This is a genomic window from Rickettsiales endosymbiont of Trichoplax sp. H2, assembly GCF_009690945.1.
GTDB classification, from domain to species: Bacteria; Pseudomonadota; Alphaproteobacteria; order Rickettsiales; family Midichloriaceae; genus Aquirickettsia; species Aquirickettsia rohweri.
This window is the reverse complement of the sequence record NZ_NPHZ01000004.1, coordinates 57,672-115,342: the sequence shown is the minus strand read 5'-3', so window position 1 is coordinate 115,342 and position 57,671 is coordinate 57,672. Positions and strand designations below refer to the sequence as shown.

Sequence of the window (57,671 nt, the reverse complement as noted above, 5' to 3'; positions counted from 1 at the left end):
CTTTTCCTTTAATATTTTTACTTTCAGTTTGTAACCAAGGCTTAATAGATTTTAATTGAGCGTAAAACATATTTAAGTCTGGAACTAAATCTTTAACAACGTCTGTATGAGGTAATGGATAAATTTTTACGCTTCCTTTAATATCTTCAATTGGTTTCAAGCAAGCTAATGTGTTTGTTCCATCAATATTCATTGCACAGCTGCCACAAATACCTTCTCTACAAGATCTTCTAAATGTTAATGTGCTATCTAGTTCACTCTTTATTTTTATTAATGCATCGAGTACCATAGATCCACATTTATTTAAATCAATCTCAAATGTATCAATTCTAGGATTTGCATTTGATTCAGGTTCATATCTGTAAATTTTGAATAATTTAGTGTTATTATCCTTGGAACCTTGCTTGTATTTTTTACCTTTAGTAATTTTTGAATTTTTAGGTAATGCGAACTCAACCATATATAAACCAAATGATGCTTATTTGCCTTAACTTAGCATTAATCAATTAGTTTGGCAATATATAGCTTCAGCTTTTAATTTATATAGCAAGCAAATTTTATTTTTTGGCAATCTTGAAATTTTACCTGCAAGCTCTAATTCTAATAAAAGGCAGTTAAAGATATTAACAGGAATTTCAAGTTGATTTATAATTTCATCTATTCTTACTGGAGAATGACTTAAAGAATTAAAAAGTTTATTTCTAAATAAATTAAGTTCTAAATCAGAGGGTAAATTTTTTAAATTAGTATCTTTAAAATGATTAACATTATCAAAAATTAAATTATTATTTCCTTCAATCAATTTACCTAAATTTTTTATTATATCAGTAAGAGATAAAGCTAAATTAGCTCCTTGTTTTAATAGTTCATTGGTTCCTTGTGATTTTGAATCTAACGGAGAGCCAGGGATAGCATACACCTCTTTATTGTAGTCTAAGGCAAATTTTGAAGTGATTAATGTTCCAGATTTTTTTGTAGCTTCTACAATTAAAATTCCACAGCTTAGTCCAGCTATTATTCTGTTTCTTTGAGGAAAATGTTGGGCTAAGACTGAAGAATTAATAGGTTGCTCAGTAATAATTAACCCTTTATCAAAAATTTCTTCATATAATTTAGAATTTTCTCTTGGGTATATATGATTAATTCCTCCAGCAATAACACCAATAGTTCCATTTTTTAAGCTTCCTTTATGTGCATATGAATCTATCCCTTTTGCAACTCCTGAGACTATTACTATGCCTGAATTTGAAATTTCATTAGCAAATTCAAATGCAATTTTATTTCCGTTAATTGTAGAGTTTCTTGCTCCAACTATAGCAAATATAGGTTTTTTTAAAAATTCAGTATTTCCTTTTGCTATGATTAAAGGTAGGAAATCAGGTGTATGTAATAATGGTATAGGGTAATTTTGGTCGCATGCTAAAATTATTTTTGCACCATATTTTATAGTATTATCTATTTCTTTTTCAATTAAAGAGATTGGTGGAACTAATTTTTTTGCAGAAGAGCCTCCTCTTTTTGCTAAAATACCTATGTTTTGAATTGCTTTTTCAGGATCTCCAAAAATTTTAATAAGTTCAATAAATGTTTTTGCTCCAACATTTTTTGTTCTTGCTAATCTAATCCAAGAAAGCTTAAACCTATCTGAATTAGAAAAATTGTTAAAATTTAGTGCATTTTTTATTGCTTTCAAATGGTTATGTAACATTTAAATACATTTATTCTCCCTGAGCTAAGCTAAACCCAATTTTATTATCATAACTAGACAAATTGATAATTGACAAAATGTCAAGATCTAATTCATTGATTTTAGTATGTAACTCTAATATATCTTTTTGAGAAATTTTATGTATATTATTAGATTTTAAAAATCTAAATCTGTAAAAATCTACATTTGGATTAGTTAGAGCTTTAGGCCAAACTAATAATCCTTTGCTTGAGACCATATGTAGTTTTAAAATGCTATTAATAGATTGTAATTTCTTGATTAATTCTAGATTAAATTTTGTTTTGATAAAGAAATCTGTTCCTATAAGTTCACTTTTTTCAGTACTTGCTAAATTTTCTTTAATAGAGATTTGTTTTCCTGTAGAGTCCTTAAATTTACTGGTTAATATTTTAGGAGCGCTGTTAAAGTTGTTAATAACAGCTTGAGTAAATTCAGTTGTACTTAGCTTTTTTTTACTTTTATCAGGATTATATATATCTGTTGTATGAAACCCATCCTCAATTGTTTTTAGCCAGGCGTTGTGAATAATTTTTGCTTCTTCATTTTTTCCTAAATATTTTAACATCATAATTGCAGAATTTAACAATCCAGAAGGGTTAGCAATATTTTTTCCAGCAATGTCAGGTGCTGAGCCATGAACAGCTTCAAACATAGCATATTCTTTTCCAATGTTAGCACTTCCTGCTAAACCTACTGAGCCAGAGATTTCTGAGGCAATATCTGAAATAATATCCCCATATAAATTAAGAGTAACTATAACGTCAAAATTTTCTGGATTATTTGCAAGTTTTGCTGAAGCTATATCAACTAACATATGCTCAGTTTTTATATTTGGATATTCTGAAGCAATTATTTCAAATATTTCTTTAAAATATCCATCTGTTATTTTCATTATATTACTTTTTGTAATGCATGTTACTTTATTTCTGTTATTAGCTTGAGCATATTCAAAAGCATATCTAATAATTTTTTCACAACCAGATGTTGATAATAACTTCATTGCCATTGTTGAGTTAGGTGTAATTTTGTACTCTATTCCAGAATATAAATCTTCTTCATTCTCACGTACAATAACCACATCCATGTTTTTAAATTTACCAACATAAGGGTAATATGATAAAGAAGGGCGAATATTTGCAAATAATTCAAGTGTCCTTCTAAATGTAACATTTAAACTTTTATATCCTTTTCCAAGAGGTGTGGTAATGGGTGCTTTTAATAATATTTTATTCCTTTTTAATACTTCCCAGACATCATCGGAAATTCCTGAAGAAAAACCTTTTTTATAAACTTTTTCTCCAATTTCTATAGTTTCTATTTCTAGGCCTGTTTTGGCATAACTTAAGATTTTTAGTACAGATTCCATAATTTCTGGGCCTATACCATCTCCATATGCTACAGTAATTCTATTGTTTGACATATCAATTACTCCTTTATTTATAATTATTAATAATGTATTGAGGCTTTACATAATTTGACATAAAATTAGTTAAATTATTAGTTGTATAATTTAATTTATGATTTGCAAATTTAGCAACATTTTCTGCATTTATAATAAATTTTGTATGCACTTCATCAATGTTTCCAGCTAGATAAATTCTTTTTTTGATCTTATGTAATTCATCTAAAGTTATTATTGTAATTTCAGATATACTTTTTTTATTGTTAAATTCTTGAAAGTAAAATTTGTCTATTCCTGCTTCTAATACTATACCAAGTTTCTTTATGTTCAAGGAGAATGCTATAATATCAAAATTTGATACTGGTAACAAAGGTATTTTTAATATAAACCCAAGCGCATTTGCAGCAGTTATTCCTACCCTCATTCCAGTAAATCTTCCTGGCCCTGTAGTAATTGCAATATAATTATAATCTTTAAAACTAATTTTGGTTGTAGCATTGGCTTTTTCAATCATCAAATTTAGTGATTCTGCTTGCTCATTTTTATTATCATTTAAGTCAAAATATAGCACTTTGGCATTTTTAACTATAGCAACAGATGCAAGCAAATAAGATGTATCTAGTGCCAATCCAAGCATGAAAAAATTAAATTATTTTGTAGGATGTTAATCCAAATAACCTATAAATGCAAAGATTATTATTTTCATATCCATAATACATTAATAATATGTTTCTGCTATGTAAACAAATACTTAAGAGTTAACTTTTTTGTTTTTTTAAATAGAATTGAAGATGTTAACAATAATAGAAATATAAATATGCATATAAGCAATATATATTTATATACTAAAGAATAACCTATTGGATCAGTATTTACATTTACTGCAATTAGGCTTGAGATATAATTAGCAAAAGCTATGTTTAAGTAAAATCCTCCTATCATCAATCCTGAGTATTTATTAGGGGCATGCTTTGTCATTGCAGATAATGCAATTGGAGAAATGCATAAGTCACCAAGGGTGTAGAAAAAATAACAAATTACTATCCACATCATTGAAATTTTATAACCTGGAGTAATAGAGTTAGCTGCAAGTGATAACACACCAAATCCAAGTCCAATAAATAATAATCCAAAGGAAAATTTGACATATAATAACATTGAATTCTCATACTTTTTATTTAAGAAATACCAAAGTTTAATAAAGATTGGTGCTAACAAAAAAATAAATAGAGGATTTAAAGACTTAAATGATCCAGAAGGAATTGGAGTTGTAAATTGAAATATTTTTCTATCAACAAAATTTTCTATAAACATTACCATAGAAGAACCAGATTGTTCAAAAAATGCAAAAAATATAATACAGATTAATGATATTAAAATGATATTTTTGCTGTCATTAATACCTATAGAATGGTCAGATTTAACTTTGTATGAAAAGTAAGTAATATAAAAACATCCTACAATCCCTAAAATATATCCTATATTATTAGGTTTAATAAATATATAAACTAAAGCTGGAATGACAGTTAAAGATATTAAATAAATTAATACTGGTGATTTTTTATTTTTATTACTATCAATAGATTTATTTGATTTATATACACCTAACTTATCACCATATATAAAAATAACTAAGCCAAAACTCATTCCAATAGCAGCAAGCCCAAATCCATAGTGCCATCCAAATTCTTGAGCAACGATAGGAACACTGACGGTTGCTAAAAGAGAACCTAAATTTATACCAAAAATAAAAATTGTAAATCCACTATCACGCCTTATATCATTTTTATCATAAAGATTGCCAAAAATAACAGGAATATTGGGTTTGAAAAAACCTGTACCTATGGATAAAAATGATAAACCTATGTACAACCCAATATCTGAGTTCACACTATGAATACTTGGGAAAGACAGTAAAATATGACCTGCAATTATTAATATAGCACCATGTTTAACAGATTCTTTATGCCCAAAAAACTTATCTGCAAGCAAACCTCCAAAAATTGAAGTCATATATACAAAAGTAGTAAATGCACCATATATAATAAAAGAAGTATTATATGGTAATTTTAATTGTTGAATCATGTAGAGAGTTAGGATTGCACGCATTCCAAAATAACTAAACCTCTCCCACATTTCAAAGAAAAATAGATAATAAATTGCTTTTGGATGTTTCATCTCGTGATATAAAATTATTCTAGTTAATTATGAAATTAATAAACCATTTTGCAACAATTTGATAATCAACTTCTTCAATTTCATTGCACTTATTGTTTTTCGATATACCTTTATCTTCAAGTATATTTTTGTCTTTATTCGCAATTTTATCTTCTAGATATATACAATGCTTCTTTAACATCTCTGGATGTGCCTGAATTCCTAAAACATTATCATCCATAGTAAATGCAGCAATATCATGTAATGAGCTTTTAGCAATTATTTTACTGTTAGTTGGCAATTTTGATACTATATACTTATGGCAGTGGGAAAGATTTAATGATGACTGAAAAGGTGTCATCCAATCTAATTCTTTATCAAAGACTAATGTTTGTATGCCAATATTTAACCCCTGCTTTGATTTTTCTACTTTTCCACCAAATAACTCAGCTAAAAGTTGGTGACCAAAACAAATACCTATAATTTTTTTTCTTAATTTATAGTATTCTAATATTCTTACTTTTAACTCATTAATCCAATCTTTATTATCACATAAATTTGCTCTGCTTCCAGTAATTATAAAGCAATCAATTTCACTGAATTCTAAAGGATATTGTTTATTAGTTACATCAAATGATAAAAAATTAATATTTTTACCTGTGGTAACAAAAAATTTTTTAATCATTTCTGGATAATCCCCTCCTGAATATTGCCATCTGGATTCAGGAATATGATCCGCTTTTAAAATTGCAATTTTTAACATGTACTAAATTAAAGCTTAATGTTAGTAAAAAAAGGATTAAAAGTACTTTCTTCTCGCACATCTTAAAAATAAAAATTGCATTGTCAAGTTAAAATAAATCAGATGCTTTTATTTGAAATTAACTTAGTAATTTTGTGTAAATCTCATCTAATTTATAGTTTTCTTTTGCAATGCTTGGGCTGTTGAATAATTCATTAAATTTATATTGTGAATCAGCAGCATTGCCATATACCCTGTCGATAGTTGCTTTTGGATTTTTTTGAGCATCTAATACTGCAACAAGTAGAAAAAATATAATTTTTTGTGGATCACATGAAGCTGATGGAATTCGAAATTCTAATCTTCGGCTATTTATGTCGCTATCTGGTATTCTTACCGCTGTAGTTCTATTATTGCTACCCCAACTAATATTAACGGGAGCCATAAAATTAGGAGTAAATCTACTATATTCTTCAAAATTATCGCCACATATTAAATATAAAGACTGATTAAGTATTAAAAGAATTGAATTAGTAACATTATTAAGAAACATATTTGTATTTATTGTATCATCTGAAAATACATTATGGTTTTTATCATTATATAAACTTAAATGAAAATGCATGCTAGAGCCATATGTTCCTAAAAATGGCTTAGGTCTAAATATTATTTTTAAATTATGCTTATTAGCAATTTTTTGTAGATTAAGTTTAACTTTTTTTATTTTATTGATTAGCATTAAGCTATTAGTTGAAGGTTCAAGTTGAATTTCAAATTGGTCAAGGCCTTTTTCTTCAGAAACAGTTAGGTCGTATTTTTGAACATCGTTTTTAAAATCTTCTATAATTTTATTTTTTGATAACTTATCTGTTTTATGCCTTAAATAAAACTCGATTTCAACTCCAAATTTTGGAATAATATTAAATTTTGTTTTTAATATTGAAGTTAATTTTTTTATCTCATCATCAAATATATTTAAATCAAGTAACTTCATTATTATTTAGTAATTAATTTTTCTTTAAATTTTCTGGTACTTTTGGAATGTTATTTAGTGAATTACTATTATTTTTGTTATATACCTCAACAGCTTCTTTTGAATTAATGAATGGGTTAGTTGGTAATTTTATTTTATAACCTCCATTCATAATAAACTCATTGTCTCTTGGGTAGCGTTTATTTTGAAAATTTTTTTCGTTAGTGCCATAATTGCTTTTTTTTGCACATCCACTCAAAATAATTGTGAAAAATAGCGATAGTAACAATACGTATTTTAACTTAATCATAATTTTTAGATTTTAATAGGTATTTTTTATATTAATAAGATTTTAAAGCTATGAAATTAAAAAGCAATCTTTTGTTTAAAATTTCAATTGTAAAATAGTTCATTTATTGCTATTTAGTATATTCAATATATTTTTTGTTCCAATGACAGCATTATTTTGGTTTATAGTATTTATCACTCCAATAGTTTTTATACACGAATTGGGACATTTTTTATTTGCAAGGTTATTTGGTGTTAAGGTTGAGGTCTTTTCAATAGGGTTTGGTAAACCACTTATAACATGGAAAGATAGCAAAGATACTAAATGGCAAATTGCTGTGATACCTTTAGGTGGATATGTAAAGATGTATGGTGATGAAAATGTAGCCAGTGTTCCAGATCAAAAAAAGCTTAAAACAATGTCTGAAGAAGAAAGACAATCTTCTGTTCATAATAAAAAATTATGGCAAAAATCACTGATAGTCTTTGGTGGGCCTTTTGCTAACTATCTCTTAACATTTTTACTTTTTGTTGTAATTTCTATATTTAGTGGAGTTAAGGAAATTAAACCTGAAATTACAAAAATTATGGAACACTCTTCAGCAGAGGTGGCAGGTTTAAAAGTAGGTGATTTTATAGTAGATATTAATGGAGAAAAAATTAATTCAGCATTTGATATTAGTAATAAAATCAATGCAAGTCCAAGTGGCGATGTTACAGTAGGTTTTATTCGTAACAACTCATATTCTAGTGTTAAATTGACAGCAAATGAAGCGAAAGGTAAAAATATATTTGGTGAAGCTAAAAAAATGCGCTTAATTGGAGTAACTTTTGAAAAATATTCTTCTAGAGATGTAAATTTTGCTGAAGCAGTTAAAAGCTCTTTTTTACAGGTACTAGATTATACATACTTATTTTTAAAATTTATAGGTAAAGTTGTTTCCTTAAAAGTGGGAACGGATAGTATTGGTGGGCCAATAAAAATTGCTAAGCTTTCAGAAGATATGTCAAATCAAGGTGTTTTTGCGGCACTTTATTTCATAGCAATTATATCTCTTAATTTAGGATTTATGAATTTACTACCAATTCCGATGCTTGATGGTGGACATTTGTTTTTTTACGCTATAGAAGGCATTATAAGAAAGCCAATTAATTATAAAATTCAAGAATTATGTTTTAAAATTGGTTTTGCTATCTTAATTATGATAATGTTTACTGCCTTTTGGAATGATTTAAAAGAGATGGAGTTTTTCACTAAAATTAAATTATTATTAAGTTAAGATATAATGAGATTATTGTATAAATTTATTTTTGCTTTTGTTTTTTGTTTTCAGTTTTTAAATTTACAAGCATCAGAAATTGTAAATAAAATTGAAGTTATTGGAAATAAAAGGGTTCCAACTGCTACTATTATATATTATTTAGATTTTAAAGTTGGTTCAAAAGTTACTCAAAATAGTATTGATAACTCAATAAGAAGTTTGTATTCTCAGGGATTTTTTTCTGATATATCAATTACGCAAATATCAAATAATACTATTGCCGTTAAAGTGCAAGAAAATCCTATAGTTAGAAGCATATCTATAGAAGGTAGTAAAAAAATTAAAGATACAACCATAAAGCAGGAACTTCAAACCAAAATTGGAAATATTTATTCTAAATTTCAATTAGATACGGACATTAAAAGAATTGAGTCTACATATAAAAAAATGGGCTATTTTTCTGCCTCAGTTCATTCCTCTTTAAAAAAACAAGATGCTGATACAGTAGATATAACTATTTTTATTAATGAAGGTGAAAAACCAAAAATTAAAAAAATTACCTTTTATGGTAATAAAAATTTTTCACAAAAAGATTTGCTACAAACTATAGCATCACGTGAAGCAGCTTGGTATAGATTTTTTTCTTCTAGTGATTTGTATGACCAAGATAGAATGTTGTTAGATAAAGAATTATTAAAAGAGCGCTATATGCAGGAAGGGTATGCTAATTTTAAGGTTTTATCATCTACTGTAGAAATTACACCAAATGCTGAATCTTTTTTATTAACATATATAATTGATGAGGGTGAAAAATTTAATTTTGGAAAATCATTAATTGATTGCAAAATAAGAGATATAAATCAATCAGATTTAAAAAGGTTTATTAAGTTTAAAGAAGGGGAAGTTTTTAATGATAATTTGATTGATGATTCTATTGATGAGATGACTAACTTTTTAGGTGATAAGGGATATACATTTATAAATGTTGATTATAAATTAGATAAAGATGATAAAAATAGAATTGTTAATGTGAATTTTACAATTAATGAAACATCTAAATATTTTATAAAAAATATTAATATAACGGGTAATACTAGAACGTTAGATAGGGTTATTAGGAGGGAATTGAAAATTTATGAAGGTGATCCATTTAATTTGTCAAAAATTCAAAGATCTAAACAAAAAGTTGGAAATTTAGGCTATTTTAGATCTGTAGAATTTGAAAATAAGCAGACTTCTGAAGATGATAAATTAGATTTAGATATAAAAGTTAAAGAAACATCTACTGGTTCTATGCGATTTGCTATTGGATATAACACTGCTTCAGGACCAATTGGGTCAACTACATTATCTGAATATAATTTCTTAGGTAAAGGTCAGGTTGTAGAATTTGATTTTAATAAGGCTAAAAAAAGTTCAGATATTTCATTCAGCTTTACTGAGCCTAAATTTATGGACCGTAATCTATCTGTTGGATTTGATATTTTTACTACATCTCAAGATAAAACTAATCAAAGTTCTTTTAGTGCTAAAAACAAAGGTATATCTCTTAGAATGGGATATGATATTAATGAATATTTATATCATAATCTTAATTATTCCATAAAAAAAGAAAAAGCTGAAAAAATTGATAAAGCATCTGTATTTTTAAAGGCTCAGCCAATAAAAACCACATTGTCTTCGATTGGTCACTCACTCACTTATGATAAATTAAACAGTAGAGTTAGTCCAACAAAGGGGTATATAATTAAATTTAGTCAAAATTTTGCAGGTGTTGGTGGAAATGTAAAATATCTTCAAAATCAATTATATACTAGTTTTTATAAACCATTATATAAAGATAATATTGTATTAAATTTAATAGGAAGGGTTGGTAATATAAGAGGGCTTGGTGACAAATATGTTAATATTAACGATAGCTTTTTTGTTGGAGAAGAATATATTAGAGGATTTGATGTGTCTGGTATAGGTCCAAGAGTTAAAAAATATAATGGTAATAATGATCAAGATGCACTTGGGGGCAAAACATTTTTTACAGGTACTGCAGAAGTATCATTTCCTATTGGTCTTCCTGAAGAATTTGGAATGAAGGGAGTGGTATTTACTGATTTTGGAACTTTATTTGACACAGATGCAGCTAAATATAAGTGTAAAAAATGTGCTAATTGTACATGTAGTGATTATAGTAAACCTGATGTAAATGTAAGTCCTGAGCCATTATGTAAAAATGACACATTAAATCGTGATTATATACATAATAGTAAGAAAATCAGAGCATCGTATGGTATTGGACTGGTATGGGATTCTCCTCTTGGTGTAATAAAATTAGATTATGGCATACCCTTTAGAAAGGAATCATTTGACAATGTATCAAGAGTAAGATTTAGTATTGGAACGTATTTTTAGTAATTATTTTGGAGTTTAAAATGAAGTTTTTAAAATTTATACCAGCTTTTGCTTTTTTATTTTTAATTGAAAATGCTTGTGCTCAAACTAAAATAGGTATAATTGATACTAGTAAAATTACTGAAAAATCTACGGCATATACTGAAGCTAGTAAGTTAGTAGGAAATGAGATAAAGAATTATGATGAATCAGTTACTCAGGTTGGAAAAAGTTTTTCTAAAAAAGTTGAAGATTTAGAAAAGAAAAAGAATGTGATGTCATCAAAGGAGTACAATCGTAAAAGAGATGAGTTGGCAAAAGAGGAAGAAGAGTTGCAAAAAAAGTTTTATGATCAAAGGGTTAAAATTGATAAAAAGGTTCATAATATTAATCAAATCTTAGATGATAATTTAAAGAAAATTGTTAATGTATTAGCTAAAGAAAAAAATATAACCATAATTTTTAATAAAGCTGCAACATTATATAGTGATGATTCTATTGATATTACAGATGATATAATTACCAAATTAAATAAGGAATTGAAATCAATCGATATAAACTTACCTCAAAATAAAAGTAGTGATTCAAAGTAAATTTTTTAAAAATATAATAAAGTTATTACTTTTACTATTAATTCTAGCCTTTGCTTTTGGTGGGTTAGGTGATATTTTTAGTAAAAAAGAAGCAAATTACGCAATAAAAATTTCAGATCTAGAATATTCTTTTCAGCAATTTAATAAAATTTTACAAGAGGCTGTAAAAGAATCTAAGTTAAAATATGGAAAAGATATACCTAAAACTGAGATACTGCAATTAAAAGGTAGCGTTATTAATGATCTTATCAATAGTACTTTGATTTTACTTGAAGCTAAAAGTTTAGGCATTGTAGCAAATGATAATACAGTTAAGAAAGAAATTATAAAAATACCTGTATTCTTTAAAGATGGAAAATTTAATAAAGATATTTTTGATAAATTTATTCAAAGCTATGGTATATCTGAACAAGATTTTATCGATAAATTAAAAGAAAATATTATTAGATCTACATTTATTAATTCAATTTCAGCTCATAATGTTATAACACCAGGCTTAATTCAAATTATTTTACAAGATGTTTTACATACAAGAGATATAAAATTAATAAAAATTCCATTTTCATCTTTTAAATTACCCCATGATCCTGATGAAGCTGAATTAAAAACAATATATGAGGAAAATAAAAATAGTTTTAAAATTCCTGAGAGAAGAATTATAGATTATGTTTTAATTTCTTCAGAGTCACTGAAGTACGATATTGATCATGTTAGTGATGCAGATTTAAAAAAGCTATATGATGAAAAAAGTTTTTTATTTGTTGAGCCAGAAAAAAGGGATGTAAGTCAAATTCAATTAGACTCTTTAGATAAAGCAACTAAAGCTAAAAATGAATTGCTGAAAGGAGCTGATTTTAAAGCAGTAACAAAAAAATATGCCCCCAAGTTTAAGAATGATAATTTAGGAATTATTACGTATAACGATTTTGATGAAGATATATCTGAAAAGCTTTTTAGTCTTAAAATAGGTGAAACAAGTGAAGTAATTGAAACTCCACTTGGACTTTATATTTTTAAAGTAGAAAAAATCATACCTGAAAAAAAGAAAGAGTTTAATGACGTAAAAGATACTTTAAGGAATGAGTATTTAAAGCAGTTGTCGTTTAATAAATTCTTAGACACAATTAAAAAAATACAGAATGAAGTAAAGCAAGGTAAAAGTATTGAATATATAGTTAAGAATTATAATTTGAAATTAGAAACAACTGATATAACAAAAAGTGAAAATAATGTTAATAATAATAGTTTAATTGAAACAGAACAATTTATAAAAAATGCATTTGATACAAAATTAAATTCTCAAAGTCATTTATTCCCAATTAGTTCAAATAAATTTTGTATTCTTAAAGTAAAAAAAATATTTCCTGAAAAAGATCAAAAATTAGAAGAAATAAAGCTAGATTTAAAAGAGATATGGTATGATAATCAATTAAAAACAATTGTAAATAAGTTGGAAATTTCTGTCAAAGAACCATTAAATTCCACACATAATAAATCATTATTTGATTTTGATAATATTAATATTACTAATATACAACTATCTGGTAATGGTGTTAATAATGATATACCTTTAGATTTTTATAAATCTATTTTTGAGCTAAAAGTTAATCAATATACTAAGCCTTTTATAGATTATTCGAAAAAAGAGGTTTTAATTGCTAATTTGAAAAAAGTTATTTTACCGCCTGAATCTGAAGTAGAAAAACACAAGCAATTATATGAGGCTCAGATACAGCAAATGGAGCAAGAAATAATTTTAGATGATATTATAAAAAAATTAAAAGACAAATATAGTATTCAGATAAATCCTTTAATATATCAAGATAATTAGCTTATATATTTTATTTAAGTATTCGAAAATACTCTGGTTTTAAGTGAAATATTTTTCTTAATTTAATCAATGATTTTTCTATAGATGAGAAGAATTTTACTTTACATAGTCATATAATTTATAAAACATATAAAAATATTAGACATTACTTTAGGTTGTTAATAGAATTAAAGTAATACATAATAAAACTGTAATTTAAATATTGGGGATTATTAATTATGGCTAAAAAAATAAATTTAATGACTTTTAATGCTCGAGTTGCAGAAGCGTGTGATCCTGGAATAGAAGATTGGGCATCAAGGAAGGATTTTTTTGTTGAAACAATAAATAAGGCAGAGTTAGATTTTTTAGGTGTACAGGAAGCTCAAAATCATGTCGGGGATAATTGTAGAGATCATAATGCACCTTATGAAAAGTCTCAATTAGGTTATATAGAACAAAATGTTAAAAAAAGTAATTTAGCATTATTACGTAAAGAAGATGGTGAGTTATATCCAGCAACTATTTTTTATAATGAAAAAGTATGGGATATTCATGAAAGATTCCCCCAAATAGACTTAGGGGATGATAGGTATGCTGTTTGTGCATACTTTAAACTTAAAGAGGAAGCGCAAATAGGGGTTTATTTTTGTAATACACATGTTACTACAAATAGGCAAGAAACCAAAACTTTTGAAATAATTAGGCATAAGTTGTTTAATGAAATTAGAATAGATCATCCAACCGATCCTGTATACTTTTTGGGAGATTTTAATGGTCATTGTGGTCCAGATGGAAAGAGTGGTTGTAAAATTTACAATGGGTTAGTGGATGTTTTTGCATCAAAACCTGAAATGTATAACTTTGATAGAGATTTTAAGCAAGGTGATGTTTCAGGAACAGGTCATGGAGTAAAGCAAGGTAATCACTTCAAACATAATGTATATGTAGGTGATCATCATGAGAAAGGTTATACTAGATTGATCGACCATATTTTTGTCCCAAACAATCTTGGAGAAGGTAATTATAACCCGGTTATAGGAATATATACTCGTACGAAAGATGGACAAACACAATATCCAACTGACCATTTTCCAGTAAGTGTAACAGTAGATTACACTAAAATAGATTATTGTACTAAAAATCCATCAAAACCGGTTCTTGTTGAGTCTCCAAAATATAAAGATGGTGCTGTCTCTTTTAAATGGGAGGTTGATCAAAAAGACAAAGAATGTCCTGTAATGAAATACTTAGTATATAATTATAAAGGCGTTCATTACGATAATTTAATAACCACTCTTGATAATACTGAAACTGCTTTTACAGAAGAAGTTTCTGGTAGTTCAAAATATGATTATTATGTTTCTGCTTACTTTGCAGATAGTAGGACTTCAGAGTCACTGAAGGTCACGGTTAAGGAAGAAATGGTTAAAAGAGAAGAGTTAAATGATGAAAAAATAAATAATCAAGGTGCAAAGAGTAATAGTGCTGATTTATCGTTAAATATAATGACATTTAATGTTCGTATCTCACCTGCAGGTGGAGATGATAGACAAAAGGAATGGAATGAAAGGAAAGATTTTGTTCTTTCAATTTTAAAAGGTGAAGAAAATACTGATAGTGGTGAAAAAATAGGTGTTATGGATTTTATAGGTATTCAGGAAGCTGGTGGCTTCCAAATGGACTATATAATGTCTAATATGTCTGGTTTGAATTATAAACAAGTTCCTGGAAATGGTGCATTATTATTGTATAAAGCTGATAGTTGGAATCTGAAAAATAACTACTCATTTGAAGTAACTGGAGATCAATGGGGGCCTAGATATGTTAAATGTGGTTTATTTAGTGAAATTGTAGAAAGTAGTAAAAATGTTTTTGTTTGCAATACTCATCTTCATGTGGGCAGAGATGAAAGAGCTAGTTATCCGAAAATTGATGAAAATTTGCAAAAAATAAGACAAGATAATCCAGATTCTCCAGTAATTTTAATGGGAGATTTTAATGCTAATTGTAGATCAGATGGTAGACCTGAAGAAATTCAAGGTATGGGGTGTAAAGTAGGTAATGGGTTAGTTGATATTTTTGCGCCAAAACCAGAAGAAAATAATTTCAATCCTAATGATAATCGTGCAACTTTTCACAATTGGAGTGGAGGTCCTGATGGTAACTATAATAGAATAGATCATATTTTTATTCCAGATTATGCCTTTTTTTCAGATCCTGAAAAAAACAAAGCTATAATAATACATGCTTCAAGACAATGGTCTAAAGATGAGCATGTAACACAATATCCATCAGATCATTTCCCTGTTATTTCAAAGCTATATATGCCTTTAAAGAATCCAGTAGAAATTTGCAAAGATTCAACTAAGTTAATTAGCAAGAGCTTTAATCAAAAAGATATGATTTTATCTTTTGATTGGAGTATTGATAGTGATAAAGAAAATTGTGAACGATCATCTTTTGATGTATATAGTTATTTGGGGGTAGACGCAAATAATAAAATTGCAACATTAGAACCAGGTAATAATTCTTTTGAAGAAAAAACAAAGGAAAAAAGTCCTGATGGACACTATAAGTATTATTTACAGAGCACTTTCTCAGATAATCAAAAATCTGCGGCTATAGAAATTAATATTGGGCCAGACAATATAATGGCTCATGATGAATTATAAAAATAAACTATATTAATAATACACAAGTTTAGTTAAGCTTGTGTATTGTTATCAATTAGAATTTTTTAATATAAAAGATATCAAGAAGTAAAGTTAGATACACTTATATATATATATTTACTTCTGAAGTTTTCGGTTAAATGAATAAACAGCAAAAGCAAACAGTATAATATTTGCAAATATTATAGAGGTAAAAGATATATAATCAAAGTTACCAATTTGCCAAAAACTATGCCTAAAGATACTTATGAAATGGTAAATTGGATTTAATTGAGTAACTTTTTGCCATAAATCTGGAAGCATTTCAATTGTAAAAAACACACCTCCTAAATATACCATTGGTGTAAGAATAAATGATGAAAACCACATTATGTCGTCAAAAGTTTTAGAAAATATAGAATTTACAATACCTGCTACTGAAAAAAAGAAAGAGATAAGGAAAATCATGCAAATACACATTATAAATGAATGTATACTAAATGTTATAAAAAATAGTGTTGTTATAAGTACCATTAAGCCATTAAGTATACCTCTAAAAATTCCACCAAATGTATATCCAATGATAATAATCCAAGTTGGTAAAGGAGAAAGTAAAAGTTCATCAATATTTTTTTGAAATTTCATACTAAAAAATGAGGAAGATGTACTGCTGTACGAATTCATTATTATTGCCATTGCAATAAGTCCTGGTACTAAATATTGATCATATGCAACATTTTGTCCACCTATACTTACAAATCTATTTTTAAATAAAATTTCTCCAAAAATTATAAAATATAAGCTAGTTGTGATAATTGGTGGGATAAGTGTTTGTGGCCATATCCTTAATATTCTTATAATTTCTTTTTTTAAAATTGTTTTAAAACCAATAAAATTTATTTGCCATTTCATATACTTTACACCACTGAATTTAAAAATAATTCTTCTAACCTATTGTTTTTTGGATAAATTCTTTGTATTTTGCAACCTTGATTAACAATAAATGCTATACTATCTGATAAAGAATTGTTTTGATCAATTGAGATTTCAAATATCTTGTCTGAAATTTTAACAATTTGGCTATTATTTATTTTTAAAGAATCATAATTATCAATCTCAATTTGATATTTTTGTTTAGGACATTGCCTAAATATCTCACTTATAGAATCATTCATAACTATTTTGCCTTTGGAAATAATGGCTAAACTATCACAAAGCTTTTCTGCTTCTTCAAAATAATGAGTAGTAAGAATTATTGTTTTACCTTGATTATTTAAATCTTTCATTATTTGCCATATCTTTTGCCTTACTTCTGCATCTACTCCTGCAGTAGGTTCATCTAAGAAAATTATATCTGGTTCGTGCATTAATGCTCTTGCAATCATTAATCTTCTTTTCATTCCACCAGATAAAGTAATTACAGCTTGATCTCTTTTTTCCCATAAATCCAAATTTTTTAGAAGTTTTTTTGCTCGTTTTGTTGCAATATTTGAGTTTATACCAAAATACCCAGCCTGGGTTATTAATATATTTATAACTTTTTCAAAAATTGATATATTAAATTCTTGAGGAACTATACCAACTTCAAATTTTATATGTGCAATATCAAAATCTAGATTTTTACCATTAATTAATACTTTTCCAGAAGATTTTTTTGTAAGTGATGCTAATATTTCAACAAAAGTAGTTTTACCAGCTCCATTTTTACCAAGTAAAGCCAAAAATTGTCCTTTCTTTATGTTTAAGTTTATATCTTTTAGTGCTTGATGGCCATTTTGATAAGTTTTTGTTAGCTTAGAAATTTCAATAGAATACATAGTAATTTTAATTTTTTTTATTAAAATCTGAAACAAAGTTTTTTACTTTATCAAAAAAGCCTTCAGATTTTGGATTTGCACCAGTCTGGTTAATTTTACCAAATTCTTCTAGAAGTTCTTTTTGTTTAGAGGTTACTTTTATAGGTAATTCAACATTCACATTAACATATATATCTCCATTTCTAGAGGAATTCATAATAGGCATGCCCTTATTTTGCATTCTTAATTTAGTGCCAAATTGGGTGCCTGCTGGTACATTTATTTTAGCAATATTTCCATCAATTGTAGGTATCTCAATATATCCTCCAAGTACAGCAGTGGTCATTTTTATTGGTACAGAGCAATGTAAATTTGCATTATCTCTTTGGTAGAATTCATGAGGCTTAACTGAAATATGTATATATAAATCTCCAGATGCTGCACCACGCACACCTGCCTCACCTTCTCCAGATACTCTTATTTTGGCGCCATTATCTATTCCTTTTGGTATATGTATAGATAAATTTTTCTCTTTCTCATATCTACCTTCTCCTTTACATGTTTTACAAGGATCTTTAATCATTACTCCAGATCCAGAACAGCTAGTACAAACTTTTTCAATCATAAAAAAGCCTTGTTGATATCTAACCTTACCTGATCCATGGCAAGTATTACAATTGGTAGTTCCAGTTTTTGCTTTAGTGCCTTTTCCATCGCATTCATCACATTTAACAGCAGTTCTAAATTTTATATTTCTGTTTAATCCTTTATATGCATTTTCTAATGTTATCTCTGTATTATATCTTAAATCAGATCCTCTAAATTGATTTTCTCTTTGCTGTTTTGGAGAAGAGCTTCCTCTACCCATAAAATCACCAAATATATCTCCAAATACGTCAGCAAAATCTTCAAATCCTCCAGCTTGAGAATGAAATCCACCACCAGAATTTTGAAAACCTGCGCTACCATATTTATCATATGCAGCTCGTTTTTGATCATCTTTTAGAATTTCATATGCCTCATTAATTTCTTTAAATTTTTTTTCAGATTCTTTATTACCTTGATTTTTATCAGGATGATGTTTTAAGGCTAATTTTCTAAATGCTTTTTTTATATCATCAGCGGATGCATCTTTATTAACCCCTAAGATTTTATAGTAATTTTTCTCTGCCATTAATAATTAATATTATTTTGATAACCACCTTATAGACATAGTATATAAATTTTTTTTATCAAGAAGAATATATAATATATTTGCTATTTGTTACATTTTTTCTAATGCCTTGATGCCTAAAATTTGTAAACCTGAAGTTATAACTAATTTTACTGAATGAACTAAAAATATTCTTGCTTTTGTTAGATTAACATCATCTTCAATTATGAATTTAATATTTTCTTCTTTGGTGCCTTTACTCCAGATTTGATGAAATATGCATGCTAAATCATAAAGATAATATGTTATTTTATGAGGATCTAAATTGTTTAAGCAAGCAGTTATAATTTTTGGATAAAGTGCTAAAATTTTTATTAAACTTATATCATATTCACTTTTTAGAGGAGTTAAATCAATATCTTTATCATGTATATTATTTATATCAATGCCCATATTTATGCCTTTTCTTAAAATAGACCCAGCTCTTGCAGATGCATATTGAACATAAAAGATAGGATTGTCTTTATTTTGTTGCTTTAATTTTTCTACATCTATTTCTAAAAGTGTATCTGAACTTTTGGATAAAATAGCAAATCTAAGTGCATCACTACCAATTTCCTCGATGACTTTTTTAAGTGAAATAAAATTGCCTGATCTTTTGGACATTTTGATTTGCTCACCATTTCTTAATAACTTAACTAATTGGCATATCTTGATGTTTAAATTTGCTTTGCCATCGCTTAATGCACTTACAACACTAGTAAGTCTTTTTTTGTAACCTATATGATCAGCTCCTAGCAGTAATACCATATTATTAAAGCCTCTTTTTATCTTATCTAAATGGTAGGTAATATCAGATACAAAGTATGTGTATTCTCCATTTGACTTTATTACTGCTCTATCGATATCATCACCAAATTTAGTAGATTTAAATAAAATTTGCTCCTTAGGTTCCCAATCATTATTCTCTTCGCCTTTTGGTTTATCTAAAATACCTTTATATAATAAATTTTTTTCCTTCAAAAAATATATACAACTTTCTACTTTATTTTGTTCAATCAATTTTTTTTCAGAAATAAAATAATCATGTATAACTCCTAATTTTGATAAATCATCTTTTATAATTTTTAAAATTCTTTCAACAGCAAAGTTCTTTAAAAATTCTTCTCTATCATTATTTGTGAGAGTGTTTAATTTATTTTTAAATTCATCTTTTAAAATGGCAGCCATATCAATAAGATATTCACCTGGATAACAATCTTTATCTAATTCAATTTTTTCACCAAGCAATTGCTTATATCTTATTTCAAGTGATTTAGTTAAAGTTTTAATCTGATTTCCAGCATCGTTAATGTAAAATTCCCTTATTACATTATATCCACATTTTGATAGCAAATTTGAAATTACATCTCCGAATATAGCACCTTTAGCGTGCCCTAAATGGAGTGGTCCTGTTGGGTTAGCAGAAACAAATTCAACATTTATTTTTTCTTCATTTCCAATATCTATTTTTGGATAATTATGTCCTAAATTAACTAACTTTTTTAAAAATTTATGCCAAAAATATGGTTTTATTTTGAAATTTAAGAAACCAGCACCTTCTATAGAAATTTCTGAAATATATTCATTTGCCAAAAGAATACTTGATAATTCTTTCGCTATATCTCTAGGATTTAATTTTTTTTTCTTGGCTATAATTATAGATACATTCGAAGATAAGTCCCCATGATCTTCATTTTTAGGGTATTCTACTTTAATTTCGTTATCGCTTAAAATTTTTGGATAAGTGTTTTCTACTGCATTATGTATTAAGCTTTTAAAATACAAAAAAATATTCATTCAAAATTTATAGTTAATGTATTTTGGAAGTATTTGTTATACGATAAATTTCAAAACATTGTCAAAGAATTATTTTTTTATTAATATAAGCACAAATTAACTATTATAAGATTATGCAAAATAATAAAATTAATGAAAGAATACAATCTGCAAGATTAGGTGGTGGGCAAGATAAAATTGATAAACATCATAATTCAGGTAAGTTAACAGCAAGAGAGAGAATAGAAATTTTATTAGATCCTGACTCATTTGAAGAAATGGATGCTTTTATTGAACACAGGTGTCAAAATTTTGGTATGGAAAATAAAATTTTTCCAGGTGATGGTGTAATAATTGGGCATGGAACAATTAATGGAAGACTTGTTTTTGTTTATAGTCAAGATTTTACTGTAATAGGTGGCTCTCTTGGAGAAATGCATTCGAATAAAATAACAAAAATACAAGATTTAGCTATGAAGCTTAAAGCACCTATTATTGGAATTAATGATTCTGGAGGAGCAAGAATTCAAGAAGGTGTGGACTCACTTAAGGGGTATGGTGAAATATTTCAAAGAAATGTTGATGCATCAGGAGTAATTCCACAAATTACATTAATTATGGGTCCATGTGCGGGAGGAGCAGTTTATTCGCCAGCACTTACAGATTTTATATTTATGGTTAATCAAACATCGTATATGTATTTAACAGGTCCTGACGTAGTGAAAACTGCAACACATGAAGATGTAACTCATGGTGAATTAGGTGGAGCAGAGATTCATATGAAAAGAAGTGGTGTTGCTGACTATATTGCTGAAAATGATATAGAATGTTTACAAATGGTAAGAAGATTCTTTGATTTTTTACCTTCCTCAAATATAGCTGAATTACCTCAGTATAAAACAAATGATCCTGCAGATAGAATTGAAATGTCTCTTGAGACTTTAGTGCCTGAAGATAATACTAAACCTTATAATATGAAACAGTTGATAGAAAAAGTTGTAGATGAAGCTGATTATTTTGAAATTAAAGAAAATTTTGCAAAAAATATAACTGTTGGCTTTGCAAGATTTGAAGGGCGTCCTGTTGGGATTGTAGCAAATCAGCCTACCGAGCTTGCAGGTTGTTTAGATATTAATGCTTCTATTAAAGCAGCTAGATTTATAAGATTTTGTGATGCATTTGGGATACCAATTATTTCGTTTGTTGATGTTCCTGGTTTTTTACCTGGTACTGATCAGGAGCATAAAGGTATTATTAAGCATGGGGCAAAATTATTATATGCTTATGCTGAAGCTACAGTTCCAAAAATCAGCTTAATTGTTAGAAAATCATATGGTGGTGCATACATAGTTATGAGCTCCAAGCATTTAAGAGGTGATATAAATTTAGCTTGGCCAAACACAGAGATTGCAGTTATGGGTGCAAAAGGAGCTGTAAAGATCTTAAAAGGTATATCAATTGATGAGTATGAAGAAAAATTTGCTTCTCCATTGGTTGCTGCCTCGCGTGGATATCTTGATGATATTATAAAACCACATCGTACTAGATGGAGAATTTGTAAATATTTGGCAATGCTTGAAAATAAAAAGGTTGAAAAACCTTGGAAAAAGCATGATAATCTACCATTATAAAACTAATGTTTGGGAAGGACATTTTACAATATGGAAGTTATTGATAGTAAGCATGGGCATAGGCAAAGATTAAAATCTAGATTTTATAAATTACCTATTAGATCATTGCCAGATTATGAGATATTAGAAATGGTGTTATTTTATGTTATACCAATTAAAGATACAAAAAAAGTAGCAAAACAATTACTGAATACATTTGGAAGTTTAATAGGTGTTCTAAATGCTGATTATACACAATTAAGCCAAATAAAAGGATTAGGAAATTCGGTATATCTTTTTTTTAAATTACTTAAGGATCTTTTTAGTAGGTTACATTTGCCAAATGAGTGTGATAAAAAATTTCACGTTTTAAATAATTGGACTTCTGTAGTAAATTATTGCAACTTAACAATGGGATTTCAAAAAGTTGAATATTTCAAAATTCTTTATTTAAATGCAAAAAATATATTAATAGACGAAGAAATTATTGAATCTGGTACTGTAGATAGAATAGCTGTGCACCCTAGAGAAATTGTAAAAAGTGCCATAAATCATTTCGCATCAGCTGTTATTTTAGTACATAACCATCCTAGTGGTGATGTTTCTCCTTCAAAGCAGGATATAGAAATTACAAATACAATTGCAACTGCATTAAAAGCTGTTAATATTGTTATTCATGATCATATTATAGTTTCACATAATGATTATTTTTCTTTTAAAACAAATAATTTAATTAATTTTGAATGAAGTTAGTAATAGGTTTAGGTAATCCAGGTTCAAAATATAAAAATACTAGGCATAATATTGGCTTTAGTGTTATTGAATCCATATGTAGTAAATATAATATTTTAGATTTTACTGATAAATTTGATGGAAAATTAACAAGAAAAAAATTTTTTAACCATGACATTTTATTTTTTATGCCAATGACTTATATGAATAATTCAGGCATTCCTATAAGTAAATTAGTAAATTTCTATAAAATACCATTAGAAAATATATTTGTTATATATGATGATTTAGATTTGACTGTGGGCAAAATTAGAATAAAGATTGGTGGAGGTAATGCTGGACATAATGGGCTGAAGTCGATTGATCAACATATTGGAAATAATTATTGTAAAATAAAGATAGGTATAGATAAACCACAAGAAACATCAATGATAACAAATTATGTATTAGGTAAATTTAAAGAAAATGACTTAAGCAAAATAAACAGGATCTTTGATTTTTTAGCTGATAATTTTAACTTAATTTTAAATCATGAAAATGAAAAATTTTTAAATTTGTATTACTCTAATTTAAATAAAGAGGTTAAAAATAACAAAATATGATTATAAATAATTTAGTTAAAAGTAATATCAATATATTTACTAATAATAAAAAATATGGATAAAATTTAAATAATATACTTTTTTAACAACATTTTATTATATCTAATAATAACCCAAATTCCAGATAAGAAATAAGAAATTTATAGCAAATCTTATAATCATGAAGAGGAGTATCTCTGAGCAGTCATCACGAAGGAGGAATGCATACCACCCTACAGTCATCACGAGGGAGAGACTTTAATCTCGACTGTGGTGATCCATAATTATTGCCTAACTTATTTTGAAATATATCTGGATTGCCGAGAGCATTAACATGCTCTCGCAATGACTATATTGCTAACTAAAATTGTATTCAAGTGTTTCCATATAATAGCTCTTTAGCCTTTTACAGATTAATTCTTATATGCAGCTCGGGTTAATAATATTAAGATTTAATAAATTCATCATGATATTCATCTAAAATTTTTCTAATAGCTTTACCAATAGATTTATATTCATATTCTGTTAAATTTGCTAAAGAGACTCTTACAGATGAATTTACTACTTCAAATCCTTTGCCAGGAAGTAATACTATACTTGTTTCATCTGCTAGACGCATTAAGAAATCAATACCTGTATCTTTATTTATAAACCATTTGGCAAAATCATCATTGTACAAATTTTTTGCTAAAAGTTCTAAGTCTATTAAAGTATAATAGTCAACAAAGTTACTATCAGTATTATCAATTTTTACTCCTATAGCTTGATAAAGTATTCTATAACGGCGTCTAATAAGTTTTTTGGTAGTCTCTTTATATACATTATTTTCATCTAATATGCATGATAAGGCAAACAAAGTCATTTGGACTTGTTGTGGAGTTGATATTCCAGCAGTATGGTTTAACGCTACTGTTCTACTATCTGCAACAATTCTATCAATAAAACGAACCTTGCGAGGTTCAGTAGTAAGTGATTGATACCTAATATCTAATTCTTTTTTTACACTCTCATCTAAATTTTTTAAAGCGTCATCAAATACATTATTGGCATGAAGTCCTATGGTTCCAAGTCTCCATCCAGTTGCTCCAAAATATTTAGAAAATGAATATACGCAAAGAGTGTTATAAGGACATTTTGAAAAAAGAGAAGTAAAATTATCAGAAAATGTAGAGTAAACATCATCAGTAATTATCATCAAATCTCTACGTTTTGTTCTTATAAGATTGCTAATTTTGTTTAAAACTTCTTCGTTTATCTTTACTGAAGGTGGGTTACTTGGATTAACAATACAAAGAAGTTTTATTTTCTTATCTTCAATTTTTTTTAATTCTTCATCGGTTATTTGCCACCCCTGAGTTTCATCTGCTCTGATATCTACAATTTGTAAGTTGTATTCTGGTATTTCTGGAATTTCAAGATATGGAGAGAATATTGGAGTAACTATTCCTATTTTATCACCCTTACTTATTAGGCCATTGCTTTTTAATGTTTGAAAAATATAGGTCATTGCTGCTGTGCCACCTTCAGTAGCAAAAATCTCAAAATCATCTGGGATTACAGAGGTGCCACATAGTTCTGAGGATAAGTAAATTTTTACTATTTGTTCGCAAATTGTTAGCATTTTAGGTGGAACTGGATAATTGCATCCTAAAAATGCTTCTGTAATTTCATGTAAAAAATCCACTTTTTGTATTCCAAGATGATCAGTAATAAAAGATAAAGCTACCTTTAAGAATTTTACACCTTCCTTATCAATATTTATATCAGCATATCTATCAAAACGCTCAACAAGACCTTGTTTTTCTACCATTCCCCCTATTGGAGATTGTAAATATGAGTATGATCTTTCTGATTCTTTTAAAGCAAAATGACCTAATTGTAAAAAAGCATATCTTGGAGTTAGAGCCAAAAAATTAGGATTTCCACGTCCAGCATTTAACATAAGCTTATCTTTATGTGATGAAGCTATATTGATTAATTGATCTTTTAATTCAAATGGACTTAGATTGTTTGTATTAGCCATATATACCTCTTATAATGTATCATAAATGTTTTGCTACTAAAGCTACAATTACAGGACCCCATAAAGTTAACCATATGTTTGCAATAGCATATGATGCTGTAAAAGGAAGTACTGGAGTCGAGTTACCTGCTTTATCAAGTAATGCAGCAAAACCTGGATTAGCACTTCTTCCTCCAGCAATTGTTGCTAATATCTCTATAGGATTTTTTATTTTTAATATATAATATGAAATAATAAAGCTAATAACTTGAGGTATAATAGTAACCCCTATGCCTAATAAAAATAGTTCAGCACCATATTTTTCTATTGCTACAGTAGCTTCTGGACCTGCAGTAATTCCAACTGTTGCAACAAATACTGCTAATCCAAAATCTCTAAGGAAGTTAGAGGCTCTTGTAGGTAAAGCTGCATACCTTTTGTGAGTAGATCTGATCCATCCTAAAATTAATCCAGCTAACAAACACCCTATCCCATTTCCAAGTGCTATAGATATTCCAAATATAGTAAAACTACACAAACCAAAAATAAAGCCTACTGACATTCCTAATCCAAAAAAGATAAAGTCTGTAATTTTTGTAACAGGAATTGTATAACCTAGAAGTTTAGATACCTTATTTAAATCTGCTGTTTTGCCAATTAAAGTCACTTCATCTCCTTTTTTGAGTTGTAGATTTGGTTTTGACTTTAAAACCTCACCTAAGCGAGAAATAGTATTGAAAAAGACTCCTCCTGCAACTTTATTGCCTACTATAGTATAGAATTCATTAATACTTTTTTTATCAAATTTTTTAGAATTTACTATAATTGTACGAATTTCCTCTGTTAATTTCATTGCTTCAGGTTTTTCAACTTCTGGACCGAATAACTTATAACACTCAGAAAATTCTGAAACATTAGTAGTAACAGCAATTATATCATTTTTATGAACTATTGTTTTGTCATCAATATTAACCACTTGATTATTTCTTACAATTGCCTCAATTGCAATATGTTTGCCCAGATAATCTCCAATTGACTTATTAATAGCTGGTGAATTTTCTTTAACCTTGTAAATCCTTGTATCAATTGAATGTATTGCCTCAAATTGTCCCTCTTCAAGATTATCATTGCTTGCTATCCCATCTTTTGCCAATTCTATAGCGCTACTTCTAATATTCCATTTCATAATTCCTGGAATAATTGTACATAGCAAAATAATTGGTCCAAACGAACCAAATATATAACAAATTGCATAACCAACTGCTACATTAGCTTGCATAACATGAATAGATGCTTGAGAAATATCAAGTTTTGCTATAGCAGATGAAGCTGTTACAATCATTGCTGATTGTGTTAATCCTCCAGCACCTAGTCCTGCAGCTGTACCTTTGTCAAGATCAAATAACCAGGCAAAGACTAAGACACATAAAAGACCTAGCACACATGTAATTGTTGCAGAGATTAATTGTATAAAAGTCTTTCTATTTATTGACCTAAAAAATTGAGCTCCTCCTTGATAACCTACTGCATATATAAATAATGCAAAAAAGAAAGAGCTTAACTCTGGATCTATCTTTACTCCTATTTGCCCTATTAATATTCCTATAATTAATGATCCTGTAATGCCTCCTAATACAAAACCTTTGAAATGAAACTTACCAATACAATATCCTAAGGCAATTGTTGTAAATAATGCTAAGAATGGTAATTTTAAAAATATGCTATGAATATATGATATAGTTTCTGACATTTCACCACTATATATTTGTTAATTTAGACTAATATACAAGAGAGTTATAATGCAATATGTTTTTATAAAACACGAAGCTTAAAGTGAGTAATTGATAAATCTATTTTGGATGGCACGAATGGATTTAAAATCATCTTATCATCCATTAACTTTGGTTTAACTTTTACAGGTGATGGGGCCATGTGCTATGATATCATTATTGGAGCTCCATATTCTAACACATCTTTTGTAATATTTGGTCAAGAACATTTTTTTGATGATGAAGTTGTTCTATAGCCCTTATTACAAACAATGGAATGTATTATCTATAATTTAGGGGCAAAATTATAGTATTGTTGCGAATGGAAAAATTCAAAACAAAACGTTAAAACTTAAGAAATTAAATTTATGAATATTGGCTATTTCAAAAATTGTTTTTGATATTTTGATAACCCTTTATCAATCTGCAACAGTATAAATCTTTATAACATTTTGATGCTTACTTAACTACAGAAATTTGCTTTTATCATTTGCTTTTAATTTTATCTAATCTAATAATTAACCTTAAATACAGTGATGAATATCAAGGTAGGTGTATATATAATAATAAACAAAAGATGATATTGATATGAAGAATAGAGCTAATGTATTAGTTGTTGGTGCAGGTCCAGTTGGTTTATTAACAGCTGCTTTGTTAACGCATTATGGTGTTTCTATGCGTATAATTGATAAAAGGTCTGATCCCACTAAAACATCTAACGCAGTTGCTGTACACGCTCGTACACTAGAGTTGTTTAATACCCTAGATCTTAGTGAAAAGTTTATTAACACAGGTAGGCTTATAAAGTCTATGGAATTATATTCCTGCTTAAAACATTTTGCCTCTATTGATTTTAAATTTATTGGAAGTCAGTATGATTTTGTTTGCTGCATACCACAATCTCAAACTGAACGATTGTTAATAGAATATTTAGCTAATCGAGGTATACAAGTTGAACGTGAGGTTGAAGTTATAAATATAGAAAAAGATGTTGCACAGAGTGTTACTGTTGTTACAAATAAAGAAACGATTGTCGCTGACTGGGTGGTTGCATGTGATGGTTACCATAGTGTAATTCGTCAAGTATTGGATATTCCATATGAAGGTAAAGATTTGGAGCTCAAATTTATCATGATAGACTCGCCAATTGATTGGCAATACTCGTTAGACAGTATGTATACTGGTTTAAATGAGCAGTTAAGTGTTATGCTTTTTCCTATGCAAAATTCTGTCCGAATTATGGCCGAAGTTAGTCACTCAATAGAATTTAATAATGCAGAACCCAATGAAGATATTTTTATGCAAATTTTCAAACGTTGCTTACCTGGTGATATAAAAATTCATAAACCTCTATGGTCCTCTAAATTCTGGATTCATGAGCGCTTAGCAACAAATTATGTCAAAGGTCGTGTATTACTAGCAGGTGATGCAGCACATGTACATTCACCAGCCGGTGGACAAGGAATGAATACTGGTATGCAAGATGCTTTCAACTTAAGCTGGAAACTTGCCTTGATTATTAATGGTGGTGCAGGTGAAACACTTTTACAAAGTTATCAACAAGAACGTCGTCCTGTTGCACAAAAAGTATTGGCTAGTACTACACATATGACAAAATCAGTATTATCAAAAAATAAAATTTTAAATAAAATCCGCAATATCTTGATGTCACTTATTACTAAGCCTAGTATTATACAAAGAAAAATAACTAGCTTTATTAGTGAAACTGCAATTAATTATGAAACTAGTTCTATTGTTTTAGGTCATAGTATCAATGGTTTAAAACCAGGAGATAGATTACCTTGCTTTGTAAAAAATAATGTAAAGCATTTAATAATTGATTTTTCAGGCAATGCTAAATCTGTATTAAATGATGATAAATTTATAACTGTTATCAATGCTAGTGAAGTTAATCTGCCAAGCGAACTTAATAACATTAAGGAAGGTTATTGTGTGCTGCGTCCAGACTTCTATATTGGCTATCTAGGCAATGATTTATTAGAAGTACAGCAATATATAAAAAAAGTGGCATCGTTAAGTTATAATAATGGAAATAAAGATTGATTAGAAGTATTTAATATAGAACAACAGATAAATATGGCAAGGTATGAAGTATAGTATGTTTTGACAATACTGTTAATGGAAAAATTCAAAATAGGGATGCCTAATTATAAACGGTCAATTACATTCAACAGTTCAAAGAAATGTAAATGTTTTTTAAAATCAATAATCTTATCATTATAAACTTTAACACCCTCATTTTTTATATTTGGTATAATATTTTTACTATGAAGCAGTTTATTGGGTTTATATTTTTATCTTTAGTAGTATATTTTGTTTTAATAAAAAATTTAATATTAAAGGTTGTAGTATAAATTAAACATGATAGCATAACATTTGTAATAATTATGGTGGGGTAACTATGACTACAATAAATTTAAATCAAAACGAAAATTTTTCTAGTTTAAGCTTTAATGATTTATTAAAAAAGCCAAGTGATTGCACAGATCAAGCTTGTCCTAGTGGAGCTTATTTTGTTGAACATAGTGATGGTAAAAGTTTATATGATTTGGGAGCTAGGGTTGGCGGCCCTCAAAGTACTGTCCTGGCAGGAAAAACAACCGAATGGAGTGCAGCTCGTTATGCAATATTGATTGCAGAAGGTAATTATGAGATGCTGGATTATTTTAAAGTAGGATATTATACACAAATATCTGGAGTTAGTAATGACCAAGATTCTGTTGTAGTATCACCTGGTATTAATGTTTTAAATAATTGTGCTAAAGCTACTAATCCTGACGGGACTCAAAATGATAAATGTGATTCACCTGGTGGGCTTGATACTTTTTGGCGTACTTTATCTGATATAAAAATGAATATAGGAAGTGATGGTGCATTACGTTATGCAGTATCACAAGCATCGCCAATAAGAGACGTGACTATTGAAGGAAATGCTGGAATATTAATGTGTGATTGGAATACAGCTTCACATGCTTGTGGTATGACTAGTGGTGGTTTTATTGATGGGATGAAAGCTTCTAGTATTGGACTTGGATCTCAACAACAATTTTACGTGTCAAATTCAAAGGTGGGTAGATTAGAAGCTGGAGTTTGGAATATAGTATCCGATAATAACGAGATAGGTAGTAAAAAAGGAGAAGGTGATAAAAATGTGCAAAATAAATGGCCAGGATATCCATTTACAGAAGTGCACGATAATACTTTAGCTCAATCTCATAAAAAGCCTAAATTAGTTAAAGATCATGATGAGTGGAATGTTAAATATGATAACGAAGCAAAATCAATTGGTGAATTTATTATATTACAATTAAATCAAAACGAAAGCAGAACAACAGTATCTGCAAGTGATATTCAAAAAATAAATGATGAATTAGCCAATAACAATAAAGCAGGTATTATTGTAATGCCTGGTATTTATGACCTTGAAGATACACTAAATATACCAAATAATAAAATAGTACTAGGTTTAGGAATACCATCACTTGTTTGTCCAATGACTACAGGAAAATGTATGATAACTGGAAGTGAAGGAGTAAAGTTATATGGAGTGGTATTTGACGCACCAAAAACCAGTTCTTTTGATACAAATCCGGATGCTGTGCTTTTAAATGTAGGTGAGAAAGATCAGGGTGTGTCTACAAATCCTACTATATTACAAGATGTATATTGCAGAATTGCTCATCTGTATAAAGATCAAGAAGATGCTTCAGCATATAGTTGTATAAAAATAGATGCTGATCATACAATTGGTGAGAATTTATGGCTGTGGAGAGCAGATCATGATGCAAAATTCTGGAATGTATTAGCAGATACAGCTAAAGCTCCTTATGGATTAATTATCCATGGTAATAATGTCAAAATGTATGGTTTATTTGTAGAACATTTTCAAAATTATCAAACTGTTTGGTTTGGAAAAAATGGTCAGGTTAATTTTTATTAATCTGAAATGCCTTATTATTTGCCAGCAAATGGTTTAGCAAAATGCTCATTACCTGATTCTTCTTCCATAGATTAAACTCCAGGCTGTGCATCATTATATATTGCTGAGAGTGCTTCAGGATTTACTGGTAATGGACTTGGTATATATTCATTTTTTCCAAATGAAAATGTAAGAGGAAAGAATGCAGGTGAAAAAGCATTTGACCAAGGTACAATACAAGCTAAAACAGCAATTGTTGTAGATGCGGAAAATGTTACTCTAAATCATGGTTTAACTCACTTCTTAAATGGTGATTTAAATAGTGGAATTGAAGGTGTAATAAAGCATAAGGGCAGCTTATATCCAGAAAATAGTAACATTAACGGTAATGAAAAGGGATATGCATTTGATGAATTTAAAACGGATCATGCAGCCCATGATGAATTATAAGGATATGTGCTAAAGTAATTAGTAATTGCTAAAAATGTAATAATTTTTGCTTAATTTAGTTTCTAGTTATATTTAGTTAATTTGAAATTTATAATATAAAGGGGTTTGTTGTAAATATGATGATAGATAGGTAAGCAGTTTACAACAAGCTTCTTAATTTTTACTTACAATTATAATTCCTCTCTTTTATACTGTTAATGAGTTTGGCTTTTTATTGATGTATAATTAGGGAAAATAATTTATAAAACTTAAATTAGCAGTAGTAATATAGCAAACTCTATCATTTATGGGGAAAATAAGGAATATATTTGCAGTGAATATGGGTAGATATAATAACACAGTTAGTAGGCAGAGATATTGTTTTTAAAAAATTTAATCTATTTGGAATGGAGCTATATAAGTCATAGTTGCTCCCTAAAATTTAAGGTTCAGGGTTATGTCATTATCATGTCATGATTAACTTGACGCGACTAATAAATACTATTAGAAGTTAAACACAATATATTAAAAACATATGACTGAATCAGCAAACAAGAAATTGCAAGATGCATTAATAAGTTATATCTATAAAATTGGAGAAGAATACCCATATACGAGGTTAATTTGTCCTAAAAAACTTAAGTTACAAAAAAGACTAATAAAGGAAGCCATAGATTCTGGAGCTGATATTGCTACTGTGATGAATAATTCATATAGTATAAAGCTTGAAACTTTAAATGAAAATAAAGAATTATTATTACATCATCCAAATAAATTCTTAATAGTTCTTTCTAAAGTAATAGCATATAATGAAGCACAAGTAGATGAATCTATTGTCCTTTCCCTATATGAATCGATATTAACTGCAGGTGCAGATGTAAATTTTAATTATGATGGAGATACCGCATTATATATTTTATTTAACTCTGAGAACCAAGTAAATTCCTCAATAATGGAATATCTCATCAACCAAGGAGCAAGATGTATTTCATCACTAAAGGAAGAGGTATTTTACAATTTCAATTATAAATTATGGTCTCCACGTTTTATATTAGATAAAAAATATAAACATTTAACTGCAGAAGTACAGACTGAGTTAAAAATTCCACATTTTATTCACCATATATGGCTAACACATCGAGATAATCCTCGTGAAATTAGAGAGCAAGATTATCAAAATTCATTAGCAACTCTTGAAATTTTTAAACATTCAACAATAGAATGGAATCATATTGTATGGACAAACGATAAATCATTAATCCCCCAGACTATTCAAAAATATTCAGGCACTAAAATTGAGGTGCGATCAATAAATAATTATACTCATGAACTAAAATTTCTATCATTAATAAATATATTAATAGAAAAGCATCAATGGGGCAAATCTACTGATATTCTAAGGTATAGTATTGTTGAGCATTTTGGTGGTGTATATGCAGATTTAAACTTTATCTTTCACAGAGATATTTCAGAGGAATGTTATAAATATAATTTTTTTATAATGTCAAGCAGTGGAACTTATTTAGAGAATTATTTTTTTGCAGCAACAGCAAGTCACCCAATTATTAATAAATCATTAATGTTGGCTTATAGAAATATTGTTATGCCTCCAAAATATATCTCGTCAATAGCCAATCAGGATGATTCTATTGTTACTGATATAGCTACAGCTAGCACTCTTACATGGGCGTATTATCAAGAGGCCAATAAATTGAATAATACTGATGTTGCATACCCTTCTCTTCGAAGTTGGCCACCTAGTGAGCCTAGATATTCATCTTGTAAAGAGAATAATATTCATGAATTAAATGAATGGTTAGATAATTATGACAATTTAGAGATATGTGCAGTTGATAAATCATATGTTGTAGGGCATGACCCTGGTTTTGGAGGTCATACATGGTTGAATAATCAGCAAGAAGATTCTTATCAAGGTTACTGAACCATATCCAATACTAAGAGTTATAGTAATATATAAGTTAAAAAACCTATCAATATAGCTATACAAGCCATAGTTGCTGTATGAGGTTCAAGACTTTGGGTTGTGTTATAGTTATGTCGTAATTAACTTAATAATCATATTTTCTATAATAAATTGACATTGCTATATAAATATTATCTAATATTTATATAGCAATGGTTGTACTTTTGAGTAATGTCGGAATTCAAAATTAATAGTAAAGATTATGGGTTTAAACCTAAGGTAGTTGGAACGGATGGAGGTGATTTTATTATTACCTGGCTACGTACCGATGAAGGTAGTGAAAAACAATTTTTAGCTTCTAGATATCATAATAATGGTCAGATTGTCGATCCAGAATTTAAAATTAGTAACAGCACAATAGATTATAGTTGGCCGGAAAATCATATAGCTGCATTAAAAGATGGTAGTAATGGCTTTGTTGTTACCTATGATAATTGGTTAAAAAAGTATGATGCTATTAATAATATGGTTTATAGTTTGAATGAAGTTCCACCATACAATGATTTTCCCATTAATAGTCACTCAGTGATTTCAGGATTATCTAATGGAGATTTTGCTTTTATATCGAGTGATAATTATGATTTTTTTTATTATTTAATTTCAAATGACATAGATACTAAACATAAGGTTGAGATGCAAAATAGTGATATAGCAAAGAGTATCACTATGGATGCATTAAAAAATGGAGATTTTGTAATGAGTTGGATAGATGAACCCTCATTATATTTTCAATGTTATAGTAATAGTGCTCACCCTATAACTGAAAAAATAAGCGTAACAACATCTGTGGATGAAACACTTCCAACAACCATAGCAGCACTTAGTGATGGTGGTTTTATTGTTGCTTGGACTGCTCCAATGTTTGCAAAATTATATGCTAAGAAATACAATCAAGACTTTTCATTAGGTTGTGCTGAATTTGAAATTCCTAATCCTACTCCTTCAATAATAGATAAACAAGGTTATAATCCTTCAATAGCTGGCTTAGATAATGACCAATTTGTTGTTACATGGATGAATAGTGGTAACTACTATGTAAAAGTATATAAAAATGATTGTACTATTGTAATAGATCAATTTAAAGTTAACAGTAAGGCATCTAACAGTATAGAACATCCAGATTATTCTATTCCATCAGTAGCAGCTTTAAATAATGGAAATTATGTTGTAACATGGCCGAGTGTTAGATCTTCAGCATATGAACCAGGTAGAAGTGAAAAAGACTCTGATGTATATGCAAAAATCATGAATGTTCCACATTGTAATATAATAGCTAATAATCAAGCTTTAACAATGTTACAATATATTTCAGCTAAATTAAGTTTAGAGGTATATGGAGATGGTGGAGTTTTACCATCGGGGTGGACAACCTTGATTACTTCAAGAGATGAGGGAGTGCCAGATGCTGCAAAAGTAGGGCATTATTATGGTAAAGTATATAAGGATTCTAACAATAATATTGTTATTGCTCATAGAGGAACACAAGTTACTTATGGAGATTTATGTAATGATTACTTTATGTGGTTAAATTCAGTGCCAGGTGAATATAATAGTGCAGTTGCATTTATTGATTACGTAGTTCATCATTATTTATGTAATAATGGAATAACTGATGCTCAAGTTTCATTAACAGGACATTCTTTAGGTGCAGCATTAGCAGAACTTACAGCAGCTCATTTTCATTTGCCTGCTATTACTTTTGAAAGTCCTGGCACATATGAGATAATGAAAAATAATGAGCAAAGAATTGATGTAGCTGATATAGATATATGCTCTTTTACTCTTGAAAAGCACACATACACATTTACTGATGCTGATTTTAAATATGTAGATAAAAATGTAGTCAGCTATTTATCAGCTCCTAACATAGTTAATAGTATGTCAAATCATACAGGAACTATAGTTCGGGTATATCCTGAATTTGTATCTCAACCCGATAAAAAGCCTCTTTATCAACAGACAGGGTTTTATGGTCAACCTTCTTGGCAATTTTATACATCTTCTTACTCAATTCAATCTCAGCATTCTATGTTAGGCATGTTAGACATATTTAGTGATAATAATATAAATCCAAGCATACAAGCTACTTATTCAGAGTGGCCATCAGGAACATTATTTGGCTATAACGGTTATGATAATTATAATGCCATTGCGTGCAATCCACATTATTGGCTTAGTAATATACAGTACTTAAAATAAGGTTGCTATCAATGCAGATAATAGTGGAAATTTAGTTTGGGGATCTGTATATGCTGGATCTAATATAAAATCAGGTTCAGGAAATGATGAATTTTTATTATATGGATTGAATAATGAGATAACTGATTCTGGTGGCGCTAATAAATATAAGATCATTGGTAATTATAAAGTTGATGAAAGTAAATGTAAAGATAAGAAAAATAGTGATAAAGAAATTGAGGAATGTGTGAAAATTGATAATATAGAAAAGATTGTTATTGATGATACAGATCAAAATGGAGAAATATATTTTGGTAGTCAAAAATTAACTGGAGAAGCAATTAAATGTAATACAGATCTTTGTAATACCTCTGAGATAGGAGAAATATATGTATTGATAACACAAGAAAATAATGGGTACTTATTAGCCTATAACAATAGTATATCTTATATTTTCAGAGGTGCAATAGACTTTAGGGAAAATACTATAGATAAACTCAGTAATTATATAGCAATTAAATCATTTAGTTGGAATAATTTTAATATTACACAAAAAGATGAGAAAGTTGAATTCCTTTTATCAACTAAGGATTGGGAGTTATTAGATTGTAGTAAAATTAGTATTAAATGTATAGCCATTTCATTTAATGAAGGAACAATGTTCCAAGCTATTGAAGGTCAAGATGTTACTTTTATAATGAGTTATGAAAGTAATTTTAATAAGGTAATGATATTACCTAAGCAAATAAACATTGCTTATAGTATGTTTTCTCTATTATCTAAAATATACTCTTCAGATAATAGTGGAATAAAGATAAGTGGTTTAAAAATAGGAGATCAAATTGATTTAAGTCAGCTTGATATAAGCGAATGGAATATAAAACGTGATGTACAAGAAGGAATAATAAATATAAATGGAGATAGCATAGAATTTAAAATAAATAAAGATTATCCGTTAACAGTTACTGATCCTGATCAAGATAGTAATATTACAACTAAAGTGGATCCAAATCTTTATTATGAAAATTTACCTATTCCAAATTCAGATAGTGGAAGTAATTGGCATTGGTATGATACTTTTGGTGTAGTTGTTGGAAGTACTGTTGGAACCGGAGTTTTAGGAGTTTTGGGTAGATTTGCATATCTTAAATATTATCAAAATAATCCTCTAGCAGTGAATAGTGGTTTAAATGATGCTTTATTAACTGATGTACTAGAATAATTCATAATTACAGTAAAGCAAAATCAAAAGGAAGAAATATGAAAGATTTACAGTTTACGAAATAATATATGGGTCGATCATTTATTTATTTCAGTACTGAGCACTATTAAAATTAAAAATACAAAATGGTTAAATATTTATTTTACTATTTTATCTAATATACTATTGATGAAACCTAACTCCTCTAAGTGATTAAATGATTTTGTAATTTGCAAATAATCATTTATTATAACTGCAACATTAGAATTGTTAACGTGTAATAATTCACCTATTCCACTTCTTAAAATAGATAACACTAATTTTGGTAACCTCTCAAGTTTCCAATTTTTTTCTAAATTAGAATGAATTTTATTATCAATATTTGATATATTATGAATTATAAAATTTATAAGCTCTTCATAAAATTCTACATTAAGCTTTTTATTGGGATATTTAGATTTATAATAATTGACATAATCGGATGAAATTTGTTTGATATCTTTTTTATTATCTAAAATATCAAATGAATAAATAGTTTGAATTATTAAAATTCTAGATGAGTAAAGGGATTGAACGTTATTAGTTGAATCTAGAGTTTCTTTTGTCATTATAAATCATAAATTGTTCTTTTACCTTGATCATTTGTATGCACGCATTTGCAGCATTTGCAGCATATTTTGCAGCTCTATCCAGTGCTTGTTGTTTATTATCTACAGTAAGCACTCCAAAGCCTAAGGGTATAGAATAATAAATTGAAATATCCTGAATTGCTCTTGCACATTCATGTGTAACAATATCATAATGAGAAGTCTCTCCTTTAATAACGCAGCCAAGAGCAACTACACCACTATATTCAAAAGTTTCCAATCCCATATTAATGGAGCTAGGGAGTTCAAATGCACCTGGCACTATAACTTGTTCATAATCTAAATTATTTTTTTTTAATACTTTTTTAGATGAATCTAATAAAATTGTAGAGACATCTTGATAGAAATTTGATATTGAAATTAAAATTTTTGTCATGAAGTAAAAAAATTTAGTTGGTGCGGATGGAGGGACTTGAACCCACACGCCTTGCGGCACTAGATCCTAAGTCTAGCGCGTCTGCCAATTCCGCCACATCCGCAAAAATGTTTTGGACAGTTATTATAGTACTTTTATTATCTAAAAAAATAAGTATAATGTCCATAAAATCAATTTATATAACATTTAATACACTTTATAAATTTTAAATCAAGTAAATATTAGGATAATTACTGAAAATGACATATGTTGTTACTGATAAATGTATAAAATGCAAATTTACTGACTGCGTTGAAGTTTGTCCTGTAGATTGTTTTTATGAAGGAAAAAATATGCTTGTGATAAATCCAGAAGAATGTATTGATTGTGGGGTATGTGAACCTGAATGCCCTGTTGATGCAATAAAACCTGAATCAGAGGATTTAATAAAATGGTTAGAAATCAATAAGAAATATTCAGAAATTTGGCCAAATATCACAGAACAGAAACAAGCATTAAAAGATGCTGAAAAATATGAAGATGAAGAAGAAAAATATGAAAAATATTTTGATGAGAATATTAAATAATTGAGGGATAAATGGTTAGAGTTTTTATATATTGTTTGATTTTAATTTTATCAACAATAACTTTACATGCTAGATGGGCAACTTTAGAAGATTCATCTATAAAAACAATGTATGAAAACGTGAATATTAATGTTAATAAGGATTACACTTACGAAACAACAATAGAATTCTTAGACGAAATATTAAAAGAACAAGGTAGAAGAGGATATTCAAAATTTATTTTTGAATATGATTTAAAGAGAGAAAAAGTAGAAATATTAGAAGCATATACTATTTTTGAAGGTAAAAAATATGTTGTTAAAAAATCAGAAATAGAAGATAAACCACTCGCAAGTGAAGCAAGTGCAATTGCTGAATATGGTCAAATTTCCATTGCTTTTCCAAAAATTGTGGTTGGAGCTAAAGTGTATCTTAGATATAAAGTTATAGTGAATAATCTAGCTATACCAGATTATTTTAGCAATTTCTTTTCATTTGGAAGAGGTGGATATTTTGAAAAATTTAATGTGGCTATAAACTCTGAAATTCCACTTTATATTTATAAAAATGATCCATATGAAGTATTAGAGATTAAGAAAAAAAATCAAGAAAATAAATCAGTTGAAAGTATTACTATAAATCAAATAAGACCTTTTACTAATGATCTAATAGATGAGCCAAGTAGTGGTGCAATTAATAAAAAACATCTAACATGGGTTGCCGTTACTAGTGAGAAATCATGGCAAGGGTTTCATAAAAAATTTATTGATAATTATTCTAAGGTTATAAATCAAAAATTGCCAAATGTTTTTGAAAAAATTTATGAAGGTGCCAAAAATAAAAAAAATGAAATTGATCAAATAAATTATATTACTTTAAATTTAAGTGATTCGATTCAATATTTGATGGATAAGAGATCAATTTCAGGAAATGTCTTTCCTAGAGATTTAAATGAGGTTGCTAGAACTCAATATGGTGATTGTAAAGATTTTTCATTTTCAACAGGGGCAATTTTAAAAAAACTTGGTTATAAAGTTGATATAGTTTTAGTTTATAGAGGTGAAATTTATCCGGAATTTAAAGCACCAATCCCATTTTGGGTTTTTAATCATATGATGTTAAAAGTACAAGGTAAAAATGGAAATGTTTACTGGTTGGATCCTACAAATTTCCAAAGTATGGCAGGTAGATTGTTTCCGGATATTGCTGATAGAATGGTTTTGGTGATTTCAGATAAAGTGGCAAAATATGAAAAAATACCTTCAATTAACCCAAAAAATTCTGTTAATAATATTACTAAGGAATATTATATTGAAGATGATAAAGTTAGATTATCTTTTGATGCAAAATTGAGTGGGCAATCTTTATGGAATCTTAATGGATTAGGAAAATTTTATTCAAAACAACGTTTAGAAGATTTGCTTTTTATGAGTGTTAATGATAATAAATTTGTTAATTACGAAGATAAAATTAGCTCAACAATACCAACTTTAGATTCAAGAATTGTTCAAGATGTTAAATTTAAACTTGAATACAGGGCTGATGATTTATTATTAAATACAAATTTAGGAAAAGCATTAAAACTAAAATATAAGCCGTTATATTTTTTTAATGATATTGCAGAAGATGATAAGATTGATTTTTATATAGATATGCCTATTTTCTATGATGTTAAAACTGTTATTAAATCTCATTGTATTAAGAATATTAAAAGCATAGATTTTAATACTGATACTATTTGGGTGAAATTGAATAGAAGTGCTAAATGTGTAAATAAGGACATAATAATACTAGATAAAATAGCTTTTAAAAAATCTTTTATAAATAATGAAGAAGCAAAAACACAGGAGTTTAAAAATTTGAAAAAAACAATTATAGATAATTATATTAACATGGCTTTAATTATTTCTTAATATACTTCATGAGGTTGTGCCAAAGTAGCACAGAGGTAGTGCAACTGATTCGTAATCAGTAGGTCGGGAGTTCAATTCTCCCCTTTGGCACCAGATTTAAAGATATTTAGAAAAGTAAATTCATTATCCTTTTATTGACTTTAATATTTATAATATCAATACTTATAATAAGTTAATGTTAAGTGATTATGAATGAAATGAAGTATTATAGTAAAATATTAGATTTTTGGTTTAAAGATAAAATAAAGTTAAATTGGTTTGTTAAAGATTTAGAACTTGACCAAAAAATCACTACTGAATTTTTAGGAATATATAAAAATCAGTTGATGAATATAGGGAGAGACTTAAAAAAAATTGAAGATGTAAAAGAGCTTCTAAGTTTAATAATATTATTTGATCAATTTCCTAGAAATATGTTTAGAGGCAAGAAAGAAAGTTTTGATACTGATAAAGAAGCTTTGAGGATATCAAGGTATGTAATATCTAATGAATTTGATGATGAGGTAATTAATAATGATTATCTTTTGTTCTTATATATGCCTTTTATGCATAGTGAAAATTTAAAAGATCAGGAAATGTCAGTAGGGCTTTTTAAAAATGTTAATAAGCAATCTTATGAATTTGCAATTAAACACAGAGATATAATTGAACGTTTTGGTAGATTCCCTCAAAGAAATAAAGCGTTAGGTAGAAAATCTACAGGAGAAGAAAATAGATTTTTAAAAGAATTTACACTTTTTTGAATTTATAAGATCAATAATATATCAGTTAGATATTTTATTTTCTGAATAGAATAACTATTTTTTGCAAAAAAACTAAAGTGTATATAAATTAGATCTAATTTATGTAAAATAGGTTAACATAAGATTAAAAAGTGCTTGATGTTTATTATTTTTTAAATACATTGGCAAGAGTGGTAGGTAAGATATAAATCTTAATTAATAAGGTTATATAAGAGGGAGAAGAAAATATGGGCATTAGAGAAATAATAAAGCTATATCCATTACCAAGAGATTATTTTGAAGAAGCAACTCTTGATCGGGAAGAAGCCCTCAGACTGCTTTCTTTGTTAGATGACCCAGAAGATATAGAAAGAGTATTAACTTTGTATAAAGAAGCAATAAGTAAATTAAACAGCATTGCGGAGTATAGATTGGCACGTAATTTTTGTTTAGAGGCAGGTTATTTATTGGAGGAATTTAAAAAAGAAAATGCAATAATATGCTGTAAGGATGAGGTATATCATCACGATGATTGTGTTTCTATACCAGGTGATATAAGTCATATGTATTCTTTTTCAAAATTATTAGGAGGTCAGTATGAAAGATCGCCAATTCGTGATGATCTTTGCTCAAATGATTTAGGAAATTTGAGGGAATGGAATGAGGAATTATGTTGTATTTCTAAAAGATCTAGTATTAGTGGTGTAAATACATTTGCTAATGTTTATGGGGTGTGAGTCAATGGTGTTTTAATTCTATATTAAGTGCTCTAACACGATGCTAAAATCAATTACTATGATGAGAATGGTATATAAATTATGTAGATATAATGATTATAATTTATTTAGCTTTAGAACTTTATATATAAGCCAAGATAGTGTAGGAACAGTTATCATTATTATTGCTAAGGGTAATTGATTATTATTTGGTATATAAGAAGATATGTAACCAGTTATTACAGCTCCTAAAGTTTGCAGGCATCCATAAAGTGCAGCAGCTGTGCCTGCTATATGTCCAAATGGAGTGAAGGCCTGTGCGAAAGAATTAGGAAACACAAAACTAACTCCGAAATAAAAGAATGCAACTGGAATAGAAATAGCTAGTAAATTTATTCCAAAAAAATAAAATCCAAACAAAAGTAAAAATCCTGATATAAACATTAATATCCATCCCAGTTTAAGTATATTTTCTGAACCATACTTATGAACAAATATGCCATTCAAATAACCACTTAAACATGTTGCTCCCCCTCCAATTAATGCAGTCCATCCAAATGAACTTGGGTTTTGTCCTAAATGTTGAATTAATATTACAGGACCAATTACAAACCAAGAAAAAAAGGCTCCGAAGCTTAGTAGTGAACATAACGTATATCCTATAAAAATCCTGTTGAAAATTAATATCAAATAATTTTTTAAAATTTTGAGAAAAGAAAATTTATGTATGTTACTTATTTTATGGAATTCAGGTATAAATAATATAATTAATAACATGCAAATGATAGAATAAACTATCATAAACTTAAAACTTGCTTGCCAATTATATATTTCTTGTAAATATCCACCTATAAGTGGTGCCATTGGAACTACAAATGTAATAGTAATAGTTAAATAGCCTCCATATTTAGCCATTTCAGTGCTAGAATATTTATCACGAAACATTGAACGCCAAAGTGAAGCACTAGCACCTGCTCCTAAACCTTGTATAATACGACTAATATTAAGTATTAATATGCTATCAGCATATACGCTCAATATATTGCCAATAGTGAAAATTATCATTCCTAATATTAATGGCTTTTTCCTACCATAAATATCTGCGAATGGGCCATATAATAGTTGACTAAAAGTGAGGCCAAGCATAAAGTTTGCCATATTAGATTGAATTTGTGAAATAGATACACCTAAGTAATTTGAAATTCTTGGAATTGATGGTGCATATATATCTGAACTAACACCAGCAGTACAAGCTATAAATGTAATGATAATTAAAAATTTTATATTACTATTTATCATATCTGTAGTTTATTAGATTAGAATATTGTAATTTAGGAATTTTGAGATGCATAAGGTTAAAACTACTATATTTTACGTAAATTTACTAGGTAATATTAGTATTTTTGCTAAAAAGACATGATTTTGTAACGTTGATAAATTATTTCTGTAATATAAATAATTTTAGCTCTAGTAGTTAAAAAAAAGAGGAGTTAAATACAATGAAAAATAATTTAATAGTATGCTAAAAATGGATACAAAGTTATTGAAGAGATTCAGATAATATAATTATTTGCCTGAAACAATATTAAATATGAAATTAAATTCAAAAGGTAATATTGGTTTGGCAAAATAAATATTTTTACATTATTTTAAATTTTTCACTCTATAACTTAATGCTTCTTTGAGGTGGAATTGGCTTATTTCTTTTGATTTTTCTAAATCTGCAATTGTACGCGCTACTTTTAGTATTTTATGCATTCCTCTCATAGAAAATTTAAATGTGTTCATAGCTTTATTTAATATTTCCTTCGATTTTGAATCTAAGATTATATGTTTGCTTAATTCTTGTCCTTCTAATTCAGAATTATTAGATATGTTTGAATCAGTATACCTATTTGATTGAATTTTATTAGCTTCAATTACTCGATTTAGTACAATTTCTGAATTATCATCTTTATCTAAGTATTCTAGTTCCATAGCATTTACTGCTGGTACTTCTATTTGAATGTCAAATCTATCAAATAATGGGCCAGATATTTTATTTTTATACTCATCTACACATTTAGGTGCTCTGTTGCATTGTAGATTTTGATCTTCAAAATGACCGCATTTACATGGATTCATTGCGGCTACAAGTTGAAAATTTGCAGGATAAGAGATATGATTGTTAACTCTTGAAATTGTTACGCATCTATCTTCTATAGGTTGCCTTAATGATTCTAAAACATTTCTTTGAAATTCAGGTAATTCATCTAAAAATAATACACCTAAATGGCTTAAAGTTATTTCTCCAGGTTTTGCTAATTTTCCACCTCCAATCATTGCTGAAAGTGAGGCATTGCAGTGTGGGGACCTAAAAGGTCTATTTGTTATTAATCCATCTTCTTCAAGATTTCCTGATAAGCTGGCTATTACGCTTGTTTCTAAAATTTCATCTTTTGTCATTTGTGGAATAATTCCTGGTAATCTTCTTGCAAGCATTGATTTTCCTGAACCTGGAGGTCCAATCATTAACATGTTGTGCCTTCCTGCAGCTGCAATTTCCAATGCTCGTTTTGCAATTTGTTGTCCTTTGATATCTTGTAAATCTGGATATTTTTTTAATTCAACTTTGTAATTTTTTTTGCAAATTTTAGGTATATCTTGTTTTCCAGTGAAGTGATTTACGACTTCAATTAAGTTTTTTGCTGTAATAACATCTTCATTTCCAGACCAGAAAACCTCTTGGGTATTTTTATAAGGACAGACAATACCTTTATTATTAGCGTTTGTCCAAATGGCAGCTGGTAATATACCTGGAACTTTATTTATTTCACTATTTAAAGACAATTCTCCAAGCATTACATAATTTTCTACCTCTTCTTGTGGTATTACCTGCATCTCTACGAGTAATGCTACTGCAATGGGTAAATCATAATGACTTCCTTCTTTACTTAGATCAGCGGGAGCCAAGTTAACAGTTATACGTTTTGCAGGTAGTGACAATCCCATACTGATAAAAGCTGATCTAATCCTTTCTTTAGACTCGGCTACTGCTTTATTAGCAAGCCCAACTATAAAAAATGCTGGTAATCCATCTCCTATGTGAACTTGTACTTCTACCTCTTCTGATTTTAATCCTAGAAAAGAAACAGTATAAACCCTTGATACCATTATATATTTTCAAACCTAACCAATTTTAAGTAAGAAAATAATATCAATTTTACAAATCTTCAAGTTAATTTATGGCTATATCAGAAAAAAATCAAATATCAAAAGATATGTTATTTTTGTCTAAATTCTACCATGCGTAATATTATTTCTAGATTGTTGTGATTTTTGAACAAAAGAGCTATCTCGTTTAATTGTATCATCATGTTCTTTTATAATTTCATGTACTTTATCATGCTTAACAACATCACTGCTGGCACCTTTTACACCAGTATCTCTTACAGTTGATGCAAATGTGGAGAGTTCATTCTCTAGTGATTTTGCCATTTCTTCTTCTTTATATGTAGTTTTTCCAAAATATTTCAATATTGGATCACAAATCTGGTAACAAAAATAAGCAACAATTCCTTTTCTCATACTTATATCATCGCTGAATTCTTTTGATTTATCCACTAATTCATACACTTTGTCATTGAGTGTTTCTTTTAATTCATTTTTTTATTTAGGTGATATTTCAATTGCATCATAAGGATTATTCTTATTATAGGTTTCCACAAATTTATCTATTAAAGATTCTGTAAGCCTAAGAGATTTTTCGTGTTTTTGACCTGGTAGCTGATTATCCATTACACTATCTTCAAATACTTTAAGCTGATCTTCAACAATTTTTGTCATATTCATTATAGTTTTGTATTGAGCTTTTTCTGGTTCTTTAAAAAGCATAATCTCTATATTAGGTTTTCTTACTTGAGTAATGCATTCCTTCTCCATTAAAATATCAATAAGTCTTTGAGTATGTACTTTGTTTAGATCTTCATACTTAGAAAATGGAATTTGTAGTGAGTTATTAATTCCTAATTTCTCACTTAGCTCCTCGTTGCTTTTGACTAAGCTTGCGATCGTTGACCTTGTTACAAATTCTGAACATATCATTATGTTATCATCTACCTCTGCTCCATCTCTTTGATAAAACTTTTCACTAAGTTCTTTGAAATCTTGTTCTTCTTTGGTTTTGTGTCCATGAAACATAAAATCTGCTTTTCCAGATTCAAATCTTTTTTGTTCTGAATTTTTTAAACTATCAAATCTTTCTTCTGCACCTTTTTCATATACTTCACTTTGAGAATTTTGGTATATTTTGTTAATTTCCTCTTGCCAATTTTCACCAAATGTTTCTTGGGCTTTTTCGATTCCTTCTTTTGTCAGTAACTTACTTGCATCGAATCTATATATATCTGAAAACATTGCTTGCTGAAAACCGATTTCTTTGTTTTCATAATTTCCATATACATGAGACAATTTTGGTGTGTCGTCTTCTGAAATATTAATTTGAGCGGCGTGACCATATTTACCAACAATTTTTCTAGTTAACCATTCTTCAGAAAAGAGTTTAGGGTTTTTACCTGAAAACTGATTTTGTATATCAGAATTATACATTACTATATCACCATCTTTATATTGTTGTTCTTCTATAAATTTATTTTGGATTGTTTTTACAATATTTTTAGCAGAGTTTGATTGATCAAGTAACTCTTTTAACTTACTTCCTTCTCTTATTACTTTATATTCATTAAATTTAATTAGCATTTTATTTAATCCTGCTAAATCAGTTAATATACCAAATTCTTTTGGAGTGATTTGTTCCTCATATGACAATGATTGTCCAGAATTTATTTTTTCTACATTATTTTCAAGCTTATTTAATATTTTTGTAAAATTTTCAATATTTTTTGTTTTAAAAGACCAGCGTTTCAATTCATAAATATCATCAGAGTGTGCATTTAGATAAATTTTATTTTTACTTTTCTCTAACTCTCCTAGATATGAGTTAACTTTTTTGTTATTAATAGAATCTTCCAGAAATTTTGATAAAAATTCTTCTTGAGAGGAAGCTAAGTACTTTTGTTTATGATAGCTTTTTAATATATCTAAAGCTTCTTTACTTTTATGTTCTAGATCATCACTAGAGCTAAGTTCTCTATAATAATTACCTAAATTTTGTTCAATAGTATCTTTTTTGTTTAATATTTCTGCAATATCTTGATCATTAAATTTATCTTTATTTTGTTCTATTTCTTTTATTTTTTCTAACAAAGCAAGTTGTGAATTAGGGCTATTATCTTTTAATTCTAAATTTTCTTTAACTTTTTCTATAAATTTATTTTGTAAATTTCCTGTGAGTTTTTTACTTTTAGAATCAGCTAAGTCTAAACTCATTTTTGATAGATCAATTTTTTCATATTGTTTTAGTATATTATTGATTCCCTCTAACTCTTTTTTACTATTCTCATTGAATGAATTATAAGCTTTTGTTCCTTGTGTTTGCGTTTGAATTATGTCTACTTCAGTACCTAATAAGTCTTTGTAAGATGTAGAAATGGGAAAAAACAATTTTACTTCTCCACCTTTTTTTTGATTTTCTAATTCATTAATATTCCTGGAAACAATTTCCCGTTCATTTTTTAAATTATTTAAAGTTTCTTGATTTATTTTTTTACTCTTTTCAATAATACCTATTATCTTTAGTAAACTTTTCTCTTGTTTCTTAGATTTCTCTAGAAGTGGAGCAATTTGTTCCTCACTTAATTTTAGATTGAGTTCTTCTCTCTTTAAATCTTGATATTTAAAATTATCAAATTTTATTAGACTTTCTCGAAAACTTAATAATTGTGCTGTACCTAAAAAATCGAAATACTCTTTTTGAGTGATTCCAAATTTTTTTCCAAGAAACTGAGATAAATATGAGTCAATTGTAGAATCTACCTCCTGAGGTATATCACTTAAGTCTTTTTTAGAACCTGAGATTAATTGATTTTTTATGCTAGATACATTCTTAGAAATTGTTTCTTCACTTGATTCAGTAATTTTAGATAAATCGCTTTTTTCAAGAAAGTTATTAACATATTGTTTTAAATCTGGCATATACCCTCCCACTAACAATTATAAGGTATAATTATATCCTAATTTATTTATATATAAAACTAATCCGGGGTTGTGAGAGTGTATAACTTATACGGTATTTTGTTTAAGGCCTAATCCATTTAAAATTTTGTATGCTTCATGGACAGGTAATCCTATAACATTGCTAGGATGACCATTTATCCAGCTTATGTAAGCCGAGGCAAAGCCTTGTAAAGCATAGCCACCAGACTTGTCTTGCCACTCATTAGAATCAATTAGGTTTTGAATTTCCATGTTGGTAAGTAGTTTAAATTTTAATTTTGTTTCAACTACCTTAGTTATGACTTTATTTTCTTTTATAATGCATATTCCAGTAAATACCGAATGCCTTCTTCCAGATAGTAATTTAAAAATTCTGTGTGCATCATCTTTATCTTTTGGCTTTGTTAATATCGATCTTCCTCTTGATACAACTGTGTCAGCTCCTAATATTAAACTTTCTGAAAATTGCTTGTGAATTTTTGACGCTTTTTCAAATGCCATTCTCTTTGCATATTCTTTAGGTAATTCTTTTTTGTTAGGTGTTTCATCGATATCAGCGGATATAATTTTATCTGGGTTATATCCTATATTATTTAGTAAGGATATTCTTCTAGGTGAAGAAGATGCTAGAATGAACTTATACATGAAAGAATTAATGTCTGTGACTAACTCTGCCTTTAGTAAGATCGTATGGAGTCATTTCTACGGTTACTTCATCTCCTGCTAAAACTCTTATTCTATTTTTTCTCATTTTACCCGAAGTATACGCAATTATTTGATGACCATTCTCAAGTTCTACTCTGAAGGTAGCATTGGGTAGTAACTCAATAACTTTGCCTTTCATTTCAATAATATCATCTTTAGCCATAGTAAATTAGTTTATTAAATAGTTAGCAAATTATATTTATGTTACTTTATAAACTTTATTATTAATAATTCAACTATATATTGACATTTATTTCTACTTTTAATAGCATTACCCAGATGATTAAATATATTAGAAGCTAATATGCTACCTGTTACTGATAAAGAATTTAAACAAGAAATAGAAGAATATGATGGTCTTGCAATAGTGGATTTTTGGGCTGAATGGTGTGGCCCTTGTAAGGCATTTATGCCAATATTAAAAGAGGTTACTGAAAAAATCGAAGTTAGAGTAAAGGTCATGTCAATGGATATTGATGAAAATCCTGATACTCCTACAAGATTTGGTGTGAGAAGTATCCCAACTTTAATGATGTTTAAAAAAGGAAAACATATTGATACAAAAGTTGGTTCTATGCAACGAGATGCATTAGAGGAGTGGATCAAGTCTAATGCATAAATTTATACTCTCAAGTAAATTTTAAGTGATTACATAATTATAATTTGTTAGAATTGCATAAAAATTTTATGTTTAATTTTGCAAAATAAGAAATTATACCCACAATCAACATCTGGAAAACATAGAGCAGTTAAGAATAAATTAAATATACTGCTATTGTGTTTATATTTTTTTACCTCATGGATTAGATGGGGCAGGGGAGAAGGTTTGCCAAATCAAGCTATAATGATTGATTTGCCCTCAAGAAGGATATATTTTTTTGCTTTGCAAATATGGTCTGATGAAATTTATTTTATCACTATTATTTTAATTTTAGCAGCATTGGGGTTGTTTATTTTTACATCATTATATGGAAGATTATGGTGTGGTTATACATGCCCACAAACTGTTTTTACAGATATCTTTCTAAAGGTAGAAGAATTTTTTCAAGGGGATAGAAATAGCAGAATCAAGTTAGATGAAAGTTATTTTAATCAAGAGAAATTAATAAAAAAGTCTCTCACATATTTAACATGGATTTTAATTTCATTTGTTTTTGCACTCTCATGGGTATCATATTTTTATGATGTATTTGATTTATATAAGGATGTTTTTAATTTTAGTGTATCTAGTTCTGCAGTAATTTGGTTAATTTCACTTACACTCACAACATATTTATTTGCAGGATTTTTAAGAGAAAAAGTTTGTATTTATATGTGTCCTTATGGGAGATTTCAATCTGCAATGATTGAAAATAGCACTAAAGTTGTAACTTATGATTATAGAAGAGGAGAACCAAGAGCTAAAATAAATGAAAATAAAGGAGATTGCATAGATTGTTATAAATGCGTATTAGTATGCCCTACGGGAATAGATATAAGAGATGGCATGCAAATGGAGTGTATTGGTTGTGGATTATGTATAGATGCCTGCAATCAAGTTATGGATAAAATTGGAAAGGAGCAGAATTTAATTTTATATACTAGTGCTAATTGTCTAGAAAATAAAAATAGTAAAAAAGGGAAGTTGAAAAAAATTTTAGAATTTAAAAATATCCTTTATTTAACAGGCTTTGTTATTGTGTTTAGTTTGGCTATTATTAGTTTAATAAGTAAATCTGATTTAAATATATCTATATTAAAAGAAAGATCACCATTATTTACCATGACGCCAAATGGAGAGATAAGAAATACTTTTTATTTAAAAATCCAAAATAAATCTTTAAAAAGAAAAAGACTTGAAATCTATATTGAAAATTTGAAGCCTTATGTTATCAAAATTCAGGGTATAGAAGAAAATTGCTTAGAACATAGCTGTTATATTGACCTAGAGCCAGAAGTAGAAAACGATTTTAAAATTTTTATTTGGTCTAAAAATGAAATTCATGAAAAGAATTTTTCTTTTGTTTTTAGAGATTTTGGTGATAATAAAATTTATAAAGAAAAAAATTTATATATATATAATTAATTATTGTGAGTTATATTAGTAAATTATTAAATAAAAGGATAGTTATTCTACTTTTAAGTATTGTTCCTTTGTTAGTTGTTTATAGTTCTGAGTTATTTTTTGAAGTTAAAGCATGTAGGTTATGTTTATATCAAAGAATTCCATATTTCATTATAGTAATTACCATATTATTAACTTTTAGCCCCTTTTTTAAAAATATAAGCTTTAAAATTATCAATTTAATATTAGAAATTTCACTAATAATTGGGTTTTCCATAGCCATTTTTCATTATGGGGTAGAAAAGAAAATTTTTAAATTTAATAGTAAATGCACTAATAATCTTAGTAATGCAGAAAATTTTGAGGATTATAAAAAAATGCTTGTCAATCAGGATTATGTACTTTGTGATCAAGTAAGTTATGAATTTCTAGGTATTTCAATGAGTTTATGGAATGCTATTTATACTTTATTTTTCTTCATTATAATAATAAAATATAGTAATAATTTACCTAATAAAAATGAAAACAAATAAGGATTTCATAAATCAAGCTATAAGAGTTAACCATGCTGGAGAATTTGGAGCAAAAAGGATTTATGAAGGACAGATTAAGTACTTAAAAGATTATAAAGATATAGAGATAGTCAAGCATATGTATGAGCAAGAACTAAAACATCTAAATTATTTTAATGGTGAGTTAATAAGAAGAGACATTAGGCCCACGGTTTTAATGCCGCTGTGGAATAAATTAGGGTTTGCTCTTGGCACAATAACTGCCAGAATTGGAGCTAAAACTGCAATGGCTTGTACTGTAGCAGTTGAAGAAGTGATAGAAGAGCATTATCAGGAGCAAATTGATAAATTGAAAAAAAATCAGAAAGAGAAATTTTTACTAAATAAGATCAAACAATTTCAAAAAGAAGAGGCTGAACATAAAGATATTGGGTTAGAGAATGATGCAATTAACTCTCCTGGCTATACTATACTTACTATGTGCATAAAAAGAGCTAGCAAGTGTGCTATTTGGTTAAGCAAAAGGTTTTAGATAACCTCAGCTATAGATAAGAAATTAGAAACTTATAGCAATTTTTACCATCATCAAGCTCTGCATCTATCGTAGTCATCACTAATGAGGTATTCTATAAAATGCTTGGTCATCACGAAAGATAGGGGTTATACCATATCATCCACAGTCATCACGAGGGAGAGGTTTAGCTCGACTGTGGTGATCCAGAGTTATTATTGCATTTACATTTGTTGATAATTTTCCTGGATTGCCACACTTCATTATCGTTCGTTCGCAATGACTATGTCTTTAATTTAAACTGTATTAAACGCATATATACAATAGATTTTTCGGCTTTTGCAATGTCATTCTTATATGCAATTCTAGATTTAGGTGTATTTGAAATATTATAATCTCCTAATTTTTGGTTTTAAATTTCTATAATTTTTATGCCACATTAAAAATTGTACCATAGAGTCTGTTTGGTCATCGTGTTCTGATTCAGGAAATGACAATATTTCAGCCTCAAATTCAGATAACCAAGTTGAATTTTTAGGTAAATAGATTTTTTCAGATTCAAAAATACTTAATACTGATATAAATCTAATGAACTTTGAATTTTTTGGTAAAAATTTTACAATAGGTATTTGTGATATTTGCTTTAGATCTTGTATTAATTGCTGGCCACTGGCTTTATCTTCTATAATCACTCCATTAGGATTGAACTCAGCATGTTTCTCAACAATAATATTTTTCAAATCTGTATAATTTAATTTTCTTTTAAAAACATCAATTAAGTAATAAGCATTATTTGTAACTCCCCAAGATGTACAAATACTATAATCATTATTGATTCCAGTTTTTATTGCTGTATCCCAACTTTGATAAATAAAATTAAAATTTGGCTTTTTACTATATCTTTGAATCCAGCTTCTTTTTATATATCCGTTGTTAATATTTGTTGGATTTTGCTGATATTGAGCTGAAAAAGCATATTTCCCTAATTCTTTTTTTAGAAAATTAATTTCATTTTTTCCTTCTCTTTTATCACAAAGTAATTCTCCTTTTTTTCTAAAATAAGAAAATTTGTGATAATGTATTTTTTCATCATTTTGAGATATTACAGGTATTTTTAAATATTCCCAATTTTGATTTTTGAGTAAATATCCAGATAAATCATTGTTGTGCAAGCGTGGCATTATAATAACTACAATGCCAGTTTTTTTGTCATTTAAACGAGTTAAAAATGTATTTGAGAACCAATCATTAACTTTATTCAGTTTTTTTGTGCTTGTGCTAAGTGCTTGAATAGGAGTTAGCGGATCATCCACAATTAAATAATCAGCACCTTCTCCTGTTATATTACTTCCAATTGAGCATGCAGTTCTAGAGCCGTGACTTGTTGTACAAAATTTCTCTTTAGTATCTTGCTTTTTTGAAATGTTTATATCAAAAATGTTCCTATACCACTCAGAATTAATTATGGATTTGCAATCTAAAGAGAGTTTTTTTGAGAGTTGTATGCTGTGACTTGCAACCAAAATTTTTCTTGTAGATTTTTTGGCAAGCAACCAAGCTGTCCAAGCTACACTAATACAAAATGATTTTAAATATCTAGGAGGAATATTGATTATAAGTCTTTTGATTTGCTTATTTTCTAATGCATTTAAATATTCACATATCAAATTTATATGCCAATTATTTATAAATGGTGTATTTGGATGTAGTGTATAAAAAGATTTTTGTAGGAAATATTTAAAGTTTTTTTTAACTATTTTATTTAATATGTTTTGAATTTTTAAATTTAAACTATAATGCATTTTAGAATAGCTAATTAATAATAATAAAGTAATTTGAAAATAATATTTATGGAAGGTGCTGATATATGGATAATGATAAAATAATAAATTTGCTAAAATTAAATAATTTAGATGGTTATTTAATACCTAGTTTTGATGAATTCCAAAATGAATATAGTCCTGAGTGTCTTCAGAGATTAAAATGGCTAACAGGTTTTACTGGTTCAAATGGTCTAGTATTAATTACACTGGATAAAAATTATTTTTTTACTGATGGTAGATATATTACACAAGCAAACAACCAACTTGGTGATAATTTCGTAATATATGATATGCAAAATATAGATAGCATTTATCATGAGATATTTAGCAAAATTGTTGATGAGTATTCTATTGGATATGATCCATTAATTTTTACAAAAAAAAATATAGAGTATTATTTCAAAAATTACTTAAAATATAGAAAGAATATACAGCTAGTATCTGTAGAAACAAATTTAGTTGATGAAATTTGGAAGAGAGATATAAAGTTTAAAACTAAAGCCCCATTTATTTTAGATGCAAAGTATACATCTGAGACTGAAAAAGAAAAAATACATAAGGTATTAGAGAAATTTAATACGGATTATTTATTGATTACGTCTCCTCAAAGTATATGTTGGCTTTTAAATATACGAGGGTGTGATTTAGAGTGTACACCATTGATTATGGCTTATTGTTTAGTAGATAAAAATGGTGTTGTGGAAATTTTCTCTGATTTAGAAAAGATAAAAAGTAATTATAAATATATAAAACTATATCCTTTTAAAGAAATTAAAAAAAGAGTTGCAGAAATCAATAGGGATAATAAAACAATTAAATTTGATTATTCTCAGGCACCTATATGGTTTTTAAATAATTTTAATACTCAAAATTTAGTAAATGATAAAGATCCATGCATATTGCTAAAATCAATAAAGAATAAAATTGAGATTGCAGGTTTTGAATATGCCACAATTCAAGATGGAATTGCTCTTACTAGATTATTTAATTGGCTTGAAAATAAAGTTAATTTTGGTGAAGAAATTTCTGAGATTGATGTAGATAAAAAATTATTGAAATTTAAGAGTGACAATAAATTATTTAAGAGTAGGAGTTTTGAAACTATTTCTTCATTTGGTAAAAATAGTGCAGTTATTCATTATAACCCATATGTATCTGATGATGCAGTGATTGATAAAGATAATTTATTTTTGTTAGATTGTGGGAGTCAATATGAATTTGGTACAACTGATGTTACTAGGACTTTTTGTTTTGGCAATCCCAGTAAAGAGCAAAAATTACATTATACTTTAGTATTAAAAGGTGTAATTAACTTAAGTACTTTAATTTTTCCTAAAAAAACTACAGGTTCTCAAATTGATGTGCTAGCTAGGCAGTTTTTATGGAAATATTGTTTAGATTATCCACATGGAACAGGTCATGGAGTTGGACATTATTTATCAGTACATGAAGGTCCGCAAGGTATCAGTAAATATAATAACCAAGAAATATTTTCAGATATGATTATTACTATTGAACCTGGTTATTATATTCCAAATCAATATGGGATAAGAATTGAGAATATTGTGGTGGTTAAAGAGAATAAAAATAATAAAGAATTTTTGCAATTTGAAACTCTAACTTTAGCACCGATTGCATATAACTTAATTGATATTAAATTATTAACTGATAATGAAAAAAAATGGCTTTTACTTTATCATAAAAAGGTATATAATTCTTTAGTTCCTTTTTTGGATCAAAATGATAAAAATTATTTAGAAAAATATTTGCAATTTTATAATAAATTAACTTAATATACTCTTGAATAATATTTTTTTGTTAATATATAAATAAATAGGAGATAAAAATTTTTATGGCTATGAGTAGCAACTTTATTTTACCATCTATATTATCTGAATCAAATGTTGCAGTTTATATGCAGCAAGTGAAAAAATTTCCAATTCTTTCTCAAGAAGAAGAGAATGAATTGATCCATTTATGGATAAAAGATAAAAATTTGCAAGCTGCTCATAAATTAGTGACATCGCATTTGAGATTAGTTATAAAAATGGCTCTTAAATTTCGTAATTATGGATTACCTTTAATGGATATGATTTCTGAAGGTAATATAGGATTAATGAAGGCAGTAAGGAAATTTAAACCAGAAAAAGGCAATAGACTTTCTACATATGCCATTTGGTGGATAAAAGCTAGTATACAGGAATATATAATTAAATCATGGTCTATGGTGAAAGTGAGTTCAGGTATACTTCAAAAAAAGCTTTTTTCAAATATTTCAAAGCTTAAAGAAAAAATAAAAGGGGAAAATGATAATGAAATAGATAACATAATTAAAAATAGTTATCAAACTGTATCATTAAATGAGAGATTAGATAATGATGAGGGTACTGAATTTATAGATACTATATCTGATTTTTCTGAATCTCACGAAGAAAGTTTTGCTAATAAGCAAATTAAAGACAATAGAGTAAAAATTTTAAATCAAGCGATAAGTTCATTAAATGATAGAGAACAAGATATTATAAAACAAAGAAAGTTATCTGAAACTCCAGTTACATTAGAAATTTTAAGCAAGAAATATAATGTTTCATCAGAGCGTGTTAGACAAATAGAAGAATCTGCTTTGAAAAAAATTAAAAATTTTACAATACAAAATTAATTTAAAATCATATGACTTTTTTTACTTCAGAATCAGTTTCTGAGGGGCATCCTGATAAGATAGCAGATCAAATTTCTGATGCTGTTTTAGACTCAATATTATCAAAAGATAAGAATTGTGCTGTAGCTTGTGAAACAATGATAAAAAACTCACTAATAATTGTTTCTGGCGAAATTAAGACTGATTTATGGGTAGATTTAGAAAAAATTGTCTATGAAGTAATTAAAAATATTGGGTATGATGATATTTCTAAGGGTTTAAATGCTGATAATTTAAGTATTATTAATTTAATATCAAAACAATCAAAAGAAATACATGATAGTGTTTTTGATAAATCAGATAATTGTATAGGGGCAGGTGATCAAGGTATAATGTTTGGGTATGCGTGTGACGAGACAGAATCATATATGCCAGCACCTATTTATTATGCAAATAAATTATTAGTAAATTTAGCAAAAAAGCGTAAGTCAGGTGAAATTAATTGGCTAAGACCTGATTCAAAGAGTCAAGTAACAGTTCAATATAATGATGGAAAAGTTTTAAGAATAGATAGTGTGCTTATATCGACTCAGCATAAGGAAAATATATCACAAAAAGAAATAAGAGATATTATAATTAATGATGTAATAAAAAAATCAGTACCGGCTAAATATTTGGATGAAAAGACAAATTATATAATTAATCCTAGTGGTAGTTTTATTATTGGTGGGCCTTATGCAGATTGTGGTTTGACCGGAAGAAAAGTTATTGTAGATGCTTATGGTGGTTATGCAAGGCATGGTGGTGGTGCATTTTCTGGCAAAGATCCTAGTAAGGTAGATAGATCTGCAAGTTATATGGCTAGGTATATTGCAAAGAATATTGTAGCTGCAAAAATTGCCAGTAGATGCGAAGTACAGTTATCATATGGCATCGGAATTTCTAAACCACTTTCAATATATGTTAATACTTTTGGCACAAGTAGATATTTAGATGATCATATAATTAAAATTATAAAAGAAAATTTTGATTTATCTCCAAAAGGTATTATAGATACATTAAATTTAAAGAATATAAATTATTTTGAATCAGCTGCATATGGACATTTTGGAAGAGAAGGTGATAATTTTACATGGGAGAAATTGGATATGGTTGAAAAATTAAGAGTTTTATAAGCTATATTCTTTTTAAGCTGCACTAATTTCACATAAATTAAATACTATTTTTTCTTCACTATA

General features: G+C 27.9%; 49 protein-coding genes and 2 tRNA genes (2 of these 51 cut by a window edge). 26 read left to right on the top strand and 25 right to left on the bottom strand.

Annotated features, from left to right (window positions below):
• The 8 genes from h2es_RS05420 to h2es_RS05385 all read right to left on the bottom strand — a co-directional run.
• Nucleotides 1-460 carry the 5' portion of a succinate dehydrogenase iron-sulfur subunit gene (locus tag h2es_RS05420; RefSeq protein ID WP_154512105.1) on the bottom strand. 320 nt of this gene lie to the left of the window's left edge, so only the first 460 of its 780 coding nucleotides appear in the window; it begins with the start codon at nucleotides 458-460; its stop codon lies off the left edge, out of view.
• A gap of 42 nt (nucleotides 461-502) precedes the next feature.
• Complete coding sequence (gene dprA / locus h2es_RS05415; protein WP_154512103.1) at nucleotides 503-1,708, bottom strand: DNA-processing protein DprA; 1,206 nt, start codon at nucleotides 1,706-1,708, stop codon at nucleotides 503-505.
• Nucleotides 1,709-1,718: 10 nt separating this feature from the next.
• A complete protein-coding gene (locus tag h2es_RS05410) occupies nucleotides 1,719-3,149 on the bottom strand; it encodes an NADP-dependent isocitrate dehydrogenase (protein ID WP_126044324.1) in 1,431 nt (476 codons plus the stop codon).
• A 13-nt stretch (nucleotides 3,150-3,162) separates the two neighbouring features.
• Nucleotides 3,163-3,768 (bottom strand): tRNA (adenosine(37)-N6)-threonylcarbamoyltransferase complex dimerization subunit type 1 TsaB, encoded by a 606-nt coding sequence (tsaB, locus tag h2es_RS05405; RefSeq protein ID WP_154512101.1) that lies wholly within the window; start codon nucleotides 3,766-3,768, stop codon nucleotides 3,163-3,165.
• Nucleotides 3,769-3,866: 98 nt separating this feature from the next.
• Nucleotides 3,867-5,309: a peptide MFS transporter gene (locus tag h2es_RS05400; RefSeq protein ID WP_154512099.1), complete on the bottom strand. Its 1,443-nt coding sequence runs from the start codon at nucleotides 5,307-5,309 to the stop codon at nucleotides 3,867-3,869.
• A gap of 19 nt (nucleotides 5,310-5,328) precedes the next feature.
• Complete coding sequence (locus h2es_RS05395; RefSeq protein WP_154512097.1) at nucleotides 5,329-6,051, bottom strand: glutamine amidotransferase-related protein; 723 nt, start codon at nucleotides 6,049-6,051, stop codon at nucleotides 5,329-5,331.
• Between the two features lie 118 nt (nucleotides 6,052-6,169).
• Nucleotides 6,170-7,024, bottom strand: a complete 855-nt coding sequence (locus h2es_RS05390) for a type I glutamate--ammonia ligase (protein WP_154512095.1) — start codon at nucleotides 7,022-7,024, stop codon at nucleotides 6,170-6,172.
• Nucleotides 7,025-7,037: 13 nt separating this feature from the next.
• A complete protein-coding gene (locus tag h2es_RS05385; protein WP_154512093.1) occupies nucleotides 7,038-7,313 on the bottom strand; it encodes a hypothetical protein in 276 nt (91 codons plus the stop codon).
• Between the two features lie 142 nt (nucleotides 7,314-7,455).
• Between h2es_RS05385 and rseP the strand changes: the two genes are divergently transcribed.
• The 5 genes from rseP (at nucleotide 7,456) to h2es_RS05360 (ending at nucleotide 16,016) form a co-directional block, all read left to right on the top strand.
• The gene (gene rseP, locus h2es_RS05380) at nucleotides 7,456-8,571 is read left to right on the top strand and encodes an RIP metalloprotease RseP (protein WP_126044318.1); all 1,116 of its coding nucleotides are present in this window, start codon (nucleotides 7,456-7,458) and stop codon (nucleotides 8,569-8,571) included.
• 6 nt (nucleotides 8,572-8,577) lie between these two features.
• On the top strand, nucleotides 8,578-10,959 hold the full coding sequence (gene bamA, locus h2es_RS05375) for an outer membrane protein assembly factor BamA (protein ID WP_154512091.1): 2,382 nt from the start codon (nucleotides 8,578-8,580) through the stop codon (nucleotides 10,957-10,959).
• 20 nt (nucleotides 10,960-10,979) lie between these two features.
• Complete coding sequence (locus h2es_RS05370) at nucleotides 10,980-11,531, top strand: OmpH/Skp family outer membrane protein (RefSeq protein ID WP_154512089.1); 552 nt, start codon at nucleotides 10,980-10,982, stop codon at nucleotides 11,529-11,531.
• On the top strand, nucleotides 11,518-13,362 hold the full coding sequence (locus tag h2es_RS07885; RefSeq protein WP_154512087.1) for a peptidyl-prolyl cis-trans isomerase: 1,845 nt from the start codon (nucleotides 11,518-11,520) through the stop codon (nucleotides 13,360-13,362). Before h2es_RS05370 ends, h2es_RS07885 begins: the two co-directional genes overlap by 14 nt.
• Nucleotides 13,363-13,580: 218 nt before the next feature.
• Complete coding sequence (locus h2es_RS05360; protein WP_154512085.1) at nucleotides 13,581-16,016, top strand: endonuclease/exonuclease/phosphatase family protein; 2,436 nt, start codon at nucleotides 13,581-13,583, stop codon at nucleotides 16,014-16,016.
• Nucleotides 16,017-16,133: 117 nt separating this feature from the next.
• Here the strand turns inward: h2es_RS05360 and h2es_RS05355 are convergent, their stop codons facing one another.
• The 4 genes from h2es_RS05355 to argS all read right to left on the bottom strand — a co-directional run bounded on the left by h2es_RS05355 (nucleotide 16,134) and on the right by argS (nucleotide 20,783).
• Nucleotides 16,134-16,907: an ABC transporter permease gene (locus h2es_RS05355; RefSeq protein ID WP_154512083.1), complete on the bottom strand. Its 774-nt coding sequence runs from the start codon at nucleotides 16,905-16,907 to the stop codon at nucleotides 16,134-16,136.
• 5 nt (nucleotides 16,908-16,912) lie between these two features.
• Entirely contained in the window at nucleotides 16,913-17,812 is a 900-nt protein-coding gene (locus h2es_RS05350; protein WP_154512081.1) for an ABC transporter ATP-binding protein, read from the bottom strand.
• 7 nt (nucleotides 17,813-17,819) lie between these two features.
• The gene (dnaJ, locus tag h2es_RS05345; protein ID WP_154512079.1) at nucleotides 17,820-18,965 is read right to left on the bottom strand and encodes a molecular chaperone DnaJ; all 1,146 of its coding nucleotides are present in this window, start codon (nucleotides 18,963-18,965) and stop codon (nucleotides 17,820-17,822) included.
• 90 nt (nucleotides 18,966-19,055) lie between these two features.
• A complete protein-coding gene (gene argS / locus h2es_RS05340; RefSeq protein WP_154512077.1) occupies nucleotides 19,056-20,783 on the bottom strand; it encodes an arginine--tRNA ligase in 1,728 nt (575 codons plus the stop codon).
• Between the two features lie 95 nt (nucleotides 20,784-20,878).
• Here argS and h2es_RS05335 point away from each other — a divergent pair, with 95 nt between their 5' ends.
• The 3 genes from h2es_RS05335 to pth are packed head-to-tail and all read left to right on the top strand — an operon-like array spanning nucleotide 20,879 to nucleotide 23,706.
• Nucleotides 20,879-22,393, top strand: coding sequence for an acyl-CoA carboxylase subunit beta (locus h2es_RS05335; RefSeq protein ID WP_410528610.1), 1,515 nt, complete (start codon nucleotides 20,879-20,881; stop codon nucleotides 22,391-22,393).
• Nucleotides 22,394-22,423: 30 nt separating this feature from the next.
• Nucleotides 22,424-23,119, top strand: coding sequence for a RadC family protein (gene radC, locus h2es_RS05330; protein WP_154512073.1), 696 nt, complete (start codon nucleotides 22,424-22,426; stop codon nucleotides 23,117-23,119).
• Nucleotides 23,116-23,706: an aminoacyl-tRNA hydrolase gene (pth, locus tag h2es_RS05325; protein WP_154512071.1), complete on the top strand. Its 591-nt coding sequence runs from the start codon at nucleotides 23,116-23,118 to the stop codon at nucleotides 23,704-23,706. Before radC ends, pth begins: the two co-directional genes overlap by 4 nt.
• A 424-nt stretch (nucleotides 23,707-24,130) precedes the next feature.
• Here pth and h2es_RS05320 read toward each other — a convergent pair whose 3' ends face one another.
• Nucleotides 24,131-25,708, bottom strand: coding sequence for a bifunctional aspartate transaminase/aspartate 4-decarboxylase (locus h2es_RS05320; protein ID WP_154512069.1), 1,578 nt, complete (start codon nucleotides 25,706-25,708; stop codon nucleotides 24,131-24,133).
• Between the two features lie 19 nt (nucleotides 25,709-25,727).
• Complete coding sequence (gene aspT / locus h2es_RS05315) at nucleotides 25,728-27,437, bottom strand: aspartate-alanine antiporter (protein ID WP_154512067.1); 1,710 nt, start codon at nucleotides 27,435-27,437, stop codon at nucleotides 25,728-25,730.
• A 105-nt stretch (nucleotides 27,438-27,542) separates the two neighbouring features.
• Between aspT and h2es_RS05310 the strand changes: the two genes are divergently transcribed.
• The 6 genes from h2es_RS05310 (at nucleotide 27,543) to h2es_RS05285 (ending at nucleotide 37,209) form a co-directional block, all read left to right on the top strand.
• The gene (locus h2es_RS05310) at nucleotides 27,543-27,713 is read left to right on the top strand and encodes a hypothetical protein (protein ID WP_154512065.1); all 171 of its coding nucleotides are present in this window, start codon (nucleotides 27,543-27,545) and stop codon (nucleotides 27,711-27,713) included.
• A gap of 331 nt (nucleotides 27,714-28,044) precedes the next feature.
• A complete protein-coding gene (locus h2es_RS05305; protein WP_154512063.1) occupies nucleotides 28,045-29,520 on the top strand; it encodes an FAD-dependent monooxygenase in 1,476 nt (491 codons plus the stop codon).
• 358 nt (nucleotides 29,521-29,878) lie between these two features.
• A complete protein-coding gene (locus h2es_RS05300) occupies nucleotides 29,879-31,417 on the top strand; it encodes a hypothetical protein (protein WP_154512061.1) in 1,539 nt (512 codons plus the stop codon).
• A 943-nt stretch (nucleotides 31,418-32,360) separates the two neighbouring features.
• The gene (locus tag h2es_RS05295; RefSeq protein WP_154512059.1) at nucleotides 32,361-33,767 is read left to right on the top strand and encodes a glycosyltransferase; all 1,407 of its coding nucleotides are present in this window, start codon (nucleotides 32,361-32,363) and stop codon (nucleotides 33,765-33,767) included.
• Nucleotides 33,768-33,980: 213 nt separating this feature from the next.
• On the top strand, nucleotides 33,981-36,008 hold the full coding sequence (locus h2es_RS05290) for an alpha/beta hydrolase family protein (RefSeq protein WP_154512057.1): 2,028 nt from the start codon (nucleotides 33,981-33,983) through the stop codon (nucleotides 36,006-36,008).
• A 106-nt stretch (nucleotides 36,009-36,114) separates the two neighbouring features.
• Nucleotides 36,115-37,209, top strand: coding sequence for a hypothetical protein (locus h2es_RS05285; protein WP_154512055.1), 1,095 nt, complete (start codon nucleotides 36,115-36,117; stop codon nucleotides 37,207-37,209).
• Nucleotides 37,210-37,346: 137 nt separating this feature from the next.
• Here the strand turns inward: h2es_RS05285 and nusB are convergent, their stop codons facing one another.
• From nusB to h2es_RS05270, 3 genes are all read right to left on the bottom strand, one after another.
• Entirely contained in the window at nucleotides 37,347-37,796 is a 450-nt protein-coding gene (gene nusB, locus h2es_RS05280) for a transcription antitermination factor NusB (protein WP_126045071.1), read from the bottom strand.
• On the bottom strand, nucleotides 37,768-38,211 hold the full coding sequence (gene ribH / locus h2es_RS05275; protein WP_126045070.1) for a 6,7-dimethyl-8-ribityllumazine synthase: 444 nt from the start codon (nucleotides 38,209-38,211) through the stop codon (nucleotides 37,768-37,770). The genes nusB and ribH overlap by 29 nt, the downstream gene beginning before the upstream one ends.
• Before the next feature lie 18 nt (nucleotides 38,212-38,229).
• Nucleotides 38,230-38,314, bottom strand: a tRNA-Leu gene (locus h2es_RS05270).
• Nucleotides 38,315-38,450: 136 nt separating this feature from the next.
• Between h2es_RS05270 and fdxA the strand changes: the two genes are divergently transcribed.
• The 5 genes from fdxA to h2es_RS05245 all read left to right on the top strand — a co-directional run bounded on the left by fdxA (nucleotide 38,451) and on the right by h2es_RS05245 (nucleotide 42,128).
• Nucleotides 38,451-38,777 (top strand): ferredoxin FdxA, encoded by a 327-nt coding sequence (gene fdxA, locus h2es_RS05265; protein ID WP_126045069.1) that lies wholly within the window; start codon nucleotides 38,451-38,453, stop codon nucleotides 38,775-38,777.
• 11 nt (nucleotides 38,778-38,788) lie between these two features.
• Nucleotides 38,789-40,669: a DUF3857 domain-containing protein gene (locus tag h2es_RS05260; protein WP_154512053.1), complete on the top strand. Its 1,881-nt coding sequence runs from the start codon at nucleotides 38,789-38,791 to the stop codon at nucleotides 40,667-40,669.
• Between the two features lie 18 nt (nucleotides 40,670-40,687).
• Nucleotides 40,688-40,762 (top strand) — tRNA-Thr (locus h2es_RS05255).
• Nucleotides 40,763-40,857: 95 nt separating this feature from the next.
• Nucleotides 40,858-41,412 (top strand): DUF924 family protein, encoded by a 555-nt coding sequence (locus tag h2es_RS05250; RefSeq protein ID WP_230204271.1) that lies wholly within the window; start codon nucleotides 40,858-40,860, stop codon nucleotides 41,410-41,412.
• A 227-nt stretch (nucleotides 41,413-41,639) separates the two neighbouring features.
• Entirely contained in the window at nucleotides 41,640-42,128 is a 489-nt protein-coding gene (locus tag h2es_RS05245; RefSeq protein ID WP_154512049.1) for a hypothetical protein, read from the top strand.
• 96 nt (nucleotides 42,129-42,224) lie between these two features.
• On the opposite strand, the gene h2es_RS05240 is transcribed toward h2es_RS05245, so the two are convergent.
• From h2es_RS05240 to infA, 6 genes are all read right to left on the bottom strand, one after another.
• A complete protein-coding gene (locus h2es_RS05240) occupies nucleotides 42,225-43,406 on the bottom strand; it encodes a multidrug effflux MFS transporter (protein WP_154512047.1) in 1,182 nt (393 codons plus the stop codon).
• A 345-nt stretch (nucleotides 43,407-43,751) separates the two neighbouring features.
• Nucleotides 43,752-45,260, bottom strand: coding sequence for a YifB family Mg chelatase-like AAA ATPase (locus h2es_RS05235; RefSeq protein ID WP_154512045.1), 1,509 nt, complete (start codon nucleotides 45,258-45,260; stop codon nucleotides 43,752-43,754).
• A 120-nt stretch (nucleotides 45,261-45,380) separates the two neighbouring features.
• Nucleotides 45,381-45,710, bottom strand: a complete 330-nt coding sequence (locus h2es_RS05230; RefSeq protein ID WP_154512043.1) for a hypothetical protein — start codon at nucleotides 45,708-45,710, stop codon at nucleotides 45,381-45,383.
• A gap of 45 nt (nucleotides 45,711-45,755) precedes the next feature.
• A complete protein-coding gene (locus h2es_RS05225) occupies nucleotides 45,756-48,179 on the bottom strand; it encodes a hypothetical protein (RefSeq protein WP_154512041.1) in 2,424 nt (807 codons plus the stop codon).
• A gap of 87 nt (nucleotides 48,180-48,266) precedes the next feature.
• On the bottom strand, nucleotides 48,267-48,845 hold the full coding sequence (locus h2es_RS05220) for a Maf family protein (RefSeq protein WP_154512039.1): 579 nt from the start codon (nucleotides 48,843-48,845) through the stop codon (nucleotides 48,267-48,269).
• Nucleotides 48,846-48,852: 7 nt separating this feature from the next.
• A complete protein-coding gene (gene infA / locus h2es_RS05215; protein WP_154512037.1) occupies nucleotides 48,853-49,068 on the bottom strand; it encodes a translation initiation factor IF-1 in 216 nt (71 codons plus the stop codon).
• A 141-nt stretch (nucleotides 49,069-49,209) separates the two neighbouring features.
• Between infA and trxA the strand changes: the two genes are divergently transcribed.
• The 4 genes from trxA (at nucleotide 49,210) to h2es_RS05195 (ending at nucleotide 51,993) form a co-directional block, all read left to right on the top strand.
• Nucleotides 49,210-49,524, top strand: a complete 315-nt coding sequence (gene trxA, locus h2es_RS05210) for a thioredoxin (protein WP_126045170.1) — start codon at nucleotides 49,210-49,212, stop codon at nucleotides 49,522-49,524.
• A gap of 78 nt (nucleotides 49,525-49,602) precedes the next feature.
• Nucleotides 49,603-50,970, top strand: coding sequence for a cytochrome c oxidase accessory protein CcoG (gene ccoG, locus h2es_RS05205; RefSeq protein ID WP_154512035.1), 1,368 nt, complete (start codon nucleotides 49,603-49,605; stop codon nucleotides 50,968-50,970).
• Nucleotides 50,971-50,975: 5 nt separating this feature from the next.
• Nucleotides 50,976-51,482 (top strand): disulfide bond formation protein B, encoded by a 507-nt coding sequence (locus h2es_RS05200; RefSeq protein ID WP_154512033.1) that lies wholly within the window; start codon nucleotides 50,976-50,978, stop codon nucleotides 51,480-51,482.
• The gene (locus h2es_RS05195) at nucleotides 51,469-51,993 is read left to right on the top strand and encodes a demethoxyubiquinone hydroxylase family protein (RefSeq protein ID WP_154512031.1); all 525 of its coding nucleotides are present in this window, start codon (nucleotides 51,469-51,471) and stop codon (nucleotides 51,991-51,993) included. Before h2es_RS05200 ends, h2es_RS05195 begins: the two co-directional genes overlap by 14 nt.
• A 368-nt stretch (nucleotides 51,994-52,361) precedes the next feature.
• On the opposite strand, the gene terL is transcribed toward h2es_RS05195, so the two are convergent.
• A complete protein-coding gene (terL, locus tag h2es_RS05190) occupies nucleotides 52,362-53,774 on the bottom strand; it encodes a phage terminase large subunit (RefSeq protein ID WP_154512029.1) in 1,413 nt (470 codons plus the stop codon).
• A 65-nt stretch (nucleotides 53,775-53,839) separates the two neighbouring features.
• Here terL and h2es_RS05185 point away from each other — a divergent pair, with 65 nt between their 5' ends.
• The 3 genes from h2es_RS05185 to metK are packed head-to-tail and all read left to right on the top strand — an operon-like array spanning nucleotide 53,840 to nucleotide 57,608.
• The gene (locus h2es_RS05185; protein ID WP_154512027.1) at nucleotides 53,840-55,588 is read left to right on the top strand and encodes an aminopeptidase P family protein; all 1,749 of its coding nucleotides are present in this window, start codon (nucleotides 53,840-53,842) and stop codon (nucleotides 55,586-55,588) included.
• Between the two features lie 59 nt (nucleotides 55,589-55,647).
• Nucleotides 55,648-56,454, top strand: a complete 807-nt coding sequence (locus tag h2es_RS05180) for an RNA polymerase factor sigma-32 (RefSeq protein ID WP_154512025.1) — start codon at nucleotides 55,648-55,650, stop codon at nucleotides 56,452-56,454.
• A gap of 11 nt (nucleotides 56,455-56,465) precedes the next feature.
• Nucleotides 56,466-57,608, top strand: coding sequence for a methionine adenosyltransferase (gene metK, locus h2es_RS05175; protein ID WP_154512023.1), 1,143 nt, complete (start codon nucleotides 56,466-56,468; stop codon nucleotides 57,606-57,608).
• Nucleotides 57,609-57,620: 12 nt separating this feature from the next.
• Here the strand turns inward: metK and h2es_RS05170 are convergent, their stop codons facing one another.
• Nucleotides 57,621-57,671 carry the 3' end of an AAA family ATPase gene (locus h2es_RS05170; RefSeq protein ID WP_154512021.1) on the bottom strand. Its footprint extends 2,202 nt past the window's final position, so the window shows 51 of its 2,253 coding nt (coding positions 2,203-2,253); its start codon lies beyond the right edge, outside the window; it ends in the stop codon at nucleotides 57,621-57,623.

Coding starts and splice junctions, on each gene's coding strand:
- pth (WP_154512071.1), top strand. CDS start 23,116: ATGAAGTTAGTAATAGGTTTAGGTAATCCAGGTTCAAAATATAAAAAT.
- tsaB (WP_154512101.1), bottom strand. CDS start 3,768: ATGCTTGGATTGGCACTAGATACATCTTATTTGCTTGCATCTGTTGCT.
- h2es_RS05235 (WP_154512045.1), bottom strand. CDS start 45,260: ATGGTATCAAGGGTTTATACTGTTTCTTTTCTAGGATTAAAATCAGAA.
- argS (WP_154512077.1), bottom strand. CDS start 20,783: ATGAATATTTTTTTGTATTTTAAAAGCTTAATACATAATGCAGTAGAA.
- h2es_RS05195 (WP_154512031.1), top strand. CDS start 51,469: ATGAAAACAAATAAGGATTTCATAAATCAAGCTATAAGAGTTAACCAT.
- h2es_RS05355 (WP_154512083.1), bottom strand. CDS start 16,907: ATGAAATGGCAAATAAATTTTATTGGTTTTAAAACAATTTTAAAAAAA.
- h2es_RS05390 (WP_154512095.1), bottom strand. CDS start 7,024: ATGAAGTTACTTGATTTAAATATATTTGATGATGAGATAAAAAAATTA.
- h2es_RS05180 (WP_154512025.1), top strand. CDS start 55,648: ATGGCTATGAGTAGCAACTTTATTTTACCATCTATATTATCTGAATCA.
- rseP (WP_126044318.1), top strand. CDS start 7,456: ATGACAGCATTATTTTGGTTTATAGTATTTATCACTCCAATAGTTTTT.
- h2es_RS05290 (WP_154512057.1), top strand. CDS start 33,981: ATGTCGGAATTCAAAATTAATAGTAAAGATTATGGGTTTAAACCTAAG.
- h2es_RS05260 (WP_154512053.1), top strand. CDS start 38,789: ATGGTTAGAGTTTTTATATATTGTTTGATTTTAATTTTATCAACAATA.
- h2es_RS05220 (WP_154512039.1), bottom strand. CDS start 48,845: ATGTATAAGTTCATTCTAGCATCTTCTTCACCTAGAAGAATATCCTTA.
- h2es_RS05370 (WP_154512089.1), top strand. CDS start 10,980: ATGAAGTTTTTAAAATTTATACCAGCTTTTGCTTTTTTATTTTTAATT.
- infA (WP_154512037.1), bottom strand. CDS start 49,068: ATGGCTAAAGATGATATTATTGAAATGAAAGGCAAAGTTATTGAGTTA.
- dnaJ (WP_154512079.1), bottom strand. CDS start 18,965: ATGGCAGAGAAAAATTACTATAAAATCTTAGGGGTTAATAAAGATGCA.
- terL (WP_154512029.1), bottom strand. CDS start 53,774: ATGCATTATAGTTTAAATTTAAAAATTCAAAACATATTAAATAAAATA.
- h2es_RS05385 (WP_154512093.1), bottom strand. CDS start 7,313: ATGATTAAGTTAAAATACGTATTGTTACTATCGCTATTTTTCACAATT.
- h2es_RS05400 (WP_154512099.1), bottom strand. CDS start 5,309: ATGAAACATCCAAAAGCAATTTATTATCTATTTTTCTTTGAAATGTGG.
- h2es_RS05295 (WP_154512059.1), top strand. CDS start 32,361: ATGACTGAATCAGCAAACAAGAAATTGCAAGATGCATTAATAAGTTAT.
- h2es_RS05350 (WP_154512081.1), bottom strand. CDS start 17,812: ATGTATTCTATTGAAATTTCTAAGCTAACAAAAACTTATCAAAATGGC.
- nusB (WP_126045071.1), bottom strand. CDS start 37,796: ATGACAAAAGAAACTCTAGATTCAACTAATAACGTTCAATCCCTTTAC.
- h2es_RS05320 (WP_154512069.1), bottom strand. CDS start 25,708: ATGGCTAATACAAACAATCTAAGTCCATTTGAATTAAAAGATCAATTA.
- h2es_RS05225 (WP_154512041.1), bottom strand. CDS start 48,179: ATGCCAGATTTAAAACAATATGTTAATAACTTTCTTGAAAAAAGCGAT.
- h2es_RS05300 (WP_154512061.1), top strand. CDS start 29,879: ATGACTACAATAAATTTAAATCAAAACGAAAATTTTTCTAGTTTAAGC.
- h2es_RS05360 (WP_154512085.1), top strand. CDS start 13,581: ATGGCTAAAAAAATAAATTTAATGACTTTTAATGCTCGAGTTGCAGAA.
- bamA (WP_154512091.1), top strand. CDS start 8,578: ATGAGATTATTGTATAAATTTATTTTTGCTTTTGTTTTTTGTTTTCAG.
- fdxA (WP_126045069.1), top strand. CDS start 38,451: ATGACATATGTTGTTACTGATAAATGTATAAAATGCAAATTTACTGAC.
- aspT (WP_154512067.1), bottom strand. CDS start 27,437: ATGTCAGAAACTATATCATATATTCATAGCATATTTTTAAAATTACCA.
- h2es_RS05250 (WP_230204271.1), top strand. CDS start 40,858: ATGAATGAAATGAAGTATTATAGTAAAATATTAGATTTTTGGTTTAAA.
- radC (WP_154512073.1), top strand. CDS start 22,424: ATGGAAGTTATTGATAGTAAGCATGGGCATAGGCAAAGATTAAAATCT.
- h2es_RS05305 (WP_154512063.1), top strand. CDS start 28,045: ATGAAGAATAGAGCTAATGTATTAGTTGTTGGTGCAGGTCCAGTTGGT.
- h2es_RS05245 (WP_154512049.1), top strand. CDS start 41,640: ATGGGCATTAGAGAAATAATAAAGCTATATCCATTACCAAGAGATTAT.
- h2es_RS05240 (WP_154512047.1), bottom strand. CDS start 43,406: ATGATAAATAGTAATATAAAATTTTTAATTATCATTACATTTATAGCT.
- metK (WP_154512023.1), top strand. CDS start 56,466: ATGACTTTTTTTACTTCAGAATCAGTTTCTGAGGGGCATCCTGATAAG.
- h2es_RS05410 (WP_126044324.1), bottom strand. CDS start 3,149: ATGTCAAACAATAGAATTACTGTAGCATATGGAGATGGTATAGGCCCA.
- h2es_RS05395 (WP_154512097.1), bottom strand. CDS start 6,051: ATGTTAAAAATTGCAATTTTAAAAGCGGATCATATTCCTGAATCCAGA.
- h2es_RS05185 (WP_154512027.1), top strand. CDS start 53,840: ATGGATAATGATAAAATAATAAATTTGCTAAAATTAAATAATTTAGAT.
- trxA (WP_126045170.1), top strand. CDS start 49,210: ATGCTACCTGTTACTGATAAAGAATTTAAACAAGAAATAGAAGAATAT.
- ribH (WP_126045070.1), bottom strand. CDS start 38,211: ATGACAAAAATTTTAATTTCAATATCAAATTTCTATCAAGATGTCTCT.
- dprA (WP_154512103.1), bottom strand. CDS start 1,708: ATGTTACATAACCATTTGAAAGCAATAAAAAATGCACTAAATTTTAAC.